Source organism: Thiomonas sp., assembly GCF_054608695.1.
In genome coordinates this window covers 268,719-317,594 of record NZ_JBTRXV010000001.1, presented here as the reverse complement: position 1 = coordinate 317,594, position 48,876 = coordinate 268,719, and the positions used below count along the sequence as shown (strand labels likewise).

Genomic DNA, 48,876 nt, shown 5'->3' with positions numbered 1-48,876 from the left:
CCGAACGGCAGGAGATCGCTTCGAGGGCGACCCGGTTGGCGGCGGACAGTGCCGAACCGGCAGCGGTGTCATGACCGCCGTTCCTGCCGATTCGAAGCCCATCGCAGCCAGCTCGGCGCTGACAGAAGTGCTGGGCGCCCTGAGCCGGCGCTACCAGGCCCAACGCGAGGCCGACCCGGAATACCGGGATCTCTGGGATGCCTGCCAGGACGGTGGCCGGACACGGGCGGTGCTGGAGGCCGAGCGCAAGATGCGGACCATCGCCCTGGACCTGCTGAAGCTCCTGGGCCAAGACGACGGTCGGCCAGCGGACGCCGACCTGCTGGCGGTGGTCTATGGACTGCCGCTGGCCTTCCGGTTGCTGAAACAGGAAATCCAGGAACAGGAAGGCTTGGAGTGCTGCGCGGACAAGGCACGACTGGTGCTCCGGAAATTCCTGGCCGAACGGCTGGGCGTCTAGCCACTAAGGAAAAACTCGGGCCAAATCCTTTCCTTGGAGGAAAGCGAAGGAAAGGTTGGCGACCATTTGCCGGCGCCGCCCCTAAACGGTTCGACCCGTCAAACGGCCTTGAATCCCTTACGGCGCTGGGCTATTTCGGTAAACCGCCGGGCTTCAGCGAAATCCTTATTCCGCAGCGCTTCCACCGCCGATCGCATCGCCGGATCCTTGGTTTGAGCGAGGTGCAGATCGGTTTCGGCCTCGAGCTTCTCCCCGGCGTAGGCGTTGATGGCGCGTAGTCCTTGGATGAAGTCCTTGCGATTGGCCCTGTAGTTGTCAAGATTCAGCCCCGCCTCGGCAAACCGTTTGCGGTAATAAACCAAGTAAGCTGGCGTAAGCAGGATTTTACCCGTCTTCGGCTCTTCCAGGAACCGGTCCTTGACCGGTACCGCCGCCATGGGATCCAGAGCGTCCATCTGTTTGATCATCTGTTCCGCCCGCTCCTGCGGGATGTCGGCTTTCAATAGAATTTCAAGAATGGTGTCCATGATCTGTACTCCTAATACAAACGGGAAACAAAGCGTATCGGGTAGCCTGGCCAATACCGCCACAAGCCGATCTCCGTACGAGAAAAGTCGTATTAGCCAGCGTGCTAGCGCGACCCAACTAAACCGTTTTTTTCAGAGATGTGGCCTAATCCGGCAAAGCGCGACTCACGGGAGCCCTAAAGATTCCCGTCCCCTTTGGTCAAAAGCGAAAGAAAGTCCCAGCGCACATTGGTTTTGCCCACCGCTCTCTGAAGGCTGCTCGTGCTCCCGAAGTGGATGGATGCCGAAGTAGGAACGCCGCCGCCTTAGCGTTAGGACTACTCTAGCAGGAGACGCCGCTATATTCCGGTACCAGGCCACTTTGATTGGAGGTTACCGTGCTGTACTCACTGGATGTTTCTCCCTGGATGCTTGAGGAGCTTTGCAAGGGGTGGTCCCGCGAAGAAATTCTGGAAGGGATCCCCTACTTCGAACAGGCGGCCGCAACTGATAGTTATTATCTGTTCCACGTACAAGTCCTACGGGATGAATTAGGTTTTCGTGACTAGCTTGCTCATTATTAGGCCCCGTCTTTCGGGGCCTTTTCTTCAGTCAGGCGATCTTAAACGCCTTCCGGCGCTGAGACACTTCCAGGAGTCTCCTGGCTTCGGCGAAATCCTTATTCCGGAAAGCGGCCAGGGACTCGATCATCGCCTGATCTTTCGTCTGGGCGAGACGGCGATCGGTTTCAGCCTCAAGCTTCGCCCAGGCATGGGCATTGACGGCACGGAGACCTTTGATGAAATCTTTACGATTGGACCGATAATTGTCGAGGTTCAGCCCGGCTTCGGCGAAGCGTTTACGGTAATACGCCAGGTATTCAGGCGTGAGCAGGATCTTGCCGGTCTCCGGATCCTCATGAAACCGATTTTTGACCGGTACGGCTCCCAAGGGGTCTAGGGCCTTCAACCGTTCAGCCAACCGCTCAGCCCTTTCAGGGGAGAGACCGGCTTCCAGGAAGATGCCAATAGATGCGGATGTGGCCATGTACTGTTCTCCTAATAGGGACGGTTAGCAGTGTAATATTGCGGGACGCTACCTAGTCTGGCAAAGAGCAATACAAGCGCTGCAGATTTACTGTTTCCAATATGCAAAGTATAGCAGGAATCGGAGCATCATGTCGACCGGGAAACGACCCAGCCGCTACGAAGCCACCGAAGGCGGACGCCTTGGATGGACTGCCGGTTCTCCTGGCGCTATAATTTGCCTATACCAAAAGTGAGGCTATCCCCTTGAAAATCGTCAGCAGCTACAAGGATTACTACGACAGCCTGATGGATCCATCCGATCGGGATCGGATCTTCCTGTGCAGCACCCGGCCGGCGGACGCCGCTCAGAGCGCGTTACTGGCCCGGATCCAGGCCGATCATCCCAGGAAGGCCGTCGCGGTACGGTATCAGCGGGAAGCAGGCCCGGAGTGGGGCTGGTTAGTGCCCAGGATCCTCGTATTCTGCGGGCAGGTCTACCCCGCCTGGCAACTGGAGGAAACGCTTACCGGCAATTACGCGCGCTGGCGCCGGACGGCCCCGAAGCTACCCGCGGCCTTGATCGCCTTGGACGGCACGGTCGTTTGGACCCCGGAACAACTGGATTCCCTGCTGGAAAAGCTGCACCGGCTGGACACCGTGCTGCGCTTGGGCACCCGACTGGGCTTTGAGCTTGGCTGGCACTCTCGCGCGGAGCGGACGGCCGAGCCACGGGCCGGATTGGCTGACTGGCTGGCATCCGGGTCCGCTCGCCATCTGCCGGAACTGGTCATGGCCGGCATCACCAGCAGCTGGATCCCCGCGCAGGAGGACACACGCCGACATCAGACGCGGAAAACGGTGTTCACGCTCAACCCGGAATTGCGAGAGATCCAGTTCTACAAACGGCTGGATCCGCAAACCGCCTACCAGGAGCTCGAGCGCTACCTCTTTGACGTCATGACCGAATCCCGGCTGCCCATGGCGGCGCTCAGTGACCGGGAACAGGTTCAGCGAAAGGGCTTCGACGCCCAATACGGTTTCCGGACCAGGCCCCACGGCTGACCGGCAGTCCCGTGCGGGATGGCGACCACTCCCGCCGGCGGCCTAAACGAGGCCGCCGCAGCGCCGGATGGACCAGAATGTCCGGAGCAGCATGCTCTTGGCGGCAAGCCCGGCCCTGGCCGCAGATGTTCTTGCGCCAACGGCAGCAATCCGGCCTGGGGATCTGTCCAGGTCAGTGCCCGGAAAGAAGGCGGCCCGGACCGAGGTCGGAGGCCGCCAGAAAATCGTCAATGCCGGGGACCGTCCGGGACGAATAAGGGGAGCAGAAACCGTGAGAATGGAAAGTTCGCCGTCTGCCGGACAGGTTCGCCAAAACTCGGCGTCTGGTTCTCCGCCCGCCGGATGGGCACGACGACCAGTTGCGCCCGGCCCTGAACCGCGCCTTCGACCACCAGAACCTCCTGGCGGTCGGCCGCCTGGCTGGGCGCCGCCTCTCGCTGGGCGCTACTCCAGCCGGTACTGCCGAACATTGCGAGCACCAAGGGCGAGCCGTCGTGGTCGGCACTGATCCGGGCCACCAGCCGTGGCAGGGATTCCGCCAACTGCGCCTTATGCTCCAGGTCCAAAACCCGCAGCCGAGCCACTGTTCCGTCCTGGAAAAAGAGGAACAGCGTAGGATCGATATCCCCCTGCTCCGTGATCTCCTTCTGGCACGCCTCGAGCCAACCGTTGGCCATCTCCTCCAGATTCGGCATTCGACTCCTCCTTTGAAAAACAAGACCTACCACGTATAGCGCCCAGTCGCCGATCAGGGACGGCTCTGCCCGGCTCCGGCTAGGCCAACCGCAAGGGCTCCGACCGTTCCAGGCTGGCGGGCGGCAACCCGCTTTTCGTTTCTATAAACTGATAGTATACTATAAATTACATTTACTCAAAATGGCTCGCTCATGGCCCAATTTCAGTTTCCGCGCGATACCGCCTACCCGATCGTCCACCTCGTCGCCTCCTGCGCGGGGACCCCGGGCGGCGTCGGCGATATGGCCCTGCGCCTGGACATTTCCGCCACGGAAGTCCGGCTGACGGCCAACAACGGTGCCCTGCGACTATCGGCTCTGCTGCCGGACGTCCAGGTCCTGGCCGACGCGAAGACCCCCCTGCCCTGCGCAATCCACATTCCGGCCGAGAAGCTGGTATCCGTGCTGAAACCGATTCCGAAGGGTACCGAGGTCAAGGCCGCTCTGGAACCAGGCAAGCTGGCGCTCCGCGCCGGAAAATCGAAGTTCTCCCTGACGGTCTTGTCGGACAACCACCCCGCCCTGGAACCCAGGAAGGCCGATTCCGTCGCGTCAGGGGCGGTAGCCGTCCTGCCCGGCGCCCAACTGGCCAGGCACCTGGAACAGGTCCTGGTTTCGGCCGGTAAACAGGATGCGCGCGCCATCCTGAACGGCGTTTATCTCGAACTCCTGCAGAATCCGGATGGCTACCGGATGACGGCTTCCGACGGCCGTCGGCTGGCCCACGTCGAAGTCGAACTGCCGCAGGGATCAATTTCCAGGGAGGACGCCTGCATCCTGCCGGTCACGAATCTCGCCACGCTCATCAAGGCGGCCGGCAGCGCTGAAACGGTCGAATGCCTGCTGGACGAACATGGCCTGCGGCTACGGACGCCGAGCTTGCTGCTGGAAACCAACCGGATCGATGGCGAATATCTGGCCTACGAACGGGCGCTCCCCCACCGGGATGCCGGATCCCTGGAGCTGGACTCCGCGGAATTCCTGGACTGCCTGAAGCAGGTGGCCCCGCTGACGAATCCGGACGCCCCCAGCCTGCAGCTGACAACCGACGGTGACACCCTGACCATCCGGTCCCGCCCGGGAGCGGTCTCCGCTCAGGAGGAAGCCGTGGCCGAGATGACGGTAACGCCGGCCGTAGGAAATCCGGAAGTGTGCCCCCCCGGGGAACCCAGGGACGCGTGTCCCCTGGAATTGGGGGTGCTGCTGAACCGGGACTATCTGCTCGACTCCGGCAAGGTTCTGTCTCCCGGCCGTTGGCGGGTTTACTACCGGGACGCCTCGAGCGCGGTGGAACTTACGGACGGGGAGACCCGGTACATCGTCATGGCCATGCGTCAGTGATAGAAGGATTTGCATGAAACCTGAATTATCCGGCTCCCTGGAGCGCCCCTTGCTGGAAGTCCAGATCCTGGATGACCGGATTCATCAGTGGGGCCTGCCTCAGTATCAGACAACCGGTTCCGCCGGCATGGACCTGCGGGCCTGCTTGGCGGAGACCCTGATCCTGGCACCCAACGACACCTGCCTCGTGTGTTCAGGGATCGCCATCCACATTGGCGATCCTTTTCTGATGGCCATGATCGTGCCCCGTTCTGGCCTGGGATCGCGCGGGCTGGTGCTCGGAAACCTGACGGGCATCGTCGATGCCGACTACCAGGGCGAAATCCGGATTCCATTGTGGAACCGCTCTTCGGAACCGATTACCGTCCAGCCCGGAGACCGGGTGGCTCAACTCATCCTGGCGCCGATCGTGCGCGCCCAGTTGCGGATCGTATCGGAGTTCGTGGCGTCAGGCCGAGGCGCCGGCGGTTTCGGCAGCACGGGACATGCCTGATCCGCAGTAAGCACAAACCGCGATTCAGGCCAGTGAAAACCCTGCCCGGCGGACTTTGACCGCCTGGAGTTTATCGTCTTCTCGCAAAGCGGCCTTGAACTCGTCAGGGGTTCCCGACAGCTTTGGTTCGGTAAATTCAATTTACAGTATAGCGGAAACCCGATAACGATTCCAGCCGCCTCGACCCCGGTAACCAGAACGCGGGCGCTCCAGGGGGCCGGCGAACGGAGCACGATGCCTATACTGGTGCCGGATTTCTCGAGCCGGCCTTTTTTGAGGAGTTGCTCCATGTCGGTAAATTGCCCCGTATGCGGCACCATTGGCAAGAAACTGCTGGCCATCCAGGCGGAAGGCACTTTCCAGGTAAACGAGTCCGGTTTCGGCGCCGGACCGGTACTAGGCCCTGGCGGCATCGGAATTGGGATGATGGGGGCGGATCTGTCAGGGACCGTGTCCAGCCAGTTGGCCGAAGATCTGCAACCTCCGGAAGACCCCGCCGAGGAGGTGAACTGGCGCCCCGCCGTGGTCGGTGTCTCGGCCGCAGGATTCTTCGGCTTTGTCCTTTCCGCGCTGACGCATCCCAGCCTGTGGGCCGTCCTCTCGCTGGGAATCGGCACGGTCATTGGAGGACTTTTCCTGTGGGCGTCAGTGGCTGGAAGCCGAGAACCGCTGGCGAGGCAAAAGGCCGACGCCACCAACCTGTACCGGAAGGCGCTCCGGGTGTATCCACGCCTGCGGTACTGCGGCCACTGCAGCCTGGTATTCGACGAACAGACGGGAGCCCACGACGACGCCTCTCCGGCTGGTATCGAGCGCTTGATCCGGAAGGCGGGCTGACGCTGCTTGCCGCAGTAAGGGTCATCCGGATCCTGGCCTCGTCGAGCTTCCGGAGAAACCGGCTGGCGGAAACTCCTGCTTGGACCGTCACCCGACTCCGCAGAAGAAAACCGGCCATTAGGCCGGTTACGAATCAGAAGTTCCAGACGGCTTTCGCCTGGTCCGGGCCGGCGTTGACGAAGGTTTCGCCCATATAATGCAGGAGGCCGGCCCCCATGAACACCGAAAACCAGGTGGCGGGCAACCGGACTTTCTGTTCGCCCAGCGTGTACCCAGTTTCCGGCGAAAGCCGAGCTTTCAAGACCTGGATGCCGCCTATATCCTCGATGGGGCCCACACTGGCCCAACCTTCTTCCACATCCAAATCGGTATACCGCCAGCAACGGCCGTTCCGGTGCTGGACCCATTCCACTGCATCGACGTCCGGCGCCTCGGCCCCGTAACGCGCACGGATACCGGCCGCAAACTGGGTTTTCATCAACCAGGCCGCAAGCGTGATGAACTCCTGAAGGGGCCTAGGTTCGCCATCCGGATGGCCTACCAGCACAAGAGGCGCGTTCGACCATCGTTGCGTCAACAGAACCCGATAGGCGTCTTTCGCGCCGGGTCCGGGAGCGTCGTGTTCCGCCTCCAGTACCCCTGCGGCCCCAATGTGCTGGCCAACCACCGTGGCCCACAGAAACAGGGGTTGCTGTACCGCTTTCAGACGCCGGGCCTGCTTCTCCGCCTGGGCCTGTTCCGGGGCATGATCTGTCCTATTTCGTCCATGTGCCATGAGATCTCTCCTGAATATCCTGCCCAGTATAGGCTTCGGCCATTGCTTCCGGTTTAGCATTACTTCTGCTATAATGAAATTCGCATATTGCAAACCGGAGCCCCATGTCCATTCCGGATCTCTTCCGCCGCAAAGGAAACGCCCGCATGTCCCAGTCGTCCCCCCTGTCCTCCACGCCCGTCAAGCTCGGTCTCATCGGCGCCGCCGTGGCCGCCATCCTAGCCGCCACGGCGCTGTCCGTCACCACCATCGGGCCGGGCCAACGCGGCGTGCTGATGGACTTCGGCGCCGTCCAGCCAGGCGTCCTGGACCCCGGTATCCACGTGCTGATTCCGGTCATGCAGAGCGTGGCCAAGATCGATGTCCGGGTCCAGAAATATTCCGTGCCGGAAACGGCCGCGTCCAAGGACCTGCAGGACGTCGAGACCACTGCGGCCATCAACTGGCATATCCTGCCGCAGGACTCGGAATGGGTCTATCAGCATCTCGGCCGCGAAAAAGCCGTGGAGCAGAACATCCTGGCCCCGGACGTCGCCAACGCGGTCAAGGCGGTTACCGCCAAGTACAACGCGGAAGACCTGATCGTACACCGGGACCAGGTGCGCGCCGGCATCGAGACCATGGTCAAACAGAACCTGCTCCCCTACCACATCGTGGTGGACAGCGTGAACATCACCAATTTCTCGTTCTCCCCGGAATTCTCCGCCGCCATCGAGCGCAAGCAGGTCGCCCAGCAAAAGGCCCTGCAGGCGACGTACGAGCTCCAGCGCGCGACCGTTCAGGCCAAGCAAAAGGTGGTAACCGCCACCGCCGAAGCCGAAGCCATGAAACTGAAGGAAGTCTCGGTGACCCCCGAACTCATCCAGTGGGAAGCCGTCCAGAAGTGGAACGGACGCCTCCCCCGGATCCTGGCCGGCGGGAAGATGCCCTTCATCATGGCGTTGCCCAAAAGCGCCGTCAGCGTCTCACCGGCCCGCAAGGGAGCGGCCAAATGACCCGTGCCGATGATACCCGCGGCTGGCAAGGCCTGGGCGCCGGCCTGGGGGTGCCCTTTCTTCCTCTTGGTGGACCACCTGCATGGAAACAAGCAATGATCCGTGCCGCAGACCAGGCCGCCGCCGAAGATGCCCATTGAAAAACCGGACATGGCCACCCAACCGTTGTTGCTTCCCGATGCCGAACCATCCGTAATCCAGCCGAGACCTCGCCCGAGCTCTCCGCTGGAACGGGAAATCGCCGGCCTGAATCCGGAGCAGCAGGCCATCGTCACGGCCCCCTTGACGGAGAACCTCGCCATCCTGGCCGGGGCCGGTACCGGTAAAACCCGGGTGCTGACGTACCGGATCGCCTGGCTGATCGCCCAGGGAGCCGATCCGGCGAAGATCCTGGCGCTGACCTTCACCAACAAGGCCGCCCGCGAGATCCAGGAACGGTTGCGCCACCTGCTGCCGAACCGGAACAAGGGGCTGCGTACCGGAACCTTCCACGGCATCGGCCTGCGCTGGTTGAAGCAGTACGGCGGCGTGCTGGGCCTCTCCCGGAATCTGCAGTGCCTGGACGATGATGACGTTCTCGCCCTGATCCGCAGGCTCATGAAGCTGGATTCCCACTGGCGCCTGAACCACATCAAGCCGGAGGAAGTCCGTCCGGCGCTCTCCCACTGGAAAGAGCGCTGCTATCGGTACGGAATGGTCCATCAGGTTTGGCCCGGCCTGAGCCCGACCGGAGGTTTCGAACCCGCCGCCCAGGCGGACGGGCCTCCCGCCCCGCTCCCCTTGCTGGACCTGTATCTGCGCTACGAGGCGGAGAAAGCCCGCAACGCCGTGCTGGATTTCGACGACCTGATGCTGGTCCCCAACCGGCTGTTCGCGGAATATGCCGAAGCCCGGGAAGCCGTACGCCAGGCCTATGACTTCGTGCTGGCCGACGAATTCCAGGACACCGATCCCTGGCAGTATCAACTGCTGGAGACCATCAGCCAGGACTGGAAAAAGGCGCGCACGACCGTCGTCGGAGACGATGACCAGAGCCTCTACTCCTGGCGCGGTGCCAGTCCCGACATCCTGCCCCGGTTCATCGCGGCCAGCCACGCCTGTCTGCACCGGCTGGAGGAGAACTACCGGTGTGGCGGAGCCATCCTGGAGGCGGCCAACGCCGTCATCGATCGGAACCTCGACCGCCTGGGCAAGACCCTGTGGACCCGCTGCCCCGACCGGACCCCCATCACCTTCGAAGTCTACCAGGATAGCCGGGAGGAGGCCCGCCGCATCACCCAACGGGTCCAGTCCCTGCGGCAGCAGGGTGTTTCCCCGGCGGAAATCGTCGTGCTCTACCGGAAAAACCGGTTTTCGAGCGACCTCGAAGCAGCCCTGCTGAAAAGCGGCATTCCCTACCGGGTGTACGGCGGCACGGATTTCTACCGGCGCCAGGAGATCAAGGACGCCTTGGCCTACCTGCGGCTGATCGCCCATCCGGAAGACGACCTGGCCCTGCGCCGGGTCATCAATGTGCCGCCGCGCGGCATCGGAACGGCCAAACTGGGCAAGCTGGCGGATCGCGCCCGGTATTGGGGTTGCAGCCTGTTCGACGCCGCGCGGGGCCTCGGCGACGACAAGCTCCGGCCCTTCGTCCAGATGGTGTCCGACTGGCGCCCCGCCTGGTCCGGCCGCGATCTCGCCGCCCTGCTGAAGATCGTCCTGGATGAAACCCGGCTACGGCAGTGGTATGCCACGGAACAGAGCAATCTCGAAAAAGGCGAGGCGCAGGCCGAACGGCTGGGAACCCTGCTGGAATCCGCAGCCGAATTCGAAGACCGCTGGCTGGCGGATTCCGACCGGGCGCCGAACGCCGACCTGCTCGCGGACTTCCTGGCGGAAACCGTCCTGGAGGCGGACGCCACTGCGGGCAAGGACACGCCGGCGGTCAGCCTGATGACCATTCATCGGGCGAAAGGCCTGGAGTTCCAGGTGGTGTTCATCGTCGCGCTGGAGGATGGCGAATTTCCGTCCCCGAAAGCGCCCATCGAAGAAGAACGCCGCCTCTTCCATGTGGCCATCACCCGAGCCAAGCGGCACCTGTTCCTGTCGCGAGCCAAGCGCCGGTTTCAGTTTGGCCGGCTGGGCGATCCGGTCGCGGCGTCCGAATTCCTGCGGGATCTGCCCAAGGGCCTGCTGGTGTTCCCGCAACGGCTCACCGTGGCCGCCTGACCGCTACCCGGCGCATAGGTCGGCACCGGAACAACGGACGCTATACTTCCGACACCAAACCCGGCCATCCGGCCGTGTACCGATGGTGACCACCACCCTTACGGGAGAACTTCCATGCCAAAAGCACTCATCTACTTTCTGACCGCCCTGCTCGGGGTCAACCCTGTCTGGCAGCAATGGCCCGGGTTCCAGGGCTTCACCACGCAAGCGCTGGCCGCCTCGCAGATCCTGAGCGAAAACCACTACGACTACCTGATCTTCACCTGGGTGACGGCCTATGCGCTGGCCAACCTGATGGTCTGGGGAGCGTTCGGCGCCATACAGATGCTCAATGACGGCCGGATGTCGGCCTGGGGCTGGGTACCAGACCACCGTGGCCGCCGGCCGGAATCCGGAGCCGACGACAAGGGAGCCAAGGCGGTCCAGGCCTGAGTCTCGCCGCCATCAAGGGAGCAGCCTCAGGGGCTGCTCCGCTGCTTGTCACTGAAGGAGCTTTGTCATGGTTACTCATCACCCCCGACCCGTCCTTTTCGGCCTCAGCCTGCTGACTCTGCTGACGGCTACCGCCTGGGCCAACCTACCGGTCGGGCCCAGGCAGGCGGGGGCGCCCGCCACCGCCCCGTTCGCGACCAAATGCCCCGCTCCCATCACGCCGGCCGCATTCCAGGAAGACCTGCAGACCACCGTCTGCCAAACCGGCGATGCCCAGCCGTTCTACCGGGAAGACCTGCGGTTGCCGATGGCCAAGGCCTTGCCCGAAGTGAAGGCCATCCTCGCCAGGAACCACTTCGACGTGGTCTTTTCCATGAACGTGCTGCACCGGATCGAGGCCAGACAAGCCACCTTGAAAATTCCGGATTTCAATCTCGGAAAATACGATGCAATCGTCAGCCTTTCCGTCTGCAATCCCTACGATTTCAGCCATCTGCTGAGCGCGGACTGGCAATCCACGACGCTCTGCCCCCGGACCGTCACCCTGGTTGGCAAGGGGGACTATACGAGGATCTCGTATGCCCGGCGCGCGGTGGAAGCGGTCCATACCCCGGCCTACAGCGCGGCTCGAGCCATCGATCAGCAGCTGATTTCGGCGCTAGGCCAGATCCCTGGAGCCATCCATCCATCGGTTGTCAAACCGGCCCGGTAATGCTCGGCGCTCCGGATACCGCGCACCACAGCTCCCGGGACCTCGGCTTCCGATCGGCGCCGGTAACGCCCGCGTTTGGGACGACCGGGACAGTGGAACGAACAGATGCGAAGGCCGCGAACCGGCTTCGCTGGTGGCTCGCCGGCCTGGGAGCGATCCTCGTCGGGGGGTTCGGCGCAAGGTATCCGAACGGCTTTTTTTATGGCCTGGAAATCAGTGTGGTGGGCGCCATCTGGCTCATTGGCGCCGGCGTCCTGGCACTGACGCCCGGCGAACTTCTGGCCGCCTTCCACGGGGGTTCGGCGATCCGGACCGATATCGCGGATCCCCTGCCCTATCCTGTGAAATACTTGGCGGGCTGGTCCAGCTTCCTCGCGATCTGGGCCGGCGGCAGCGCGTTCGTCGGCGCCGAAATGGCCCGCATGGCCCACAGCGAACCGGTGGAAATCCTGGTCGTTGCCGCCTATGCGTGGACGGCCGCCCTGCTGCTGATCTTGCTGGCCGGATGGCTCGTACCCGCCTGGCAACTTCGCAAGATCAATGGACAACGTCTGCTCGTCCGGCAACGGGAGGACGCCGCCCGGGTTGCGCGGCAGCGTGAAGCGGACGCTGCCATCATCCGGCTTCAGCGGATGATAGAGGAACAAAAGCATCGGCAACACGCCCTGCGCACGCGGGGGATGATTCGCTCGGAAACTCCGGTTTCGACGCAATTCCGGCCCTGGAACTTCTGATGGCCACGGCTTCGCCCATCGATTCCAGCCCGGAAACCCGCTTTGGCGGCCTGGAGTCCTGTGCCCTGCCCCGCCTCACGGTGGAGCTGGTGCCGGCCACGACGATCTGCAGCAATCTGCGCTCTATCCTGCCCCCGGAAGACTGGGACGGGATTCGTCGGCAGGCATACCAAAACGCCGGATACCGGTGCGAGATCTGCGCCGGAAAAGGTTCCAGCCATCCGGTGGAAGCCCATGAGCAGTGGACCTATGTCGAGCTGCCGATGCCCGCCGGACACACGGAATCCTGGCAGGTCCTGACCAGCATCTGGGCCTTATGCCCCGCTTGTCACGAGGTCAAGCACCTGGGTTTCGCCGAACAGAAAGGCAGGCTTCCGCAGGCCATGGCCTGGCTGGCCGCCATCAACGGCTGGAGCTTCGCCACGACGGTGGCCTACGCCCAGGAGGCATTTTCCACCTGGCGGCAACGCAGTCGACGGCCCTGGGGCCTCGATATCGGCTGGCTGGAAACCATCGGCTGGCATCCTCCGGTCCTCCGCTGGCCACCATCGATACGCGAAACATTCGACGTATCTTCCGTTCGCCCCTAATCCTGGAAATCTCATGCCCCTTCCCGATAAACCGACCAGCACCCGAACCCGACCGGCCCCCCGTGCGACCACGCCTTTCCCCGTCTGGGCCAAGGCGTCCTGGTCGGATTCCCCCCCGGCGACCCCCAGCCTGGATGACCTGCCGGTGCGGTTCTCCCTGGCCGTCTCCGAGCGGATCGGGCCACCATACCGTCAAGCCGTCATCCGTCATCAGGGCAATGAAACCTGGTTCTGGGCGCATGCCGTGCGGGCTTGGCTGGAGCGGCCGGAGGCCCGGCGCGGACCCGGAGAAGCCACCCGCCTACGGGTACTGAAGCCAAGCCACGGGGAGGCCTCCGTAACCCTGAAAGTCCGGCCATTGACGCAGCATCGTGAGATCCTGTGGACGTATGCCAGGCGCCATCAGCTCCGGTTCGAGGACGTGCTGCGGGAAGTCCTGGTCCACTATCTATTCCCGGATTCCAGGCGATAAACCGGTATGGACTCGAATGCCGATCCGTCTGTCGAGGATCTCTTCGACCAGGTTGAACCAGCCGGGCTGGAGCCGTCTGGGAGCCGGCCAGCGCCGGACCCTGTACCGGATGAAACCGGTCTATCCATCGGGGTCCGGCGAGCGGGAGAAGTCTGCCTGGCGGCCTTGACCCGGCTCCAGGAAATCGAGGACACCTTGCGCGAATTGCGCCAGCTGCTGCGGGAGGACCAGCCCAAGAAGGATGGCGTCGTGCTCCTGGAGTTGGCCGATTGCGGGAAGAAATGCCTGGGTTGCCCGCACGTCCGCTGGAAGCAATGGCGTTGGCATCCGCGGAACAAACGGCACCCCTGGCAGGCGCATCCGGTCCCCTTCCCACTCCGGAAACTACGCCGGACCGGAATCTTCGCCGCCAGCTTTCCGCTGGCCAGTTCCCGTATCCGTCAGGTCCTGGAGCTTTCCGCCGAGCGGGAACGCCTGGTGCGGAGGCTCCACGATCTGCGCCGGACGCTCGGTCCATTCGGGCCTCCCAAAGGGAGGTGAACCCGGGAAGAATACCGGGATTTACGAAAACCAGAACGGGGGTCGCGCCCCATGATGAAACCCCGTGGCCGACGAAGGCGGCTACGGGGTTTCTGGTTCACAGGCCCCATGATAAATCCACCCTTGAGCGCCACGATCACCGTTCGGGCGCGGTCTTCGCCCGCCCGGAAGACGGCCATATCTACCGGGGACGACCCGCGCCTTGCGGCGGTCCAGGCGCCGTATCGGCGGCCGGGGACGACCCTGGCGAAGGCACCGGTCCGGGGCCAGGAGCCGGGCCTCCTTTCGACGCGACGAACGGTGGCTTCGCCAGCGGCGAGACGGGGTAAGGACGGCCGGGGCGCTGGTGCCACAGGGGCGCCGAGAGATCCCAACGGGAGGTGGAAACGGGGGAGAACACCGGGATTTACGGAAACCCGATCGGGGGCCACGTCCCATGGTGGATAGGGGGCTCCTTCCTTGGGCTGGGTGCCCCCTATTCCGATAGGAACGCCCCATCATAAATTGCTTGGCCGGTGCCGCGAACGGCGGATTCCGTCAAGCTGGGCGGGGCCTAGCCAACGAACCGGGGCTGTCGTCGTGGGCCTCGTAGACCCCGCTGGCGGGCCAAAGCAACCGCCAAACGGGCGATGGGAATCCGGTCTCCGGCTGGACACTCCGGACGGAGCCCCGCTGGGCTGGTTCCGAGCCGGTGCCAGCCACGACGGCAAGACCATCCGGAGATGATCCGAAAGAGCGGGAGGTCGGGCGGGACCTGGCCCCAGGCGCGCCCAAGGTACCGGGAATGCCAGCGAGACTGGTCCTGGCCGGGCGTGTCCGGCCCAAGGCTTGGCTCCATGGCGCCTTCCGTGGCCGGGGGATACCGATGACAGCGCCTCCCAACGGGAGCCGGGCCGGGGACGAATATCGGGATTTACGGAAACCAGACTGGTGTTCACGCCCCATGATGCCCCGCAGGGGCTATTGGAACCGCCCCATCATAAATGCCGAACGGAGACCCAAAAGCCGACGAAACCCGCCGCCCAGGGGTATCGGCGCCGACCTATAAATGGAATCAGCGCGGGGTGCCCGGGCGGGCCATCCTATTTTCGGGAGCGGGATATCTCCCGGCGGGAAGCCTGGTTATCCAGTGCGGGGCCTGGAAACCTCGTGCCTATATTCAAGCATGGTGGTTAGACCACCACCCAGGACAACAAAAGGGGCAAGTAAATGGACAAGCAGACGATGGATGTGGGCAAGGTGATCAGCGGTCTCCAGGATAGTCTGGAAAACGGCATGATCGGAGAGAACCAGTGGGGCACCCATGGCGCCATCCTGGACCGCCCTGGCGGGCGAATCCTGGCCATCCGTAGCGGCTTGGCGAACGAGGTGTTCACCCCGCAGCAGGAACGGATGCTCGCCGGCTTTTACCTAGGCCGAAAGAAGGTCGGGGGGCAAGGCATTCGGTCCAGAGTCTATGCCTGGGATCGGATGCTGGCCGTGGAATCGCTCCGCGAGGAAGCGGAACTGGTCCAAAAGCAGACGAGATCCGATCTCATGAAGGCGCGTCGACAGCTTGAAAAAGTGCGCGCCGAGGAGCGTGCTGACAAGCACACGGCAGCCGTGTTGCAGGAAGCACTGGAACAGGCGCAGAAGATGCGCGCGGCGGCGCCGCAGGGGCCGATGTTCCCGCCACTCACTCGGAAGGGCGACAAGACACTGGCGGGCATCCCCACCTTGATGTGCTCGGATCTGCATTATGGCGAGGTCGTGGACGGAGCGCAGATCGGCGGGTTGAACACCTACGATATTGGAATCGCCAACAAACGGCTGGACCGCATGTTCCGCAGCACCGCAGACTTGTTGCTGACGCACCTGTCCGGCTCCACGTATGACGGCCTCGTGGTCGACCTTGGGGGGGACATGGTTTCCGGAGTCATCCATGAGGAACTGCAGCGGTCCAACGAGAAGGAGATCTTGGCCTGTTGCATCGAGCTCAGTCAGCATTTGGCCCGCGGCATCGCGCAGTTGGCCGCCGAGTTCCCGGTGGTGCATGTCGCTTGCGTCGTGGGTAATCATGGTCGCATGGAGCGCAAGCCCACCGCCAAGGGCAAAGTGCTCAACAATTTCGACTTCATGACGTACATTCTGGTCGCGCAAGAATTGAGCAAGGTCCCTAACGCCCATGTCCACATCTCTGACAGTGCCGATTACACCTACGAGCTATACGGCACCAGGTACCTTCTGACACACGGAGACCAGTTCAAGGGCGGCAGCGGCGTCGGCGGCATCTGGCCATCCCTGATGAAGGGCGACAATCGGAAACGCAAACGTTCGGGCATTGTAGGCCGTCCTTATGACTACGCGGTCATGGGTCACTTCCATCAGTACGGCATCATCAACAATGTGATCGTCAATGGGTCCTTGAAGGGCTACGATGAGTACGCTTACCTCAACAACTTTGACTTCCAGCGTGCCCAGCAGGCGCTCTGGATCACGCATCCCGAATACGGCATGACCTTCCAGATCCCGGTGTACGTGGACGACCCGAGCGAGATCCTGCAAAAAACGGCGTCCAGTGCCGGATTCGCCTTGGGTGCTTCCTCACGCTGATCAGATCATTTCCAGGCCCCGGAAAACCGGGGCCTTTTCCATGCCCAGGAGCGGCGTGAACCCCCACCCCGTACCTTACGGGGCTGCAGAGGTTTCCTGCGCTATCGCCAACGCCAACCGTGGGGATCTCGACCCCGGACTCCCAGGATCTTTCCTTTGCGGGGGAAGAACTGTATATTTAGACAGTGTTGCCGCACAGCCACAACTACTTGCGCGGAGAAGGATGGAGGTGTAAAATCCACCATCGTAGAACTGAACGCCACTAAAAGTTACGCCGCTAAAGACTCGAGGATCATATGCTGCCGGATACCATTGACTACACCCTGTTTGACCAGGACGCGCCGCCCACTACGGAGGCCCAGCTGGCGCGCAGGTTTTCATTCCCCCTGCTGCGCCAGATCGTGCTCGGCCAGGCCCCTACCCTGGACCAGATGCTGCTGCTCGGGGATTTTCTGGATTGCGCCGTATTTGTCGCCCACCCCAGCGACACGATGACGCGCCTGATCCAGGCGATTCAGCGGATGGTTCCCGGCGCCCTGCTGCGACTGAGCGTGCGCGCCCGGGACCTGCCGCTGGAAAGCGCGGCCTTGCTGGATTTGGATCCCAGCTGAGCCGTTGGCCACACCTAAAAAAGAAAGCCCGACGTGCGGGCTTTCTTAAACTGAGATGTTTCAATCTACATCCGTCGGATGAAGACTCCTCTCCTGTTAGTTTAACCGGTCCTTGGGGGGCACCGGCGCGTCGTTGGCGGTAGTTTCCGGGACCTCTTCCCCCAGGGCATCCAGCAGGCCCTGCAGATTCACCTTGGTGGGGATCAGCTTCCGGTTGGTGGCCTCCTCATAAAGCAGGATCAACAGATGCTGGACCTTGGGCTCGGCCCTGAACACGCTGGGATGCACGAACGCGCCCCACTCGGGGTCCCGCTGCATGAGATGCAACGCAGGCTCCAGGTAAACCGAAAGGCTATCTGGCTCCAGGTAGAAGTCGTCGACTCTGACGATATCCGCCGCGACCAGGATGGCCAGCCGCGGCACACCAAGAAACTTCGCGCAGCCGTCGATGACTTTTTCGGACAAGCCGGGGATGGGTTTGATGCCAGTGCGCAACTGGTGGATATACCCATAGGTCACGCCGATGGCCTCCGCCATTTCCTTCAGCTGCAGCCCACGCTCATTGGCGGCTTCGATCAGCCATGCCAGGAGCGTACAGCCCCGCAAGGTGACCTCCTCGTCAGTGATGCCGGCCGTCCAGCCGGTGCGCCGTTCCGTAGGGGTGACCTTCCGTTTCGTCCGTTCCTTACGAAGATCCTTTCCCGCGGCGAGCACTTCCGCAGCCAACTGCTCTGGTGTCTTCTTTATAATACTCATGGTGAACTCCTTAAAAATTAGACTATGGAACCGAAATATCATGGTCCGGGTTACGGGCCTGTTTTGTACTATACCGCAGCTTGCACCCTTTGTGAACAGTTTACTAACAGGCATTTCCAGACAGATCCTCAACCATTGGTGCACCGCATTGGCCGATAGTTCCCTAAAATATCAGTTCCTATATTACAGACAGGCCAAATTATGCGGGAAACCCCCGCCAAGGAGTGTGTCATGGAGGCAGTAATAGTCGGGCTCATGTTCGTCATCAGCTTCGGTATCTTGGGGGTGGCATTGTCCTACGGCGCCATCCTGATCTTCCGGGGGCTGGGCAACCGCCCAGTCCGTCATGCCACCTCCGCCCGGACCTCCGCCCCGGTAGCCCGCCGCGCCAATTCCGTTGGCGCCAACTACCGGGGTTGAGAACACCGCATCGCCCCGGCTTTATCGCTGGGCGTGGATCGAAACAAACATACCCTACCATTATTCCGAGGATCGACGCTCACGCGCCGGTCCTTTCCCTGTTTCAGGCGCGGGCCGCCGCCGGAATCACGCCTTTCGAGGTTCCGTCCGAAGCCGGATTGCGCTATAATATACGCGGGCCATAGGTATACCGAACATCTGATTGGACGTCGACCGTCCGGCATCTTACGCATACAGGAGGCTTCTCATGGCTGAACTCAGCGCTACCGAACGACTGGAGCAACTGCAAAAACGACACCGGGCACTGGAAGCGGAACGGGTCCAGTTGCAGGCCAAGCGCGAAATGGCCCAGGCCCGGTTGCAGGAGATCCGCGAGCAGGCCCGTGCCCAGTACGGTGTCGACGATGTCGAGTCCCTTCGCCGGTTGAAGGCCGAATGGGAGGCCGAAAACGAGGCCAGGTTGACGGCCTTCGCCGAGGCCTTGAGCCAAGCCGAACAAGGGCTGGCCCGGATACGGGCGAACGCTGCCGGAGAATCCCATGCCTGAGCAGCGGGATTCCGTCTCGGAGACCTTGCGACGGTATCGGGCCGAAGCCGATCGCTGGCAGGCCGCCTACCGGCTCGACCAGGAGCGCGAAGACGCGCTGCGGGGGCAGCTCGGCACCGCCCGCGCCCGGCTGGCCCTGCAACCCGAAGCCCAGCGTCTGCTGGAGGCCACCCAGCGGCGGCTGCATGAAAAGTCCCTGGGCACCTTCGAGACCCTGCTGACGGCCCTGATCCGGGACGTGTTGCAGGGAGACCAGACCATCCGCATGCACCTGGACGCCGGCCGAGGCATCCCCGCCTTGTCCATCGCGGTGGAACGGGACGGCTGCGAGGAGGACGTCTGGGACGGTAATGGCGGCGCCCTGACCAATACGGTCTGCGCCGGATTACGCCTGATCGCCCTGGCCCGGAGCGGCTTGCGTCCTTTCCTGCTGCTGGACGAAGCCGACAACTGGTGTTCCCCGGCGATCGTCCCGCAGTTCGTTTCGGTGTTCGCTGACCTCGCGGCTACCGCCCAGGTGCAGACGCTTTTCATCAGTCACCACGACCCCCTGCTATTCGATCCCCGGACCCATCTGGTGCATCTATCCAAGATCGGAGACCAGACGGAAGCGCGAGAGCAAGCCACGCCGGAATGGGAGGCCGGTCAGCCGGGCATCCGGTATATCCGGCTGCAGGACGTCCGTCGTTTCGTGGACAGCACCGTGGTCCTCGCCCCCGGGGTCAACGCCCTGATCGGTTCCAACAGCGCGGGCAAGAGCACGGTGGCCTCGGCTTTGCGCGGCGTGGCCTATGGCGACAGCAACGACGGTTTGATCCGGCATGGCGCCAAGCAGGCCCGGGTGGAGCTTGGCCTGGAGGATGGCCGGATCCTGGAATGGACCCGCCAAGCGAAAGGCAGCCCCAAGATGCGATGGGCGCTCAAGCGGGCGGACGGCAGCGTCGAACGGGAATCCACGTCGGCCAAAGGCCTGCCGGAGTGGTTGGGAGAAATTCTCGGCATCGCCCGCCTGGACGGACTGGACATCCAGCTATTGCATCAGAAGACGCCCATCTTCCTGCTGAACGAAACCGCGACCAAACAGGCATCGGTGCTCTCGGTCGGCCAGGAGGCCGGGCACTTGCCGGAACTGATGGCCCGCTACCGGAAAATGGTGCAGGACGATCAAGCCACCGTGCGCTCCGGCGAACTGGAACTGGACGCGGTCCTGAACCGGCTACGCCGCTTCCAGGGCCTCGATCAGGTCGCCGACCAACTTTCCGGCGCGGAAAACGCCGCCAGCGCTTGCGAAGCGTCCGACCAGCGGTTGCAGTCCCTGAAGGGGCTGGGCGGCCAGCTGATCCGGGCAACCGACCAGGCACTAGGCCTCGAGCGGGAGTTGAGCCCACTGCAGGACTTGCCGGAGCGCCCTGCCCTGCACGATGTCCAAGCGCTGGCCCAAGCGCTGGCTCTCCAGGCGCGGATCGAGCAGATTAGCCGGATGACCGTCCCGGCGATGGTTCCGGATATCACGTTACGTCCGGTGGCCGAGCTCGCTTGGCAAGAGCGGGAATGGTGCAGATTGGCCCGTCTGGTCCAGGAGCCGCTACCGGACCTGGCCGATCTGCCGCAATTGCGGGCTACGGCCGAAATACTGGCGATCGGCGAGCAGTGGGTGAGCGCCGAGCGGGAGTTTGCGGGGCTGGAGGCCGCCATGGCCGCTAGCCGGTCGGCCGAAGCCGATGCCCGCACGGAACTGGAGAATTACCTGCACGAGTTGGGCGACGCCTGCCCCTTATGTGGCCAACACCTGGAGAAGTTCCCATGCTGACGAATACCCAAGGTTTTCTGTTCATCGGAGATCCCCATATCGCGTCGACCTCTCCGGGTCGACGGAAAGATGCCGACTTCGCCGCGACGGTCGCCGGCTCGCTATCGGAGGCCTTCCGGTTGGCCAATCGACTGTGCCTGCAGCCGGTCATCCTGGGTGACTTGTTCCACCGGGAGCGTGATTCCGAGGCCCGGATGCTGGTCCACCTGTTCCGGGCGTTACGGCTGGCCGAACGGACGCCCTGGTGCCTGGTCGGCAATCACGACCTGGAGGAGCACATTCTGACGGATCGCACCACCCTGGCTGCGGTGGCCGAAACCGGGCTATTGCAATTGATCGGCAACGGAGCCTTTGACCTGATCGATTGCAACGGGGTCCTGGTCGGTCTCGGAGGCACGCCTTATGGCCAAGCGATTCCCCAGTCGGTGGAAGGCCTATTCGCGGAGACGCCGGATCAGGCTATCTGGATCACGCATACCGATGTCCGCTTCAAGCAAGCCTATCCCGGGGCCTTGGAACCGTTTGCAATCGCCGGATGCGATCTGGTCGTCAACGGCCACATGCACCTGGAACAGCCATCGGTACAGGTGGGCCATACCTTGTGGGTGAATCCGGGCAACATCACCCGAGTCAGCGTGGATGCGCTGGACTACGCCCCCGGCGTGCTGGCCTGGACGCCGCTCGAAGGCTTGCGCCGGTACCCGATCGCGCATGCTCCCGGCGTGGAGGTCTTCAATCTGCAGGGCCGGCTGTCCACCGCGGACGATGCGCCGAATGCCCTGGCCGCGGGGGTTGCCGCCATCTCCCATCGGAGCGACTTCGTCCGGATGCTGGTGGAAGACGTCCAGTCGCGCAGTGGTTCCGGGGCTGCGGTGCTGGCGGCCGAACTGGAGAAGGTCGCGGAAGAGGAGCGGATCGCCCCGGAAGTTTTACGATTGCTGTTCACCCTGATCCCAGACGCCAGCGCGGAAACCCCCCTGCCGGCGGCGCTTCCGGCCCAGAACCTGGATCATGTGGCCTAGGGAGCGCAAACCCGGATTCTCGAACGAGTGGGCCTGGCGACACTGGCCGGCATAAGTCCAGCGACCGGTCTGGACGGGTGCGGGTGGCCTCTCCGGCTTTGTTGCGTTACGGCGTAACGATCATGTCAGTCATCTTGAGGCGTCCGTCGTAATATTCTGAATGTCCGTTTGGCAAATGAGCGACTTTCTCCAAAACCACCCGCTCGGCACCAAGGATCGTTTTTTCCAGGATTAGCTTTTGCGTTACGCCGTAACATAAGGCCAGCCGTTTCAAAGCCCGTTTCGCGTGCACATCGATCACCAGGTTCAAGCGCTCGCCATTGCCATCCTCATCTGTTAGGTGTCGTGCGCGATAGGCCGCTTGCCGCTCCGCATTGCTCTTTGCCATGGTATCCCCCTGATTGTCACACAGTAACATTCTAGGCTGCTCGTTACGGCGTAACAAGTAAGAAAAACACCACAAAATACGAATACCCGGGAGTACGAAGGGGGCAAGCCTACGCTTGCCCCCTTCTGATTGTCGCCCGCCCCGTGTTCAGACGGAACCGGCTTCGGCTCGATCTCGCAAGCTTTCCTGCTGCAGGTCCATAGCGGCCCATACGTCCTCCCAGGACCCCGTTGTCGCGCCCCGGCTGTATTCAGTCCCCTTGACCTCAAAAATGTTGGCGTGCTCCACCCCGGCCAGGAGATCTTCCAGCCACGCGAGCGGCTTTCCATCCTTGAAAATGGGCTTGAGACCCAGGCCACGCAACCGGAGATCCGCAATGTAGCGTACGAACGATTTCACTTCCGCGGGGGTGAGACCTCTCAGGGGGCCCTGTTCGAACGCGAGATCGATGAACCGTTCCTCCAGGCCGACCATGTCGCGGGCGGCATCCTGGATCCGGTGCCGCATGGCCTTCGTATGGATTTCCGGAAATTCGATCAGCATCTGGCGAAAGAGCCGGCTATTGCCTTCGACATGCAGCTGTTCGTCGCGGACCGAATACGCCAGGATCTGGCCCATGCCGAGCATCTTGCCGAAGCGGGTAAAGTTCAGCAGGATGGCGAAACTGGAGAAGAGCTGCACGCCTTCGATCAAGGCGGAATAGACCGCCAGGGAGAAGGCCAGATTCTCGATGGTGTCGTCCGGGATGCGGTGAAGATAATCGTGCTTGGCGGCCATGGCGGAATATTCCTTGAAGGCCTGGTACTCGGTTTCCGGCATGCCCACGGTATCCAGCAGCAAGGAATAGGCGTGCATGTGGATGGACTCCACGTTGGCGAAGGCGTTCAGCATCATCCGGACTTCAGTCACAGGGAAGCGACGCAGGAAGCGCATGGAATAGCCTTCCGACACATCGACGTCGCCTTGAACGAAGAATCGGAACACCTGCGTCAGCAGGTTCCGTTCCGCCGCCGGCATCGCTTGCCAGTCTTTGGCATCCGGGCCCATGACGATTTCATTGGCGAGCCAGTGCGTGCGCTGTTGGCGATCGTAGTACTCGAAGGCCCAGGGATACCGGAACGGCTTGTAGGCCGTGCTGGGGGTGAACAGGTTTGCGGCGGGAACGGGTGCTTCGATCATTGGGGTGATATCTCCTGAAAAAATGGGCAGAGCTGCAGGCTCACTGACAAGCCAGGCATTCGTCGGTAGCCGGAAACGGGATGACATTTTCCGCCACGGATTCCGGTACGGGGGGTGCGGCCGGTGCCAGGTACTGAAGCAGATTCCCTTCCGCGGTGGAGGCCCGGTGCTCGGTTCGGGAGCGGTTGTAGTACAGGCTCTTCACTCCCTTGCGCCAAGCCCGGAACACGTGCTCGGTCAGGGTCCGCTTGGACACGTCGGCGGCATAGAACAGGTTGACGCTTTGGGACTGGTCGATATGGGGTGCCCGGTCGGCTGCGTGGTCCAGAACCCAGCGCTGGTCGATTTCGATGGCCGTCTTGTAGACGTCCTTTTCCCAGTCGGTCAGGCCGTCGAGGTGGCGGACGGATCCGCGATGCAGCCGGATGCTGTCCCAGACCTCGTCGGTATCCATCCCTTTGCCAGCCAGCAGAGCCTTGAGCTCCGGGTTGCGGACGGTGAACGCTCCCGACAGGGTTTTCTGCACGAACACATTGGCGTTGAACGGCTCGATGGATGGCGATACGGAATTGGCCAGGATGCTGATGCTGGCAGTAGGGGCGATGGCCATCCGGTAGGCGTTGCGGACCATGGCGCCATGTTTGGCCGCATCCGGGCACGGCCCCTTCTCTTCCGCCAACTGAACGGTAGCCGCCCGGGAAGCCTGATCCAGCCACTTGAAGATTTTTCGGTTCCAGGAGGAAGCCATGGCGCTTTCGAAGGGAATGTTCTTCGATTGCAGGAAGGAGTGAAAGCCCATTACGCCCAGGCCTACGGATCGTTCCGCCCGTGCCGAGGCCACGGCTTTCTCAAAACCGGGGATCTTGGACGCCCGCGTGATGAAATCCTCCAGGACATTGTCCAGAAAATGCATGACGTCCCGGACGAACTCCTCGTTGCCCAACCACTCGTCGGTGTAGCGCAGGTTCAGGCTGGAAAGGCAGCAAACCGCGGTGCGGTCGGACGTGGTCGGCAGGAGGATTTCCGAGCACAGGTTGCTCTGGGTGATCCATAGGGATTCCGCCTGGTGGAAATCGGGAACCGCCCGGTTCACGGTGTCGATGAACAGGAGGTACGGCTCGCCCCATTCGACGCGAGCCAGGATCAGCCGCTCGAACAGGGCTCGAGCGGAAACCGTCTTCATGATTTTCCCGGTGTGGGGGTCGCGCAAGGACCAATCCGTGCCGGCCTGGACGGCCAGCATGAATGCGTCGCTCACCACGACCCCGTGGTGCAACATCGGCGCCCGGCGGTAGGCGTCCCCGCCGGTCGGCCGGCGCAGGTCGATGAATTCCTCGATTTCGGGGTGGTCGATGGGCAGATACACGGCACCGGCCCCCCGCCGCACATTGCCCTGGGAAACCGCGAGAAAGCTGGTTTCCACGGTCTTGAGGAAGGGGATCAGCCCGCTGCTCTCGCCGATGTCTCCGACCGGACTGCCCTGCGCCCGGATATTGCCCCAGTAGGATCCCAGGCCGCCCCCGTGCTTGGCCAGCATCGCGCATTCCGTATAGTTGTCGTAGATCCCCTGGATGCTGTCCTCGACCGAGGTCAGGAAACAGCTGATCGGTAATCCCCGATCGGTACCCCCGTTCGACAAAATCGGCGTGGCCGGCAGGAACCAATGCCGGCGAAGGTAGCCCAGGAGCCGTTCGGCATGCGGGACGTCGTCGGCGAAGTAACGCGCCACCCGCTGGAACAGTCCATCCGGAGTTTCTCCCGGCAGCAGATACCGGTCTTGCAAGACGGCTCGGGAAAAATCCGAAAGCGGAATCGCGTCCTCGACCGACAGCGGCGGAAAGGCGACAGCGAAAACAGGATCGAGCATGACGTTCTCCGAATGAAGGCGACAGCTAGGCGTTCCGCGCAAAACAGGGGTGCGCATGGGGTATCGCCGGGCTGGTACCTGGTGGGGGTTGGGTGTTGCTTAGTATATCGTCGGAAGCCACCGGGAGCCAATGACAGAGAGCCGCTATCGCCTTGTTTTCATGATCTTCTTGGTTTTTACGGTAATTATATAATTTTTCTATGGCTGATGCACATTCGATTATAAGCATCTGAGACAAGCCGCTACCGGCCCGGTTGACATCATCCGCGCATGAGTGTAACAATCACTAACAGTCGTTGTCTGTATACCTATGGTATATGTTGCGCCAGCCTTCCCTTCCCTTCCCGTTGGAGAAAATGATGCTCAAAAAAGTCACCTCGTCCGACCCCATCGTGCGGCTGAGCCTGGGGTTCCACCAAAGCACGGCGGACCTGTTGGCGGCCTACCGCCAAGCCTACCAGGAGACGCATGGGGACGAGATCAGCCAAAGTCTGCTCATCGAGACGCTAGTGAGAGAATACATCCTGGCCGACCGGGACTTTCAGCGCCGATCCAGGGCGCCGGTACCGCGCGGTTCTGCGCCGACTAAACCGCTGGACACGTCGTTCTAAATGGTTCCACTCCGGTTTACGGTGCGCTTGACGCCATCGAACAACTCGCTACGGCGCCTGCACTTCTGGGCTTACCGAAGAATACGGCAAGCCTACCGGGATGAACTGGCCAGCCAGGGTCAACGGCTGGCCCAGCCGCTGGAACGGGCGTTCATCACCTTCCGGAGGTATTCGGCGGGAAATCTGGACTGGGATAATGCCTACGGAGGCATCAAACCCTTGCTGGACTGTCTGCTGATGCCGTCCAAGAACAATCCGGACGGGCTCGGGTTTGTACGCGATGACAGCCCGGCATCATTGCCGCGCGCCCCCCGGCTGGAGCAACTTCCGGCCAAGCGATCCCACGGGTACGTCGAAGTGGAGATCACCTCCGCGCTGGAGGACGAGGAAGAGCCTGACCTGGGGGTTTTGGTTCACCGCTGGGTGGTACCACTGTTGAGCCCGTCCAACAACCAGATCAAGCGACTGCATCCGCAAGCCTACCGGGTGTTGCGATCCCGTTGGCGACAAGCCCTGGAAACAGCTCCCCGCCCGGCGAACCTGACGTTACCGCTGCCGTCGGCGCGCCTGCGGGTGATTCGCCGGAGCGCGCGCCTGCTGGACTGGGACAATGCCTACGGCGGTCTCAAGCCGGTGCTGGACTGTCTCACGCTACCAGGAGAGCGAAACCCGGATGGCCTGGGCTACTTGCGGGATGATGGACCGGCGGTTCTCGCGTTACCGACTTTCAGCCAGCATCCGTCGTGTTCGGCTTCGAAAGGGACAGAACTCCAACTTTACGTTCCACGGGACTTGCCGTGACGGTTTCCGGCTGGATACGCCGCGGATGCTTGCGAACGATCTCCACCGCCTGGCGGAATGTCTCCCGAGTGGGGGCGTCGGTTCCGTGGATCTCTCCGGTATCCAGCCACAGCTGCATCAACTGGTTGGCCTGCTGCCACTTGGCATACCGGACCCGCTTATGCCGGCCCTGGTCCCAGGACCGCAGGGTGATGAAGGGAATCCCGGTGATGACGGAGATCTGCTTCAGCGTCAGGGTTCGTTGCCACTCTTTTACCGCCTCGCGAACCACTTCCGCCGGTAAGTCCACGGGGGGCTTGGGATACCGGGCGGCCTCGGTGGTCAGCGCCCGAGCGGCCAGCAGCACGTTTTCCCGCTCGGGTTCCTGGGGTTCCGCCGCCCCCCGCATCCAGCTGCTGAATCGCGCCCGGGACACCGAGACCCCGGTGCGCGCCATGAGCTCGTCCAGAAAGTCCGAGTGGGTCAAGCCCGTCTGCTTCACCAGGGCCTGTAGCTCCAGGGTAAAGCTGGACAGTTTGCGTTCGCCCGTCACCGGCCGCCGTGTAACGGTGGTTCCTATACCCTTGCCTCTTTCCATTTCCAGCATCAACGCTGCCACGACTTCCATAACCAACCTCCAGGGGATCTTGTGACCATCTCTCCAACCGCATCCGCTCGCGCATCCACAACCCGAAAAACGCCGGCATCTGGACCCAAGCTATATGAAAAAATAGCAGAACTGGGGCTGGTACGCAAACTAACGGACATCGCCCTGGCGGAAACCAAGGTGCCGTATGGCCTACGGGAAGACGCTGCGCAGGAGATTCACGCCTCGTGGTACAGCTACACGGCGGATACCGACTTGAGCAACGGCCAGATCGCGTCGTATGCCAACATGATCGCGCACCATGCCTGCTTACGGATACGCCGCGAACTCGGATTACCGGTCCGGCTGCCGGGCAGCGCGTTCCGGCGCAAGGAGGACGGAAACACCAGCGTGGACCTGCGCCGGTTCGTCGATCCGCTGAGCTGGGACGAAATCACCGAACGGCTGGTTGGCCGTCAGGAATCCGCCAAGGACGCTGCGGAAGGTTGGGAACACCTGCTGGCGTATGACGGGGAGGACCCGGACAGCCAACTGAGTCTGGAGGATACGGAACGAGTGCAGGAAGTTTGCGCCGGCATGACCGAACGGCAACGTGCCATCATCGGCCATCTGCGACGGGGCGCCGCCTTCGACGAATTGCCGGAATTGCTGGGCGCGTCCGCCTCCGCACTGCAACGGGAAATCGCCGCGTTACGAAAGCAGTTTTCCGTACGATGACGCGAAAATCTCTGCTGCTATACTGTAGAATATCAATGGAGCACTCATGCACCAGCGAATCCTGACCCTGGCCATCGCCGGAGGCCTCTTGTTCGGCATCGGCAATGCCCAAGCCACAAACCTGGGCGTCCAGGGACAGACCTGGCCCATCGCCGAGGTCAACATCCTGAAACTCCTGGTGGAGTCCGCCACGCAGGTTGACTGGTCCAAAGTGCAGCAGGGGCTGGTCAAGAAGGCCGATGACTGGGGCGACACCCTGCCGCAGTGGAACTTCCCCCAGGCGCACGTGACGAGGACTGTCTGGTTCGACCCGGCGATCCGCCTGCGTAAACCGGTATATGGCCCGAAGAAAAGCCGGTCCGGCAATTATGAGTGGGGGCTGATGTACCCGGCAGGCACACGAGTCAATCCACTCCGGTATGAGCGGCCGCCCAGCGACATGCTGTTTTTCAACGGCAATGTTCCGGCCCAGGTGGCCTTCGCCGAGGCGGCGTACAAGGCGCGAGGCGCTGGGATCTATCTGGTGGAGACGGCGGGAAATCCGGAGGCGCTGGCCAAGCACCTGGACATGCCAGTCTATTACGCCAACCAGGGGATCCTGGCCCGGTTTCCGATCCGGAAGCTTCCGACCCTGATGGGGGTGGGTACCGGAATTCACGAATACGATCTGGCGTTGACCGAAATGGCGCCCCCGTATTCGGTGGCGACCCTGAATGCGGACTGGAGCGGTATCCCGCCCCAAATCGCCATCGCCAACCATCCATCAGGGGCCAGACCGGAGACTTCCCATGCTAAACCTTAAACGACTCACTGGTTCCGCGATTCTCCTGTGCCTGGCAACCTGGCTGATGGCACTGCCCATCGGGGCGCAGGCCGCTTCTTCGTCTCGCGGCGGTGTCGCCTGCCACGGACGGTTCTACGACCCGATCACGGATACCAACTGGGACGACTTCCTGCCGATCTCCATCATGGGGGTGACCTATAGCAACGGCAGCGAAGATCCGCCCCTGATGGAAGAACCCCCCGTTTGCGTGTGTCCGTCCCACTTCTTCGGTATCCCGATGATTGGTATCGGCATCACCTTCTGGGAGCCCAACTACATCGCGGAGATAACGCGCGATCCGGGCTGCCTGATCACCCTGGGCGGCAAAAACATCCTTCCGGAGTTCGCCACCGAAATGGGGCCGGTGCAGAAGGGCGGCGGCAAGGATGACGACAGTGATCAGTCCCGTGAGCAGGTGCACTGGTATGTCTACCCGGTGTTCTCCCTGCTCCGGCTGTTCACGGACTTTGTCTGCCTGAATTCGTCCGGTTTCCAGCTCGCCGATCTCACCGAGATCGATCCCTTCTGGCAGAATGATGAGTGGGGCGCGGTCCTGTCTCCGGAAGCCATCCTGTTCGCGAATCCGATCGCCCAGTCGATGTGCATCGTGGACGCCGTCGCATCGACCTTCTGGTACCCCCTGGATCCGATGTTCTGGTGCGCCGGAGCCTGGGGCGGCATTTATCCTTTTACCGGCAACAGCCCGACCACGGAATCGGACCAGTCCATGGACGGACTGGTGTTGACCAAGTACCTGGCCTGGAGCGCCCGCCTGGGACTGCTGAGCGACACCATAGGCCCGCAGGCGGAATGTTTCTCGGGTCCGATGCCGATCCTCATCAAATCCGAGTTCCGGATCGATCCGATCTTCCCCTTGCCCACCTTCGGAGCGCCCATTTACATCGGGGAATCCGAATTTGAATGGGGCCTGTCGCCACCCGAGAACTTCCCGGCTTTTGATGACGAGGCCTACCTGCTGTGGACGGGAGTACAATGTTGCCTACGAACCTGATTTTCGCCAGATCCTTGCGCGCCAGCCTGTTCACGCTGGGCCTGCTGTCGGCATGGCTGCCCGGGCAGGCCCAGGCCGCGGAGCTTTCGGCCGCGACGAAGTCCTTTCTGCAGGAAGGGCGGCTTCCCGCCAAGAAAGAGCCGAACATGCAGTACGTTCCGCAGTATGCCCGTCCCCTGTACCAGAACCTGAACCCGCAGCAACTAACGCCGGCACAGCTTCAGGGGATGAAGGACGCCCAGCATATCCTGAAGACCACCCCACTGATTCCCGCCAGCGTGCCTGGGATCATGTCCCAGCCATGGGCCAAGGCCTTGGGGAAACGCGGTGCGGGAATCGCCAATGCGGCCATGGCCGCCAATCGCGAGAAAATCCTCAAATTCCTGGGATTCAAGCCCCAGCAGGTGGACAAGCTCTTCTACTTCGTGTCCTTTTCCATGCCCCTTTCCATGCTGCGGGCCTATGCGGAGGAAGCGATGTGGGACGGCGGCGTGCTGGTATTCCGCGGCCCCCTTCTCCATGTGCCGCTCCCCACGTTCATCACCAAGGATCTGTACCAACTGGTGGGCGGCAAAGGCGCGTCGGCGGCCATCTCCCTTGATCCACGGCTGTACGATGCCTTCCACATCACCATGGTCCCGACCGTCGTCTACAGCACGGTACCGGAAAACCGCCTGTGCGCAAAGGTGCATCAGCACCCCTTCGTGTTCGACAAGAAGACCTGGGACTATCCGGTCTGTGACCGCGCGAACGCCAAACGGTACTGGAAGATCGAAGGCGCGGTAACCAGCCAGTATGCGCTGCGCCAGTTCAAGAAAGCCGGCGCCCCGGGGGTCTCGGTCTACATCCGGACCCTGGCCAAGGGAGGCTTCGGCACCGGACCCCAGGCGCAGGAGCCCTATGCCGGGAAGTGGGACGCGGCTCCCACCCCGGAACAACTGCAGGCAATTCAGCAAACGGTGTCGTCCTTTGGCCAGTCGGTCTACAAGACCCCCTACGGCATCGGCATCGGGCCTAAGATGACCGTCACTCCGGGCCACGGCATCGAAGCGCTGGCGACGGGCGCCCCGCCGGAGGCCCAGGGGGAAAGCCCGTCCAGGCACACGGCCGTCGTACAAGGCCGAGCCTATACTGCGCCGTAATCGGAGAATTCGACCCATGCCCCGTACTCGCTTCCATTTCCGCGCACGAATCCTGACCGCCCTGCTGCTTACCGTCGGCATGGCGTCGCCGGCGTGGGCGGTGATGACCATTCCGGAGGCGCTGGGGACCGGTTCCCAGCTTGGCGCGAACGGGGAAGCGGCCGTTGGCGGCTCGCTGGGGACCTCCCAGAATTCCGTGCAGACCACAACGGGCCAGGTCGGCCCCGGCACGACGGGAACGACAGGGATCGGCAACGTCAACGCGACCGGCAGCCCGGCCAACGGGGTTGGCTCCCTGGCGGGAGCGACCGCTACCGGCACGTATCCCGTCACCCTGAACTGCAAGACCCGAAATCCGATCTTCCCGGGCGGCTATGGTCTCGATGCCTACAATTGTCTCTACCAGGGGCCGGCGGCGACGGCGCAGGTCAGTTCCCTGACACTGCAGTATTGCCTGGCTTCCATCAACGGCGGCGACTGCAATCCCGGCTCCCCGAACTGGCAGTCGACCGGGATCGCCCCCGGACAGTCGGTCCAGCTCAGCTCCTCGATCAGCCTGGCTTTGAACAGCTGCCCGGCGGATGCCTCCGGAACCTGCACCGGAACATTGACCGTCAACAATTCGACGATCAAGCCCACGTCCGGGAGCGCCCTGACCAACGAAGCCACCAACGAGGTGACGGCGGGAACCAACGGATACCAGAACAGCCTGGAAGCGACTTTCAACAGCGGCGCGTACCAGGCTTCGATCCAAACCGGAAATCAGACGTTCCAGTTGAACAGTTGCACCCAGCAGATCAAAGGGGGACTGAACGGCAACGGGATCGTCTATACCTGCAACGGCCAGCAGTCGGCGGATTTCGGCGGCTCCTGCACGACGACCTCCCAGTGCGTGCGATGGGCCACCCAGTCCAACAATTACACGGAGACCTGCAACCAGGATCTGCCGTTGACGATGAACACCTGCACGACGGTGACGCCGACGCAGAATTGCACCATCACCTCGAGTCAGGCCCCGTATCAATGCTCGGACACCTACAACGCAACCGTGGCCTGGACTACGCGGCAAGTGGCTAGCTGCAGTCCTGGCCAGCAAGTCGCCTCCTGTCCGCTTCAGTTCTATGGCCCATATTTGATGCCCAATGGGGCCGGCGGCGGAACGCTCACTGTGACCTGCACCCCGGGTACTTCCGCGATAAATGTCTCGTTGTACGAACCCTATGGAACACTGCTTTTAGCCGGGGCCGTTCCGGTTAACGGGAGCCTGTCGGCTACCGACGGGTCGGATACAGACGTGCCTATGGGGGTTAACGGCAGCGTTTCGGCGACATTGACCGGGGGCACCCTTACCATAACGGGTAGCGAAAGCTCATACGATCAGTTCAATAGCCCGCTTAGCTACCAATCCACGTGCTCGGTGACTATCGGCTGGCCGGAAGTTAAGACCATAAACGTCCCCTATATCAGTAGCCAAGGTTGGACCAATGGCTGTGCCATTTACCAAAGCGCGGGCTGACCTCATGCGAACCCTTTTCCGGAAATTCCCGTCCTGGTCGCTGCTCCTAGGCCTCCTGCTGCTTGGGGTGTCCAGCCCGGCTTGGGCCTTGTTCGGTTGCACCCAAAACTATGACAATTGTGTGTCGGCGGGCTGCAAAAACATCAACGGGGCAACGGTCTGTACCCAAGGGTCCAACGGCGGCGCGGGGGCCTTATATGTAAATGCCTCCTGTTGGCAGTACAACGAGCAATACACTTGTTATACCGGCCAGCAGACCAACTCCTGTTCGGCCGCCCAACTCTCCGGCTGCTACCTTTCGTCCACCACCTGCACCCAGACTCTGGCCGATGGCAACTGCGTCCAATGGGCAGCCAACTACATCTGTCCCGGCGGCAGCACCACCACTTGCCAGGCCACCGGCCCCCTGCCGGCCCCGGGATCCTGCCAGTCGGCGCAGCGGACCTGCAACCAGACCGATAACGGCACCTGCATCAACCAGACCAACGTCCAGGTCTGTCCGGCCAGCACGACGGTTCCGCAGTGCAACACCCAGGGGAACTGCACGCTCAACGCGGCGACCTGCACGTCGTCCCAGGACGGCGTCTGCAATCTGGAGCAGCAGACCTACACCTGCGGACTGAGCAAGCAGGTCTGCACCCAGACGGAAACCTCCAACAACTGCAACACAGCCATGACGTATGGGCTGGGCGCGAACCAGACCCAAAAGACCAGTAACAGCTTCCAGGAAGCCGCCACCTACATGGGCATCCTGAATGCCATCAGCAAGGACATGACGCCGGGAAAACTGACGATCTTCCCCGGAAAACCGGCCTGGTGCACCGACCCTATCCTGAACGGGTTCATCACCAACAATTGCTGCAATACCAACATTACCGGCAAGGGCGGCAATATTCTCGACAAGTGCTCCACCGCCGAGCAGCAGTTGTCGTCGGCCCGCCGCGCCCACCGCGCGGTCTATCTGGGCCAATGGTGCAACCAGCGCTTCATCATCTGCATCAGCCAGAAGCAGGGTTACTGCGTCTTCGACAGCGTTCTGGCGAAGATCATCCAGCAGCAGGGCCGGGAGCAGCTGGCGCAACTCGCCGCCAGCGGTTATGCCGGAGCCCAGTCCGGCACGATGAATTTCTCCTATTTCTCGCAAAACGGAGGCTGGGGCCCGCGGACCACGGTGAACGGCAATACGGTGGCCGTCTGGCAGTGGCCGACCTATTGCGAGGCGGTCAACGGCCAGGTAGACATCGCCGCGGAACAGGCGGCCGAGCAAAACGGCGGAATCGTCTGCCCGTCCATGCCGGCGGTCTGGTTTGCGACCTGCAACAGTGGGCAGGCCTGCGGCGCTCTGCCGGACGATCCTCGTTCGGGGGCCAACGGCCCGGGGGGCTGGGCGCTCCAGAACGTGGCCCCGACGGACGACACCAGCTACAGCCTGTCCAAGTTTACGGTGGCCACCGGCGCCTGCAACCTGACCACCGGCGCCTGCAACTACAGCCTGTCGGCCTGGCCGTCGGCTTCCGGCGGCAACGCGAATCTGCAGATGTCCCTGGGCTGGCCCCTGTACGCGCCCGGGAATTCCACGATCAATCCGGGCCAGATCAACCAGCTCGGCAACTACGAGTTCCAGACGGTCACCCTGGCGGGGTCGCCCACGGCCACCTTCCCCGCGACGGTACCACTGAACTACAGCCTGAATGCGGGGGTCACCTGGCAGCAGGTTCAGTTGCCGACCAATCTGCCGATCGGACAGGTCAGCATCGGATCCAATATCTCGGTATACGGCCAATGCAACCAGGGGTCGTTCCAGTGTCACTACACGGTAATCGCGCCGGTTTCGGTAAGCACCATGCCGTGGGGATCACCGCAGAGTCCCCAGTGCGAAGGGTTCACGACCGCGCAGCTGTCGGTACTCGACTTCAACAAGATGAACCTGAGCGAGTACATCGCCACCCTGACGCCGGCCTCCCTGAACCAGAGCCAGATGGCGTCCAATGCCACCGCGGATGCCCAGAGCTTCTACCATACGTTCACCAGCGGCGGATCGGCCCCGGTGGCGAAACCGAGCACGCGGCAAGCGGCCGTGATCTGCGACAACTTCAACGGCGTCCAGTGCCAGGACGAATCCGCGAGCGGCATGGGCCCCTTCCCGGTGGAACTGAACGCGGCCACCGTCTGGCCGCCGTCCTCCCCCAACCATGGCGCGGTATCGTCCGTTTCCGTGGACTGGGGAGACGGCAGCAGCGGCACGGCCAGCCAGGCGAACGGCATGTTCGTCGCCAACCACCAGTATCCGGCGGTGAACACGGATACCACGTACACCGCGACGGTGACCTTCAACACGACCAATGACGGGGTCCAGACGGTCCAGATCCAGGTGGTGGACGCGGCCTCCACGCCGCCGCCCGGGTCGGCCACCAATACCGGAGGCGGCAACACCAATAGTCCGGTGTCCACCTACACCCCGTCCAGCATGCCCAACGGCAATTCCGCGCTGGGCGGCCCTGGAGTCCCTGCGGGAGCCCCGTGAATCAGAATTTGATGGGACGGAAGGATGCCTGGGCACTGGCGGCTCTGGCGGGCGGCATCGCCGGCTCTTCCCCCTGGCTGGCAGGGCAGGCCGATGCCCTGGGTATGGCCGCCCCCGCCCTGTTGGGTGGGACCTGGCTGGGTTGGAAAAAGGCTTCCGGCTGGCTGGATCGTGTCAACCCGGATATCCGGGAAGGCTTTGTGCTGCGGTCGGACAAGCTATACCCGCCGATGATGGGTTCCGCCGGACTGCGTGCGGGCTATACCCGCGACCATAGCCGACCGGTGGATATCGCGAACGATCTGTGGATGCGCCATACCGCGATTATCGGCCAGTCCGGAGTGGGCAAGACCACGCTCGGGGAATTCCTGCTGTGGCAGCAAATCGTCCGCGGCGGCGGTTTCATTTTCATCGACGCCAAGCTCGATTTCGAGACCCGGAACAAGCTCGCGCACATGATGTGGCTGGCCGGACGGGAAGACGAATTCTACGTGCTCAACGTCAGTGATCCGGCGCAGTCCAATACCTACAATCCGCTGCTCTCGGGGGACGCGGACGAAGTCGCCTCCCGCCTGCTGAATCTGTTGCCCAGCGCAGAGAACAACCCCGGGGCCGACTACTACCGGCAAAGCGCCAACTATGCCCTGACCGTGCTGATCGGAGGCCTCAAGGCCGCCAACTACCGGTATCACTACGGTGACCTGACCATCCTGCTGCAGTCTCCCCGCGCCCTGGCCGAACTGGAGCGGATGATCCCCCCCGGGGCGGAACGGGCCACGTTCCAGGTGTTCATCGACCAATACAAGCGCAAGCCACCCGGCGGCGGTCCGGTGCAGATCGACCTCAACCAGCTCAAGCAGGTCCTGGGCGGCATGTCGGGACGGATCGCGCAATTCGCGCAGGGCCAGTTCGGCCAGGTGTTCAACACCTACGCCCCCGAAATCGACCTCATCGACATCGTTGTCAACAACAAAGCCCTGTACGTCATGTTGCCGACCATGTCCAAGGATACGGCGGCCCTGAACCTGGGCAAAATGATCATGTCCGATTTGCGGACGGCCGTGGCGCGAGTCCAGGGGATGCCGGAACGGGACCGCCCGAATCCACCCTTCATCGTCTTCGCGGACGAAATGGGGTCCTACGTGATGCCGGGCATCTCGCGGCTCTTCGAGCAGGCCCGTAGCGCCCAGATCTGCATGATTCCGGCCTTCCAGTCCTTCGCCAACCTGGCGGTGGTCTCCCCTGAATTCGCGGACATGATCATCCAGAACACCTGGAACAAGATCTTCTTCAAGTTCGGCTCCAAGGACAGCCCGGAGCTGGCGGCCGAGATCATCGGCAAAACCAAACGCTACGCCTACTCGCTCTCCCAATCGGAAAGCTCCGGCAATTCGGCCCAGGTGGTGCAGGCAGGGCCCCAGTCATCGGAGACCAGCTCTGGGGGGCTAGGGGAAACCTGGCGCGAGCAGGAGGAGTTCCGGGTGACCCCGGACCAGCTCAAGAGTCTGGGCAAGGGCGAGGCGTTCGTCATGTCCGGATCCCGGATATTCCACGTCAATACGCCCATGCTGCTGTTCGGTAAGCGCATTCCAGAATTCCAGGTGCTCCGCCGGCCCACCACGGTTCCGAAAGAGGAGAACGTGCTGAACTTCACCACCCGCTATAGGGAATTCCTGTCTGATTCCGGAGACCCCGGCGTCCCCGTCAAGGCCTGACGCGGGCCGAATCGGAACGGAATAAGGTTGGTTTTCGGCCGGGGAAGTTATATACTGTTGGTATTCATTCACCCTGGAGTTTGGACATGACCCGGCCCGAAGCACCCCCGCCCTTTGATCTCTGCGCCGATGTGATGACCCAGTTGGCCGCCGGTGCGGGCGCGACGTGGGTCTCGCGGGTGGAACGGGATGGCCAGACCATCTCGGTCAGTCTGCAGTTGCCGGAATCCCCGGACGTCAAACCCCATGCGGTGATCCTGCTCCTGGCGGCGTTCGCGCAATTCGCCAAGGCGTCTTTTGTCGCGGAAGAACTGCCCCTGGAACTGGACCAGTTGCTCCGCACGGTTTCCCAGGAGAGCGAACGCCTCCTGCAAACGGGAGTCCTGCATCCTCCGGTATTCACTTTTCGCGCTCCGGCCGGCTCCCAGTGAGCACGATCCTGTTCTGGCTCGCGGTATTCGTTCTCGCCATCGTCCTGTTCAGCATGGTCCCGGGCCTGGACCTGCTGATGAAGCCCTTGCTCAAGATGCTATTCGATGGCCTGGTCCTTCTGTTGGGAGGCATGACGTCCTGGGGCATCTGGTTCCTCAAACGGGTGCTGCGCGCCCATGGCACCCTGGTCTCGCACCTCCTGCTGAGTGCCGAACAGATCGACCCGGCGTACGCACTCGATCAAAAGAGCAAAAAAGCCTGATGTGGCCGCCATGACCAAAACCGGCCATCAATTGACGGGGCTGGGGACCGCGGCCATCGCCCTGGCCCTGGTGGACCTGCGCGGCGGCCACATGCTGGCCTGGCTGGGATCGACAGCGGCTTTCTTCGGGGCCACCGCGCCCGACTGGCTGGAGGCTCCGTACGGCTGGGCCCGCCGGAAACGGCTTTCCCTGATTCCACATCGAACCATCACGCACTGGCTGCCGCTTTGGGTGCTGTTGCTGGGTCTGGGGGTGGCATATGGCCGGAGTCCCCCTGGCGCCATGGCCATGGGCTTCGCATTGGGGGGCCTGGTGCACCTGGCGATGGACGTCCCGAACCCCATGGGCATCCCGGTATTCGTTCCGAACCAGAGAGTCAGCCTGCGCTGGTGGAAAAGCGGCCAGCATGAGATTGCGCTGGTTCTGTTGTTGTGGGGGCTTGGAGCCCTGTCGCTGTTCATTCCGTGTCTTGTGTTGTAGATCATCATTTGCTATACTTTATTGCATCAACGGTGATGCCGATACAAGGACAAGACGATGGCCAGAGCAGTCAAAAACCAGGAACACCCAGAGGCCCCCGTGGAAGCGGAGGCCGTGACGGAAACCGCGGCTACCGAACCTGAATCGACGGTCAGCGCCCCCGCGATGGAAGCCGATGTCCGGACCGAGCGCAGCCGCAAGTTACAGGCCTTGCTGGGGGAACCCTTCCCGTCCAAGGAAGTACTTGGCCGGGTGGGCAGCACCTCGCGCGACAAGGCCAAAGGCCAGGTCCTGGCGTATGTCAGGGCACGGACCGTGATGAAGCGTCTCGATGAGGCGCTGGGGCCGGACAACTGGAAGGACGAGTATCGTCCTTTGGGCGAGAAGGGCTTCATCTGCCGGATCACCTATCGGGTACCTGGCACGGATGAATGGATCTACAAGGAGGATGTCGCCGACTTGTCCCAAATCGAGCCGATCAAAGGCGGCGCTTCGGATGCATTCAAGCGCGCGGCCATCAAACTGGGAGTCGGTCGGTATCTGTACGATCTGGAAAGTCCCTGGGTGCGGCTGGAAGACGGCTGTCTGCCCAGGAATTTCCAGTTTCCCCTGCCGGATTGGGCCAAGCCAGAGGCTGAGCACAATGGCCAGCCGCCGGTAGCCGCGAAGGTGGCTCCTGCCGAGAAATCGGAACAAAAGATCTGGAATTTCCCCCAGGGGGGTGGCAAGCCACAGGCCGATGACGGACTCCTCTAATCCGTAAGTTTCCAGGATCCGCCATCCGGTGGATCCTTTTTTTCGGAATCGTCGCGCTTCGGTGCCTATACTCGGTTCCCAATCATGAAGGAGAAGTTCATGCGCAAGTTGTTCCGTAGTACGGTGTTGGCTGCGGTCGCGGCCGGTGTTTCCCTGGCCCCCGTGGTGGCCGCCGCCGATGTGGCGCCATCCGCGTTGCCTCCGGTCATGGCCAAGGTCACCCAGGCGGGCGTTACGGTGGTCAAGGAGTTCAAGGCCATTGGCGGCCTGAACGGTTGGTTGATGATGCACGGCTCGCAACCGGCTATCGCATACACCACGCCGGACGGCAAGGCGTTGTTGTTCGGGGCGCTGGTGAACGATCAGGGCCAGAACATGACGGCGGCCTACATGGGCCGATACGTGCCTAAACCGAAGTTGAACAAGCTGATTCCAGAACTGGAGAAGAGCGCTTACGTCACGGTTGGAAACCCCGACAGCAAGCATATGATCTATGCCTTCGTGGATCCAAACTGCATTTTCTGTCACCTGACCAACATCGAGCTGACCCCCTATATCAAGGCGGGGTTGCAGGTCCGGCTGGTCATGGTCGGTTTCCTCAAGCCGGACAGCGCTGCGAAAGCCGCTGCCATCCTCGAAGCGAAGAATCCGGCGAAGGCTTGGGCGACGAACGAGAAAGGCTTCAACGAGACCGCGGAGGAAGGGGGTATCACCGGTATTCCGCATCCGAGCGCGAAGACCGTGGCGGCGCTGCAGGCGAATATGGCGCTGATGCAGAAGTTCGGCTTTAATGGCACGCCGGGCATCGTGTACCAGCAGAACGGCAAGTGGCAGACCATCAACGGCATGCCCCAGGAAGCCCAGCTTCCGGCCATGACCGGCTTGCCCGCGCAGGCGGAAACCAACCCGCAGCTGGCGCGATTCCAGCAATAAACAGGGGTGCTAGGCGCCTCCCGTGCAGGGAGGCGGCCAGGACTTTCATGAAGCCATATCATACAAAATGAGATGCAACCGTGAATGACATTGACTTTACCGTAAAAGTAATGATACATGCGCCTACTGGAGTTCATGAAGATGACTGCAATGGGTTGGTGCATCTTGACAAAAAGTATAGAAATCTTGAGCACCATCCCGACATCGCCAAATACAGGCCAATATCGCCATACGGACCATGCTGGCTCGCCAAATTTTCTGCCTCTGAATATTTTACCTGGATCAAGCCGGTACAAGGCGGAACGTATGAATCCACTGACCCTGTATTTTTGGTGGATTTCCGATGATGATCCAGAATCTTCTGGTCGAGCGAGGCCACATGCCGGCGTACCCCGTCCGGATATATGGCAGGATTCTATGGTGGTCGGGCGCTGCGCGCATACACGAAGATGGCGGTGGCTGGTCAATTGTTTTCCGGTATTGGCACCCGATTACCTGGGTTCTGTTTATCACAATGGTGCCTGTGTGCGCCGTGCTCGGTGAAAGAATTTTTCTGGTTATCCCAATGCGGGTGGGTCCCTATTTTCAGGAGCATCCCGAGAAACTGATTTGGTGGACTCCGTTTTCCAATCGCCAGTGACTGGTGTGTCGGTTGCCGAACAAGGAAGAAAAGGAGCGGAATGATACCGACTAATCTGGTAGAAGGAGCGGGTCGCGAACATGACGCTGCCGGCTGAGCTCGCTGGTATAGGAGCATTCCCAGCTCGGCGAGGCAGGTTGGGTGCAATCCCCCGCTGTGAGAGCCGTTCACAGGACCTGCCCCACCCAGGGAAACGTACCGCACGATGCTGTATAAGGCCCGGATCTCCGGGCTTTTTGCTGTCCACGGTTCGCGGGTGGCTATATTAGGCGCAGCACAGGCCAGTACCATAAGGAGAACCGTATGGCAAGCAACAAGCACCAGGATTTCCAGTCGCATACCTGCAGTGGCAACGTGGCCACCGTGCTGGAGTCTTTTGCCTACAAAAACAGGGCCGGGGAGCAGAAGGAAGCCAAGAAGTTTCGTCTGGCCTCCAATCAGGGCTCGGACACCGTCTGGTATCAGGTGAACATCTTTGACCCCAAGTTGGCGTCCGTGCTGGAAAAGCACGCAGCCGTAGGCCGGCGCGTGGTCGTCAATGGGCGTCTGAAAGTGTCCGCCTACACCGGACGGGAAGGGCCTGTCCCGTCCCTTCAGCTGGACGCGATGGCCGTCAACTTCATGGATATGCCCCCTGAAGATGCAAAAGCGCTGCCGCCCATGAAAACGGTGGATGATGGCCTCCTGCATGCCTGGTCCCTGTTCATGAAACCCTACCGACGATAACGCATTGGCTGACCCTGACCGCTCCTGGCGTTCAGGGTTTTTTAGGGCCGGTGGCTCAACCGGGACAAGGGCGGGTTCCGGACGGGGTGATGATCTCGCCGTCAATGACCGCCTCCAGGCCCTTGGCCAACCGCTCTTCCGCTTCGGCCAACCAACGGATGGCCTGCCCGAACTCCCGCTTACGGACAATGCACCACTGTCGGATCAGTTCCCCGGCGATCGCCGCCAGCCGGGGGCTTTCGGCAGGTACCCAGGCGTCGGCCTGCCCTGGTACGACGAAGTAGCCAGGGGTGCCGCCAGGGTCCTGAAGGACGCTCTCGGCGGTGGCGGATGGCGAAGCCGGCTGCGGGCTCATGGGCGGTGTCGTGGGCCTTGAGTGCGCTTTGGGCCGGTGACCGGTTGTTTTTTCTTTTGAGGTCTTGGTTCTTGAGTCCGCCATTCGTGCCGGGGGGTGACTACCGGATTTGGCGGGGCCTCCCGTCAGCGAAGTCGGGGCGGATTCCGGCGCCGGTTTCAGGCTGGCGATGATCACCTGAAGCGCGGGCGGACACCGTAACCGGTAGGCAGAAGCCACCTGCTGCCGTTGACCGGTGCTGGCGGTGATGAAGCGGTATTCGATATCCAGGTAGCCCAGCCGTTTGAGCTCGGTGAGCGCCCGTTCGACGGTACGGCGTGACAGGCAATTCGCCGCTGGAGCGTTCTTGTTGACCTGAGCCTGGATATCCGCCACGGAAAACTGGCTCAATACGGGATCGTCGCCCTGCTCCGGGTGGAAATTCCGCTGGCGGCCCAAGGTCCGCTCCATCCAGTCCCAAACACGGTAGGCACTGAAGTGCAGCTGGCCCAGCAGGAATTCCTGGACCACATGCGGCCGCAGGAAAAAACCCTTGTCGGTGTGGACCTTTGCAAAATACGGCGGCACGGTGGGGGTACGGGATCCCGGACGACTTTTGGATGCCAAGGAACGGACAGCACTAGAGACCTGTCGCATACACAACCTCCTGGTGTGAGAACAAAGCTTCCCTGTGTTGACGAGGACCGCTTTTTCGCGTAAGCTCACACCATTGCTCGATGTGCTGGTCGCGGTTGGCGCCGCGGCTTACGCTAGAAACTCCTGGTCAAACCCTATAAGACGCCCACGGTTCCCGCCGTGGGCGTTTTGTTTTGCTAAAGCAATAAATATCTCTTGGTGCGAGTTCTCCTTGATAGCTGCGGAATACTACCAATATTTAGGCTATAGACGGATATTGCCCAAGCTATCCTCTGAATGCAAGCATTCCCTAAAGGCCTAGGGTTACCTGATAGCTTATTGGTCGAGTTGACAGGGGGCTATCAGCCGCTTAGGCTTTGCCGAAGAGATATCTAACGGCGCTCGCTACTGGAGATTGCTATGCCGAAACTGGATCAAGAGCTGGCTATGGACTTTGATGATTTGGAAGCGCCGGCCCCAAAGAGGCTCGTTTACAAGATTCAGGCTGCCGCCGCCATGCTGGGGGTCAGCGACCAGAGCGTCCGGATTTATGAGCGGGAGTCCAGCATCGAGGTGGAAAGGGCTACCGCCACGGGCGCGCCGGCTGTCCGGCTGTTCACTCCGGAAAAAGTGTTCGAGTTCGCGGCGTGGCGCCGGTCCCGGGGGCTCACGCCCGGGTTGGCCAAACCGCTCACCGTGGCGTTGTACAATCGAAAAGGCGGGGTGGGCAAAACCATATTCACCGCGGAGCTGGCTTGCCAGTTCCAGTTGATGGGGTTGCGCACGCTGGTGATCGACGCGGACAGCCAGGCCAATACCACGTTGTTGATGGGCTACGACCCGGAAGCCATCGTGGATGACAGCAACCGGGAATCGGGGGTTGAATACAACCTCGGAGATCTGTTGCGGCTGCCCCCGGTATTTTCTGAGGTGCAACCGTTCGCCCGCGTGGTCAAAAAGCCTTACGGCGAATGGGGCCCCCATCTGGTGCCGGCCGATCCTCGCATCTCCCAACTCGAATACGCCTTGATGACCGCGAGCAATCGGGATTTCCGCCTGATCCAGTGGCTGAAGCAGGGCCGGGAGCAGCCCAGCCCGGAGCTGGACCTAACGCCGTATGACGTCATCATGTTCGATTTGCCTCCGAGCGTGACCGCTCTGGTCAACGCCGCCTTGCTGACCTGCGATCTATGGGTGGTCCCGGTAGGCTTGGACCGTTTCGGCTTTAAGGGAATATCCAGTCTGATCAGCGCCGTGAAGGACATGAAGCTGGATTTCAGCCGCGAACCCTATCTGATGCTCGTACCGAATTATTTCAACAAGCGCAGGTTGCGAGTGGCGAACATCATGCAATGGCTGGTCGCGAACCATAAGCCATTGTTGAGCCAGAATATGATCCGGGAGAGCGAGGACCTCCCCCGGAATATTGCCGAGCATGGCATGCCTGTCAGCCTGTCCGCTCCGATGTCCCCTGTAATCCGGGAGGATTTCGCGCCTTTGGCCAAGGAGATATTGACCCGATTCGCGCAATTCAAGGAGGTTCGTCGTGGAGAAGAAGAGCTTCAGACTGCCTAGGGTTGAGGATTTTCCACCGGCGCCTGGTAGCGCGCCATCCCGCGTATTTAGCCCCAACATGGTGGTGAACACGCTCGAACCGCCGTCACCGGAAGAAAAAGCCGAGGAAGAGGCCAGGTTTTTGGCTCAATTCAATCGAGCGAAAGCCGAGATAGAGGCGGAGGCGCGTGGGGACGAAAGCACGGGTTCCCCCGTCGGGGCGGGATCCGCACGGGTGGAAATCGACGTCCCGTTGTCTTTGTTGAAATCCAGCCCGTTGAACCCCCGAGGAGCACCCATAACGGAAAGCAGCCTGCAGCGGATGGTTACTGCCATCGTCGCGGCGGGCGGCGTGCAGTCGGCCATCCATGTGGTGGCGGATGGTGATCACTTCATCATCGCGGACGGCCACCGCCGGGTGGCGGCATCCCATCGGTTGAACTTCAAGACGGTTCGGGCTGTCGTCCATCCGCCCATGGAGGACGCTCTCGGCCTGTACAAGCTGGGTTTCGAATTGAGCGATTCGAGCGAGCGCCCGGGAGATCTGGACAACGCGCTGATCTGGAAAAAATTGTTGGACCAGCGCCTGATCGACAGCCAGGACCGCTTGGCGGAAATTACCGGTTATTCCAAGAGCTACATCAGCAAGGTGCTCAGCTACAACCGGTTGCCGGCAGAGATTCTGGACATCGTCAACGACCATCGGGAGCAGTTCCCGGTAAAAATCGCGTATGAACTCGCCTTGATCGTGAGCCAGTATGGCCCGGAGGAAGGGATTGCTTGGGCTAGACGGATCGCGGAAACCGGAGTCAGTCTGGCGGCGCTGCGCCGGGCCAAAGAGCGTAAGATCCAGAGCCGACATACACGAGAATCCGTCAAGCGGGCGGTGATGCTTGGCAATACGCTGCTGGGCATCGTGAACTGGACGCCGAAGCGCACCACGCTGGAAATCCCGGACCTGTCCCTGGCCGAGATGGACGCGCTGGCGGACGCGGTTTCTACCGTGTTGCGCGCACGGGAAAAGTCGTTGAGGACCGAAGCCCTAACGGGCACGGCCGACCTCGAGCAAAAGGGCAGTCCTTCGGATTCGCAAGAAATCGTTTCAGTTTCCCCGGGGAAACTGAAACAGGAAGATCAAGTCCCCTTGTAGTTTCCCCGGGGAAACTAAACTATGGCCATAGGGCCAGCCACATCCGGCATATCGACGGATCCCTTCGCAAACCAAGTTGATGGCGCCTAATCTCCTAGAAATCCTTTAGTAATCCATGCTTCGAAGCCACCGATACGGTGGCTTTTTACTGTAGGAGCTGGCCGCTCTACAAGACAGCCTGGCCACATGCTTGATAGGCCAAATATGGGCATACACACTGCTGCCACCACCTCGCTTAATCCTGACATCACAATTGTCATCCGGAAGATCGCTAATTGCGTAGTGGTCCAACGGACGACGACAGCAGCAAAGCTGGCAAACATGCTATGACCAGTTTGGTAGACAAACAATAACGCTAAAGTTGACGATAGACCACAGTCGATGGATTGTGCCGCCATCTACCATAGTTTTGGTCACACCGGTAACCATAGCAGTTGGTAGACAATCAGGTCACACCGATAGAGGCGTCAAGTATGGCGGTAACGCAGATGGGAACCATTGAGGCGTAAACAGGAGTACCTGCGGGTGGTTCCCGCTGGAAGTAGCTGGTTGGCGGTTATTGGCCTGCAGTGATCTACCGAAAAGTGGCATATCTAAAAGCCATGTGATTTCACAGAGGCTCTCGCTACCACTACGGTTTTGGCTTTTTAGCCATTGACGGCAAAACCCTAAAATGACGGTCCATCAGAAATTTTAGGAAAAGGAGGCCGGTCCGGTCTTTCGCTAACCATGACCAAGCAACCATGGCCAGGCGGTCTCCCCGATCGCCCAGGTGGCGATGGCCCAGACGAAGCCGTTACCCACCCGGGAGGCCATGACCTTGGTTCGAGAGTGCAGGGGGTGGCCCAGACGCTCGACAAAGGCCACCAGGGCCGCCCATCCGTCCAAGGGCGGTACCGGCAGAAGATTGAAGGCCGCCAGGGCCAGGTTGAAGTTGGCCAGCAGCGCCAAGGCGTGATGCGGATCTCCGTTCGCCGCCAAGGGCGCCAGGGCCGCCAGTAGCCCGCCGTACAGGAGGTTGGCGAGCGGGCCGCCTAGCGCGATCCAGATCCGGAAGACCGGGGGGGCCTCCGGGTATCCGGCACCCGGTTCCACATAGGCCCCGATGGGAAACAGGTGCAGCCGAATCCGGCCCCAGGTGAAGAGCCTGGGACCGAAACCGATGCCCCAGGAAGCGACCGGTATCTGGTAATACCGGAGAACAGCCCAATGGCCCATCTCGTGGATCACAAGCACCATTATGGTGAGAATTGCGGCCGTTGTAAGGTACAGCAGATAGAGCCACATGCCCCGATCAGCGGCTACGGGTTTCGTATCGGTGGATCATGTCTTCGAACAGGACCTGCAATTCATCCGCATTTCCCCGAACGACATTCGCGCCCGCAAGTTGGTAGTCTTCCACCGGAAGATAGCCTGCTTCCATTCCCCGGCGAACCATGTCCAGCAGGTTACCATCATTCGGGCTTCGATCCCGGATCCGTAAGGCGAACAGGATATATTGTTTCCGGGGTAGGCTCCTGTCCGCCGGATCCACCTCAAACACGGTGTCCGAGATGGGTATGGCCTGCAGGAGGCCTCGTCCCAACTGCCCACTTTGGTACCAGTCGGCCAACTGATGGTTTATCTCTGCCCAGGGTCGAGCGACACCGCAGTGCAACTGCACCGCCACGATGTCCGCTTCTAATTCCGTATCGGCGGTTTCCAGGGGTTCCTCGATTTGTCCGGAACCGGTATCCAGATGTTCCTCCACCGTTAGCTCCAGTTCGAGTTGGACGGTGGCGGTGGCCGCCGGTAATGCCAAGACGTCTGCGGAACCCACTAGATCCAAAACGCTGGTACCGGAGATGGCGATTCGCAGGTAGAGAACGTCCAGCAAGGATTCGGCGTCTTCGGCGAAGGCGTCCTGCTGGTGGAGGTCGTCCACCCAGGTAATCAGTCGGTCCGTGACCGTGACCACGGCGATCAGCCGGGCTTCCTCTTCGGGATACCCGAAACCAAGCAGCACCAGGGACTCCAACGAGTCCAAGGTCTCCACCCAGGCACGGAAGGGAACCTGATCTTCCGTGCAGACGCCGGCCTCGATCAGGGGCATGAGCCCCGCCAGGACGGTCTCTACCAGATCGCGGTGCTCGGTCACCCGTTGGTCCCATGCCCGTCGTTCCGCCTCCCGTTCCGCGCGAATTTGCGCCTGGTGCCGGGTGAATGCTTCAGGAAGCGTAATCGCCATAACCGCCGTCTCCAATCAGTAAAAGGCCGGGTCCACGCCAAAGTGGCGGTGCTCCCAGTGTCGGGTCCCCGGCTCCAGTATAGGTTCAGGCGCGTCACAACCAGCCAAGGCCCAAAAGATGCCTCCTGACAGCCTTGATACACTGATGCTATACTAACGCACGATCAATGTCGATCGCATTCCAGGGCAGGAGCAACACCATGGCTGCACAACAGAAAGGGAACAAAGAGCTGACCGGGGCATTGTTCCCGGAGAAGAACAAGAAAAACGAAAAGGGGCCCGACGTAACGGGTACCGCTACCGTTGGCGGGGTCGAGTACCGCATCGCCGGATGGAAGCGCGAAGCGGCCAGCGGCTCGGGTGCCTTCTTCTCGCTCGCCTTCGAGCACGGAGACGAGAAGTCGACCCGCGACTCGAAGGAACTGACGGGCGTGTTGTTCCCCGAGAAAGAGAAGAAGAACGAGAATGGCCCAGACGTGACCGGAACCTGCCACATCCAAGGGGTCGAATACCGGCTGGCAGGCTGGAAAAAGACCTCCGCCGCAGGCAACGCCTATTACAGCCTGAGCCTCGAGTTACCCCGCAAGGGCGGCCAGGCAGCGCCGGCTCCCGCTGCTGCGCCTATCGACGAAGACTTCTAAGGCAGTTGGCACCTTTAACCCGCTTTCGAGCGGGTTTTTTGTGCCCGAAGTCCGCCCCGGCCCGTGGCACCGAGGCCGGCAGTGCGAAGGCCGTTCCTATACTGTCCCAGCGCCTGATTCCGGAGAGGTCCCTGGGCCAGACGGAATTCTACGGCGGAAATCATCTCGACGGTAGACGGAGTAAGCCATGCTGGTGAAAGAGATTGGCGGCCTGCTGATGCTGGCCTTCATTGTTTGGATTTTCCTGACCCCAGAGCCGACGGTTCGCATCGAGCGGGCTTGTGCCCCCATCGGTTGGGGCGGCAACGTGGCGACGTCTCTGGCCGCGCTGTCCACTCCAAAGGGGCAGTTTTACGTTCAGCAAGGAATGGACAAAATGACCTATGGTTGCGAGTACGCGATCTGGCGGCTCTTCTACCAGGCCCAGTACAACCAGTACCAGATGCTCCTGGCCGCGCATCCCAACCTGGCGCAGTCCACCGCGGCTACCGCGTCGGCGGCGTCCGTAGCACCCCCGGCCAACCCGTCTGCCACGAAGCCGGGGGCGTCTTGAACGGCTGGAGATCGAAAACACTGCTCGGAGCCGGCCTGCTGCTGGCCAGCTGGATGACGCATGCGGACCCCGTCTACCTGGTGGAGCTGGCCAATTTCGCCTGCCCCCACTGCGACCACATGCACGCGTATGAGCCGGGAATCGCCCAGGCAGTCAAGGCTACCGGAGGCGAGTTCGATTTTGCGCCGGCGCCAGCGGAGAAGCAATCAGATTCCGCAGCCAAGATCTATTACGCGGCCCGCCAACAGGGGCCGGTGATCGCGGCGGAGACGGAATCCCTGTTGTTCGAGGCGATGGCCGTCGACGGCTTGCCGGTGCAGAACGCCACGCAAGGAATCGTCTTCCTGCAGCAGGACTGGCCGAAAACCATCCCGGCCCCGGATTATGACAAGCTGGCGCGGGACACCGCCGACGCCGCCGTAGAGGCCGCCGCGAACAAGGCGATCACTCTGGGGGCCGACATGGGCGCCTCACGGCTACCCGCTTTTATCTTCATCCAGAATGGCGCCCCCGTCGGCATGCTCGCCCGGGGCGCCCGGTATCCGACCATGCCGCGCTTACGCCAGGCGGTACTGCAGGCCATCGGCCTGTATGCGACCGGAGCCAGGCTCCCCGCCTCCACACCTCCCGCTGCAAAGGATCTGTCATGATCGCCATGATTTCGTACGCCCATCACTTCGAACGCCCGGCTGGGGAACAAGCCCAGGTGCGGGTCGCCCGTTCCGGAAACTGGGAGCTGGGCGCCGAAGGCCGGGTAACCCCCGTTCGAGAGGTGCACCCCAAGCTCCACCAGCCTGTAGCGGCCCCGGAATCGGCCGACATACGTCCGGGGCACTCGATCCGGTGGGGAGCGGACCTGCTGCGCCCTGTTCAGTCGGTGTTCTTCCCCTTCAATCGGTCCCAGGTGTCGAAACGGGCGCTGGCCCGGCTCCGAAGCATCCCGCCAGGGGACTACGTGGTGATCGGCTTTGCATCCTGGCCCGGCACCTT

The 48,876-nt window shown here is 61.8% G+C and carries 53 protein-coding genes (1 of these 53 cut by a window edge); 41 read left to right on the top strand and 12 right to left on the bottom strand.

What is annotated here, in order from left to right:
• Positions 1 to 460 (top strand): hypothetical protein (locus tag ACYCUK_RS02020; RefSeq protein WP_461593175.1); only part of this gene is annotated, 460 nt, incomplete at its 5' end.
• 98 nt (positions 461 to 558) lie between these two features.
• Here ACYCUK_RS02020 and ACYCUK_RS02015 read toward each other — a convergent pair.
• Together ACYCUK_RS02015 and ACYCUK_RS02010 are read right to left on the bottom strand one after the other, a co-directional pair.
• Positions 559 to 987 carry a hypothetical protein gene (locus ACYCUK_RS02015; RefSeq protein WP_461593174.1) on the bottom strand — a complete coding sequence of 143 codons (429 nt, stop codon included), beginning with the start codon at positions 985 to 987 and terminating at the stop codon, positions 559 to 561.
• A 591-nt stretch (positions 988 to 1,578) separates the two neighbouring features.
• Positions 1,579 to 2,013: a hypothetical protein gene (locus tag ACYCUK_RS02010; protein ID WP_461593173.1), complete on the bottom strand. Its 435-nt coding sequence runs from the start codon at positions 2,011 to 2,013 to the stop codon at positions 1,579 to 1,581.
• A 245-nt stretch (positions 2,014 to 2,258) separates the two neighbouring features.
• Here ACYCUK_RS02010 and ACYCUK_RS02005 point away from each other — a divergent pair, with 245 nt between their 5' ends.
• Positions 2,259 to 3,056: a hypothetical protein gene (locus ACYCUK_RS02005; RefSeq protein WP_461593172.1), complete on the top strand. Its 798-nt coding sequence runs from the start codon at positions 2,259 to 2,261 to the stop codon at positions 3,054 to 3,056.
• 227 nt (positions 3,057 to 3,283) lie between these two features.
• Here the strand turns inward: ACYCUK_RS02005 and ACYCUK_RS02000 are convergent, their stop codons facing one another.
• Positions 3,284 to 3,751: a hypothetical protein gene (locus ACYCUK_RS02000; protein WP_461593171.1), complete on the bottom strand. Its 468-nt coding sequence runs from the start codon at positions 3,749 to 3,751 to the stop codon at positions 3,284 to 3,286.
• 192 nt (positions 3,752 to 3,943) lie between these two features.
• Here ACYCUK_RS02000 and ACYCUK_RS01995 point away from each other — a divergent pair, with 192 nt between their 5' ends.
• From ACYCUK_RS01995 to ACYCUK_RS01985, 3 genes are all read left to right on the top strand, one after another.
• Positions 3,944 to 5,131 (top strand): DNA polymerase III subunit beta family protein, encoded by a 1,188-nt coding sequence (locus ACYCUK_RS01995; RefSeq protein WP_461593170.1) that lies wholly within the window; start codon positions 3,944 to 3,946, stop codon positions 5,129 to 5,131.
• Positions 5,132 to 5,144: 13 nt separating this feature from the next.
• The gene (gene dut / locus ACYCUK_RS01990) at positions 5,145 to 5,624 is read left to right on the top strand and encodes a dUTP diphosphatase (protein WP_461593169.1); all 480 of its coding nucleotides are present in this window, start codon (positions 5,145 to 5,147) and stop codon (positions 5,622 to 5,624) included.
• A 288-nt stretch (positions 5,625 to 5,912) separates the two neighbouring features.
• Positions 5,913 to 6,461, top strand: a complete 549-nt coding sequence (locus ACYCUK_RS01985; RefSeq protein WP_461593168.1) for a hypothetical protein — start codon at positions 5,913 to 5,915, stop codon at positions 6,459 to 6,461.
• A 133-nt stretch (positions 6,462 to 6,594) separates the two neighbouring features.
• Here the strand turns inward: ACYCUK_RS01985 and ACYCUK_RS01980 are convergent, their stop codons facing one another.
• Complete coding sequence (locus ACYCUK_RS01980) at positions 6,595 to 7,236, bottom strand: hypothetical protein (RefSeq protein ID WP_461593167.1); 642 nt, start codon at positions 7,234 to 7,236, stop codon at positions 6,595 to 6,597.
• Between the two features lie 104 nt (positions 7,237 to 7,340).
• On the opposite strand from ACYCUK_RS01980, the gene ACYCUK_RS01975 reads away from it, so the two are divergent.
• The 10 genes from ACYCUK_RS01975 (at position 7,341) to ACYCUK_RS01930 (ending at position 17,125) form a co-directional block, all read left to right on the top strand.
• Positions 7,341 to 8,231 (top strand): prohibitin family protein, encoded by an 891-nt coding sequence (locus tag ACYCUK_RS01975; protein WP_461593166.1) that lies wholly within the window; start codon positions 7,341 to 7,343, stop codon positions 8,229 to 8,231.
• A complete protein-coding gene (locus tag ACYCUK_RS01970) occupies positions 8,228 to 8,371 on the top strand; it encodes a hypothetical protein (protein ID WP_461593165.1) in 144 nt (47 codons plus the stop codon). The genes ACYCUK_RS01975 and ACYCUK_RS01970 overlap by 4 nt, the downstream gene beginning before the upstream one ends.
• A gap of 10 nt (positions 8,372 to 8,381) precedes the next feature.
• On the top strand, positions 8,382 to 10,442 hold the full coding sequence (locus ACYCUK_RS01965; RefSeq protein WP_461593164.1) for an ATP-dependent helicase: 2,061 nt from the start codon (positions 8,382 to 8,384) through the stop codon (positions 10,440 to 10,442).
• Between the two features lie 114 nt (positions 10,443 to 10,556).
• Positions 10,557 to 10,874: a hypothetical protein gene (locus ACYCUK_RS01960; protein WP_461593163.1), complete on the top strand. Its 318-nt coding sequence runs from the start codon at positions 10,557 to 10,559 to the stop codon at positions 10,872 to 10,874.
• A 67-nt stretch (positions 10,875 to 10,941) separates the two neighbouring features.
• A complete protein-coding gene (locus ACYCUK_RS01955) occupies positions 10,942 to 11,586 on the top strand; it encodes a hypothetical protein (protein WP_461593162.1) in 645 nt (214 codons plus the stop codon).
• 92 nt (positions 11,587 to 11,678) lie between these two features.
• A complete protein-coding gene (locus tag ACYCUK_RS01950; RefSeq protein ID WP_461593161.1) occupies positions 11,679 to 12,320 on the top strand; it encodes a hypothetical protein in 642 nt (213 codons plus the stop codon).
• The gene (locus ACYCUK_RS01945; RefSeq protein WP_461593160.1) at positions 12,320 to 12,910 is read left to right on the top strand and encodes a hypothetical protein; all 591 of its coding nucleotides are present in this window, start codon (positions 12,320 to 12,322) and stop codon (positions 12,908 to 12,910) included. Before ACYCUK_RS01950 ends, ACYCUK_RS01945 begins: the two co-directional genes overlap by 1 nt.
• A gap of 478 nt (positions 12,911 to 13,388) precedes the next feature.
• Positions 13,389 to 13,922 carry a hypothetical protein gene (locus tag ACYCUK_RS01940; protein ID WP_461593159.1) on the top strand — a complete coding sequence of 178 codons (534 nt, stop codon included), beginning with the start codon at positions 13,389 to 13,391 and terminating at the stop codon, positions 13,920 to 13,922.
• A gap of 1,209 nt (positions 13,923 to 15,131) precedes the next feature.
• Positions 15,132 to 16,514, top strand: coding sequence for an ATP synthase subunit B family protein (locus ACYCUK_RS01935; RefSeq protein ID WP_461593158.1), 1,383 nt, complete (start codon positions 15,132 to 15,134; stop codon positions 16,512 to 16,514).
• 296 nt (positions 16,515 to 16,810) lie between these two features.
• Positions 16,811 to 17,125: a hypothetical protein gene (locus ACYCUK_RS01930; protein ID WP_461593157.1), complete on the top strand. Its 315-nt coding sequence runs from the start codon at positions 16,811 to 16,813 to the stop codon at positions 17,123 to 17,125.
• 96 nt (positions 17,126 to 17,221) lie between these two features.
• Here the strand turns inward: ACYCUK_RS01930 and ACYCUK_RS01925 are convergent, their stop codons facing one another.
• Complete coding sequence (locus tag ACYCUK_RS01925; protein ID WP_461593156.1) at positions 17,222 to 17,881, bottom strand: helix-turn-helix domain-containing protein; 660 nt, start codon at positions 17,879 to 17,881, stop codon at positions 17,222 to 17,224.
• Between the two features lie 231 nt (positions 17,882 to 18,112).
• Here ACYCUK_RS01925 and ACYCUK_RS01920 point away from each other — a divergent pair, with 231 nt between their 5' ends.
• The 4 genes from ACYCUK_RS01920 to ACYCUK_RS01905 all read left to right on the top strand — a co-directional run bounded on the left by ACYCUK_RS01920 (position 18,113) and on the right by ACYCUK_RS01905 (position 21,680).
• Entirely contained in the window at positions 18,113 to 18,301 is a 189-nt protein-coding gene (locus tag ACYCUK_RS01920; protein ID WP_461593155.1) for a hypothetical protein, read from the top strand.
• Between the two features lie 247 nt (positions 18,302 to 18,548).
• Positions 18,549 to 18,848, top strand: a complete 300-nt coding sequence (locus ACYCUK_RS01915) for a hypothetical protein (protein WP_461593154.1) — start codon at positions 18,549 to 18,551, stop codon at positions 18,846 to 18,848.
• On the top strand, positions 18,841 to 20,658 hold the full coding sequence (locus ACYCUK_RS01910) for an AAA family ATPase (RefSeq protein WP_461593153.1): 1,818 nt from the start codon (positions 18,841 to 18,843) through the stop codon (positions 20,656 to 20,658). The genes ACYCUK_RS01915 and ACYCUK_RS01910 overlap by 8 nt, the downstream gene beginning before the upstream one ends.
• Positions 20,652 to 21,680, top strand: coding sequence for a metallophosphoesterase family protein (locus ACYCUK_RS01905; RefSeq protein WP_461593152.1), 1,029 nt, complete (start codon positions 20,652 to 20,654; stop codon positions 21,678 to 21,680). The genes ACYCUK_RS01910 and ACYCUK_RS01905 overlap by 7 nt, the downstream gene beginning before the upstream one ends.
• A 106-nt stretch (positions 21,681 to 21,786) precedes the next feature.
• On the opposite strand, the gene ACYCUK_RS01900 is transcribed toward ACYCUK_RS01905, so the two are convergent.
• The 3 genes from ACYCUK_RS01900 to ACYCUK_RS01890 all read right to left on the bottom strand — a co-directional run bounded on the left by ACYCUK_RS01900 (position 21,787) and on the right by ACYCUK_RS01890 (position 25,114).
• A complete protein-coding gene (locus ACYCUK_RS01900) occupies positions 21,787 to 22,068 on the bottom strand; it encodes a hypothetical protein (protein ID WP_461593151.1) in 282 nt (93 codons plus the stop codon).
• Between the two features lie 147 nt (positions 22,069 to 22,215).
• Positions 22,216 to 23,247, bottom strand: coding sequence for a ribonucleotide-diphosphate reductase subunit beta (locus ACYCUK_RS01895; RefSeq protein WP_461593150.1), 1,032 nt, complete (start codon positions 23,245 to 23,247; stop codon positions 22,216 to 22,218).
• 40 nt (positions 23,248 to 23,287) lie between these two features.
• Positions 23,288 to 25,114, bottom strand: a complete 1,827-nt coding sequence (locus ACYCUK_RS01890) for a ribonucleoside-diphosphate reductase subunit alpha (protein ID WP_461593149.1) — start codon at positions 25,112 to 25,114, stop codon at positions 23,288 to 23,290.
• Positions 25,115 to 25,473: 359 nt separating this feature from the next.
• On the opposite strand from ACYCUK_RS01890, the gene ACYCUK_RS01885 reads away from it, so the two are divergent.
• Together ACYCUK_RS01885 and ACYCUK_RS01880 are read left to right on the top strand one after the other, a co-directional pair.
• Positions 25,474 to 25,725: a DUF2274 domain-containing protein gene (locus ACYCUK_RS01885; protein ID WP_461593148.1), complete on the top strand. Its 252-nt coding sequence runs from the start codon at positions 25,474 to 25,476 to the stop codon at positions 25,723 to 25,725.
• Between the two features lie 27 nt (positions 25,726 to 25,752).
• Positions 25,753 to 26,526, top strand: a complete 774-nt coding sequence (locus ACYCUK_RS01880) for a hypothetical protein (RefSeq protein WP_461593147.1) — start codon at positions 25,753 to 25,755, stop codon at positions 26,524 to 26,526.
• Here ACYCUK_RS01880 and ACYCUK_RS01875 read toward each other — a convergent pair.
• Positions 26,453 to 27,133 (bottom strand): hypothetical protein, encoded by a 681-nt coding sequence (locus tag ACYCUK_RS01875; RefSeq protein ID WP_461593146.1) that lies wholly within the window; start codon positions 27,131 to 27,133, stop codon positions 26,453 to 26,455. The genes ACYCUK_RS01880 and ACYCUK_RS01875 overlap by 74 nt on opposite strands.
• 159 nt (positions 27,134 to 27,292) lie before the next feature.
• On the opposite strand from ACYCUK_RS01875, the gene ACYCUK_RS01870 reads away from it, so the two are divergent.
• The 14 genes from ACYCUK_RS01870 (at position 27,293) to ACYCUK_RS01805 (ending at position 40,791) form a co-directional block, all read left to right on the top strand.
• Positions 27,293 to 27,829 carry a hypothetical protein gene (locus ACYCUK_RS01870; RefSeq protein WP_461593145.1) on the top strand — a complete coding sequence of 179 codons (537 nt, stop codon included), beginning with the start codon at positions 27,293 to 27,295 and terminating at the stop codon, positions 27,827 to 27,829.
• A 46-nt stretch (positions 27,830 to 27,875) separates the two neighbouring features.
• Positions 27,876 to 28,631: a hypothetical protein gene (locus ACYCUK_RS01865; protein ID WP_461593144.1), complete on the top strand. Its 756-nt coding sequence runs from the start codon at positions 27,876 to 27,878 to the stop codon at positions 28,629 to 28,631.
• Positions 28,618 to 29,664 (top strand): TraU family protein, encoded by a 1,047-nt coding sequence (locus ACYCUK_RS01860; RefSeq protein ID WP_461593143.1) that lies wholly within the window; start codon positions 28,618 to 28,620, stop codon positions 29,662 to 29,664. The genes ACYCUK_RS01865 and ACYCUK_RS01860 overlap by 14 nt, the downstream gene beginning before the upstream one ends.
• 14 nt (positions 29,665 to 29,678) lie before the next feature.
• A complete protein-coding gene (locus tag ACYCUK_RS01855; protein ID WP_461593142.1) occupies positions 29,679 to 30,806 on the top strand; it encodes a TrbC family F-type conjugative pilus assembly protein in 1,128 nt (375 codons plus the stop codon).
• A gap of 16 nt (positions 30,807 to 30,822) precedes the next feature.
• Entirely contained in the window at positions 30,823 to 32,322 is a 1,500-nt protein-coding gene (locus ACYCUK_RS01850; protein WP_461593141.1) for a hypothetical protein, read from the top strand.
• Positions 32,323 to 32,326: 4 nt separating this feature from the next.
• Positions 32,327 to 34,846 (top strand): conjugal transfer protein TraN, encoded by a 2,520-nt coding sequence (gene traN / locus ACYCUK_RS01845; RefSeq protein ID WP_461593140.1) that lies wholly within the window; start codon positions 32,327 to 32,329, stop codon positions 34,844 to 34,846.
• Positions 34,847 to 34,857: 11 nt separating this feature from the next.
• Entirely contained in the window at positions 34,858 to 36,561 is a 1,704-nt protein-coding gene (locus tag ACYCUK_RS01840; RefSeq protein WP_461593139.1) for a type IV secretory system conjugative DNA transfer family protein, read from the top strand.
• 86 nt (positions 36,562 to 36,647) lie between these two features.
• Positions 36,648 to 36,992: a hypothetical protein gene (locus tag ACYCUK_RS01835; RefSeq protein WP_461593138.1), complete on the top strand. Its 345-nt coding sequence runs from the start codon at positions 36,648 to 36,650 to the stop codon at positions 36,990 to 36,992.
• The gene (locus ACYCUK_RS01830; RefSeq protein WP_461593137.1) at positions 36,989 to 37,255 is read left to right on the top strand and encodes a hypothetical protein; all 267 of its coding nucleotides are present in this window, start codon (positions 36,989 to 36,991) and stop codon (positions 37,253 to 37,255) included. The genes ACYCUK_RS01835 and ACYCUK_RS01830 overlap by 4 nt, the downstream gene beginning before the upstream one ends.
• Positions 37,256 to 37,265: 10 nt before the next feature.
• On the top strand, positions 37,266 to 37,736 hold the full coding sequence (locus tag ACYCUK_RS01825) for a metal-dependent hydrolase (RefSeq protein WP_461593136.1): 471 nt from the start codon (positions 37,266 to 37,268) through the stop codon (positions 37,734 to 37,736).
• 99 nt (positions 37,737 to 37,835) lie between these two features.
• Positions 37,836 to 38,492 carry a Rad52/Rad22 family DNA repair protein gene (locus tag ACYCUK_RS01820; RefSeq protein WP_461593135.1) on the top strand — a complete coding sequence of 219 codons (657 nt, stop codon included), beginning with the start codon at positions 37,836 to 37,838 and terminating at the stop codon, positions 38,490 to 38,492.
• Between the two features lie 99 nt (positions 38,493 to 38,591).
• A complete protein-coding gene (gene dsbG, locus ACYCUK_RS01815; protein WP_461593134.1) occupies positions 38,592 to 39,425 on the top strand; it encodes a thiol:disulfide interchange protein DsbG in 834 nt (277 codons plus the stop codon).
• An 80-nt stretch (positions 39,426 to 39,505) separates the two neighbouring features.
• Positions 39,506 to 39,772: a hypothetical protein gene (locus ACYCUK_RS01810; RefSeq protein WP_461593133.1), complete on the top strand. Its 267-nt coding sequence runs from the start codon at positions 39,506 to 39,508 to the stop codon at positions 39,770 to 39,772.
• Between the two features lie 596 nt (positions 39,773 to 40,368).
• Positions 40,369 to 40,791 carry a single-stranded DNA-binding protein gene (locus ACYCUK_RS01805; RefSeq protein WP_461593132.1) on the top strand — a complete coding sequence of 141 codons (423 nt, stop codon included), beginning with the start codon at positions 40,369 to 40,371 and terminating at the stop codon, positions 40,789 to 40,791.
• A gap of 55 nt (positions 40,792 to 40,846) precedes the next feature.
• Here the strand turns inward: ACYCUK_RS01805 and ACYCUK_RS01800 are convergent, their stop codons facing one another.
• Positions 40,847 to 41,713 (bottom strand): hypothetical protein, encoded by an 867-nt coding sequence (locus ACYCUK_RS01800; protein WP_461593131.1) that lies wholly within the window; start codon positions 41,711 to 41,713, stop codon positions 40,847 to 40,849.
• Positions 41,714 to 42,181: 468 nt separating this feature from the next.
• Between ACYCUK_RS01800 and ACYCUK_RS01795 the strand changes: the two genes are divergently transcribed.
• Entirely contained in the window at positions 42,182 to 43,336 is a 1,155-nt protein-coding gene (locus ACYCUK_RS01795) for a ParA family protein (RefSeq protein WP_461593130.1), read from the top strand.
• Positions 43,308 to 44,465 (top strand): ParB/RepB/Spo0J family partition protein, encoded by a 1,158-nt coding sequence (locus ACYCUK_RS01790; RefSeq protein ID WP_461593129.1) that lies wholly within the window; start codon positions 43,308 to 43,310, stop codon positions 44,463 to 44,465. Before ACYCUK_RS01795 ends, ACYCUK_RS01790 begins: the two co-directional genes overlap by 29 nt.
• A 723-nt stretch (positions 44,466 to 45,188) precedes the next feature.
• On the opposite strand, the gene ACYCUK_RS01785 is transcribed toward ACYCUK_RS01790, so the two are convergent.
• A complete protein-coding gene (locus tag ACYCUK_RS01785; protein ID WP_461593128.1) occupies positions 45,189 to 45,752 on the bottom strand; it encodes a site-2 protease family protein in 564 nt (187 codons plus the stop codon).
• Positions 45,753 to 45,759: 7 nt separating this feature from the next.
• The gene (locus ACYCUK_RS01780) at positions 45,760 to 46,692 is read right to left on the bottom strand and encodes a hypothetical protein (RefSeq protein ID WP_461593127.1); all 933 of its coding nucleotides are present in this window, start codon (positions 46,690 to 46,692) and stop codon (positions 45,760 to 45,762) included.
• A 200-nt stretch (positions 46,693 to 46,892) separates the two neighbouring features.
• On the opposite strand from ACYCUK_RS01780, the gene ACYCUK_RS01775 reads away from it, so the two are divergent.
• The 4 genes from ACYCUK_RS01775 to ACYCUK_RS01760 form a co-directional block, all read left to right on the top strand.
• Positions 46,893 to 47,333: a hypothetical protein gene (locus tag ACYCUK_RS01775; protein WP_461593126.1), complete on the top strand. Its 441-nt coding sequence runs from the start codon at positions 46,893 to 46,895 to the stop codon at positions 47,331 to 47,333.
• 187 nt (positions 47,334 to 47,520) lie between these two features.
• Positions 47,521 to 47,886, top strand: coding sequence for a hypothetical protein (locus ACYCUK_RS01770; protein ID WP_461593125.1), 366 nt, complete (start codon positions 47,521 to 47,523; stop codon positions 47,884 to 47,886).
• A complete protein-coding gene (locus ACYCUK_RS01765) occupies positions 47,883 to 48,536 on the top strand; it encodes a thioredoxin domain-containing protein (protein ID WP_461593124.1) in 654 nt (217 codons plus the stop codon). Before ACYCUK_RS01770 ends, ACYCUK_RS01765 begins: the two co-directional genes overlap by 4 nt.
• Positions 48,533 to 48,876, top strand: partial view of an OmpA family protein gene (locus ACYCUK_RS01760; RefSeq protein ID WP_461593123.1) — the 5' portion only. 202 nt of this gene lie beyond the right edge of the window; 344 of the gene's 546 nt are visible here — the first part of the coding sequence; the start codon lies at positions 48,533 to 48,535; the stop codon falls past the right edge of the window. Before ACYCUK_RS01765 ends, ACYCUK_RS01760 begins: the two co-directional genes overlap by 4 nt.

Coding starts and splice junctions, on each gene's coding strand:
- ACYCUK_RS02015 (WP_461593174.1), bottom strand. CDS start 987: ATGGACACCATTCTTGAAATTCTATTGAAAGCCGACATCCCGCAGGAG.
- ACYCUK_RS02010 (WP_461593173.1), bottom strand. CDS start 2,013: ATGGCCACATCCGCATCTATTGGCATCTTCCTGGAAGCCGGTCTCTCC.
- ACYCUK_RS02000 (WP_461593171.1), bottom strand. CDS start 3,751: ATGCCGAATCTGGAGGAGATGGCCAACGGTTGGCTCGAGGCGTGCCAG.
- ACYCUK_RS01995 (WP_461593170.1), top strand. CDS start 3,944: ATGGCCCAATTTCAGTTTCCGCGCGATACCGCCTACCCGATCGTCCAC.
- dut (WP_461593169.1), top strand. CDS start 5,145: ATGAAACCTGAATTATCCGGCTCCCTGGAGCGCCCCTTGCTGGAAGTC.
- ACYCUK_RS01985 (WP_461593168.1), top strand. CDS start 5,913: ATGTCGGTAAATTGCCCCGTATGCGGCACCATTGGCAAGAAACTGCTG.
- ACYCUK_RS01980 (WP_461593167.1), bottom strand. CDS start 7,236: ATGGCACATGGACGAAATAGGACAGATCATGCCCCGGAACAGGCCCAG.
- ACYCUK_RS01975 (WP_461593166.1), top strand. CDS start 7,341: ATGTCCATTCCGGATCTCTTCCGCCGCAAAGGAAACGCCCGCATGTCC.
- ACYCUK_RS01970 (WP_461593165.1), top strand. CDS start 8,228: ATGACCCGTGCCGATGATACCCGCGGCTGGCAAGGCCTGGGCGCCGGC.
- ACYCUK_RS01965 (WP_461593164.1), top strand. CDS start 8,382: ATGGCCACCCAACCGTTGTTGCTTCCCGATGCCGAACCATCCGTAATC.
- ACYCUK_RS01960 (WP_461593163.1), top strand. CDS start 10,557: ATGCCAAAAGCACTCATCTACTTTCTGACCGCCCTGCTCGGGGTCAAC.
- ACYCUK_RS01955 (WP_461593162.1), top strand. CDS start 10,942: ATGGTTACTCATCACCCCCGACCCGTCCTTTTCGGCCTCAGCCTGCTG.
- ACYCUK_RS01945 (WP_461593160.1), top strand. CDS start 12,320: ATGGCCACGGCTTCGCCCATCGATTCCAGCCCGGAAACCCGCTTTGGC.
- ACYCUK_RS01940 (WP_461593159.1), top strand. CDS start 13,389: ATGGACTCGAATGCCGATCCGTCTGTCGAGGATCTCTTCGACCAGGTT.
- ACYCUK_RS01935 (WP_461593158.1), top strand. CDS start 15,132: ATGGACAAGCAGACGATGGATGTGGGCAAGGTGATCAGCGGTCTCCAG.
- ACYCUK_RS01930 (WP_461593157.1), top strand. CDS start 16,811: ATGCTGCCGGATACCATTGACTACACCCTGTTTGACCAGGACGCGCCG.
- ACYCUK_RS01925 (WP_461593156.1), bottom strand. CDS start 17,881: ATGAGTATTATAAAGAAGACACCAGAGCAGTTGGCTGCGGAAGTGCTC.
- ACYCUK_RS01920 (WP_461593155.1), top strand. CDS start 18,113: ATGGAGGCAGTAATAGTCGGGCTCATGTTCGTCATCAGCTTCGGTATC.
- ACYCUK_RS01915 (WP_461593154.1), top strand. CDS start 18,549: ATGGCTGAACTCAGCGCTACCGAACGACTGGAGCAACTGCAAAAACGA.
- ACYCUK_RS01910 (WP_461593153.1), top strand. CDS start 18,841: ATGCCTGAGCAGCGGGATTCCGTCTCGGAGACCTTGCGACGGTATCGG.
- ACYCUK_RS01905 (WP_461593152.1), top strand. CDS start 20,652: ATGCTGACGAATACCCAAGGTTTTCTGTTCATCGGAGATCCCCATATC.
- ACYCUK_RS01900 (WP_461593151.1), bottom strand. CDS start 22,068: ATGGCAAAGAGCAATGCGGAGCGGCAAGCGGCCTATCGCGCACGACAC.
- ACYCUK_RS01895 (WP_461593150.1), bottom strand. CDS start 23,247: ATGATCGAAGCACCCGTTCCCGCCGCAAACCTGTTCACCCCCAGCACG.
- ACYCUK_RS01890 (WP_461593149.1), bottom strand. CDS start 25,114: ATGCTCGATCCTGTTTTCGCTGTCGCCTTTCCGCCGCTGTCGGTCGAG.
- ACYCUK_RS01885 (WP_461593148.1), top strand. CDS start 25,474: ATGCTCAAAAAAGTCACCTCGTCCGACCCCATCGTGCGGCTGAGCCTG.
- ACYCUK_RS01875 (WP_461593146.1), bottom strand. CDS start 27,133: ATGGAAGTCGTGGCAGCGTTGATGCTGGAAATGGAAAGAGGCAAGGGT.
- ACYCUK_RS01865 (WP_461593144.1), top strand. CDS start 27,876: ATGCACCAGCGAATCCTGACCCTGGCCATCGCCGGAGGCCTCTTGTTC.
- ACYCUK_RS01860 (WP_461593143.1), top strand. CDS start 28,618: ATGCTAAACCTTAAACGACTCACTGGTTCCGCGATTCTCCTGTGCCTG.
- ACYCUK_RS01850 (WP_461593141.1), top strand. CDS start 30,823: ATGCCCCGTACTCGCTTCCATTTCCGCGCACGAATCCTGACCGCCCTG.
- traN (WP_461593140.1), top strand. CDS start 32,327: ATGCGAACCCTTTTCCGGAAATTCCCGTCCTGGTCGCTGCTCCTAGGC.
- ACYCUK_RS01840 (WP_461593139.1), top strand. CDS start 34,858: ATGGGACGGAAGGATGCCTGGGCACTGGCGGCTCTGGCGGGCGGCATC.
- ACYCUK_RS01835 (WP_461593138.1), top strand. CDS start 36,648: ATGACCCGGCCCGAAGCACCCCCGCCCTTTGATCTCTGCGCCGATGTG.
- ACYCUK_RS01825 (WP_461593136.1), top strand. CDS start 37,266: ATGACCAAAACCGGCCATCAATTGACGGGGCTGGGGACCGCGGCCATC.
- dsbG (WP_461593134.1), top strand. CDS start 38,592: ATGCGCAAGTTGTTCCGTAGTACGGTGTTGGCTGCGGTCGCGGCCGGT.
- ACYCUK_RS01805 (WP_461593132.1), top strand. CDS start 40,369: ATGGCAAGCAACAAGCACCAGGATTTCCAGTCGCATACCTGCAGTGGC.
- ACYCUK_RS01795 (WP_461593130.1), top strand. CDS start 42,182: ATGCCGAAACTGGATCAAGAGCTGGCTATGGACTTTGATGATTTGGAA.
- ACYCUK_RS01785 (WP_461593128.1), bottom strand. CDS start 45,752: ATGTGGCTCTATCTGCTGTACCTTACAACGGCCGCAATTCTCACCATA.
- ACYCUK_RS01780 (WP_461593127.1), bottom strand. CDS start 46,692: ATGGCGATTACGCTTCCTGAAGCATTCACCCGGCACCAGGCGCAAATT.
- ACYCUK_RS01775 (WP_461593126.1), top strand. CDS start 46,893: ATGGCTGCACAACAGAAAGGGAACAAAGAGCTGACCGGGGCATTGTTC.
- ACYCUK_RS01770 (WP_461593125.1), top strand. CDS start 47,521: ATGCTGGTGAAAGAGATTGGCGGCCTGCTGATGCTGGCCTTCATTGTT.